We start from the raw sequence: 57,671 nt of genomic DNA on the forward strand, positions 1-57,671 counted from the left end.
GCTCTGAGACAGCGATCAGTAAACGCAAATGCCTGCGATCAGCAATCTCAATGCAAAATTAACGTAAAAGGAGCTTGCTGGCATGTCATTAAATGTAGACCCGTTATCCTTACCCCTTAGCGATGATTTGGAGTCAACCAAGGGTGGTCTGCCTGTTGAACGCGACGTCGGCCTGTTCGGAACATGGATTGAGCTTGTGAGAATGGCTGTTTTGACGCGAGGGCCGAATAGCCCTTGCAAGTCGGTAATCATGCTCGAACGTTCGGGCCAAGAAATAGAATGAGTTAGAGATGATGGTTCTATGACGCAAGATTGCGTCCCGCTACATGCCGTGCCAGCATATCACTATAGCCGGCAAGATGTGTTGAGAGCGCGGAAAGTCGGATCGACTACTAACATGATGCACAAGTCCAACGCCCGCACTTGAACCTCGAAAGCGTGGTCCTGCCCAGTCGTCTAGACAAAGACTGGAGCGCGGCCAGAAGTTCTTCCGAACTCATTTTTCTGCGGCCGCCCCGCGATGGATCAATCACACGTTCAATAGCCGCTATCCGAGAGCAGAACGACAGGGATTGTGACGACCAATATCTTCACGTCCAAAGCCATGGACCAGTTGCGTGCATAAAAGGTATCATATTCGACGCGTTGCTCATACGTCGTGGTACTACGCCCGCTCACCTGCCAGAGGCCGGTTATGCCCGGCCGGCATGAAAGGTAGGCCTCTATGGCGGCGGAGTATCTGACCAGCTCTTCATCGGTAACCGGACGAGGCCCAACAATGCTCATGTCGCCCTTCAGGACGTTGAACAATTGAGGCAACTCGTCCAGGCTGGATTTGCGTAGAATTGCTCCGATCGCGGTCACCCGAGGATCGTGCCGCAGCTTGCGTGTGGTCGCCCACTCCGCCGCCGCTCTAGGATCCGAGTCAAGAAGGTCGCGCAGTCGCGCCGATGCATCGGTCGCCATCGTGCGGAATTTCAGGCAATCAAAATACTTCCCCCTAAAGCCGACGCGCCGGTGACGGAACAGGGCCGGTCCAGGCGACGTCATAACAGTGGCGACGAAACAAATGATCAGCAAAGGCGCGAGTAAGACAATTCCAGAGATTGCCAATACAATATCGATTGCCCTCTTGCCAGTTAGTCCAACAGGACGGGGCGACGTTTTTGCAGCAAATCGCAGCGTATCGACCAAATCGTTCATTTGGCACTCCTTAAGAACTCACTTCTGAAAATACTTCATCCTACGTGTTCTAATTTACCGATTTTTAACATATGAATGCCTGCACTGCAAAAATGTGCAAGGCTCTATTGTTGGCACGATTTACAAAAAATTAAACACACCTAACGCACTGCGTTTATTAACCATTTCTTCTGCTTGAATCCTGTCCGCTTCGAATTGAAGCAACCCTATGCCTCCCTAATATGCTGCAGTGCGATATCTTTGGTCAGCCCGTGCCGGGAAAAGAGGCTAAGAATCGTCATAGTTAAATATTTGTGCAAGTCTTATCCGTCTTTGACATCAGGTTCTAGGAGGGCGGCATCAACCTGACGTGATCAAGCCAAGGCCGCGGGCCCGGTTTCGTATCGTGAGGGGTTAGTCTTCTACAAAGCGCGATTTCGAACGGACCTCATGGCGGGCGGTGCGGTTCGAGGACCGGCGAGAAGTCCGCAGGCGTACGTTCCTTGCGATCGTCTCCGGTGAAGACAAACAAGCCCTTGCTGGTTACAATCATGTCGCCTCGCTGGAGGCTTGGGTCGTTCATGGCTCGTTGGTCTGCGGCTTCAGCGTCCTCCTGGTCAGATGACGGAGGACCCGCAGACCGCGTGCGCGCCTTGGCGACGTATTCCTCGGAGAGACGACGCGCGTCCAGCACGCGTTGCTGCCACTGATCGGCCGTAAGCGTAGAGTCAGGAAAACCTTCCAGTTCTTCGAGACAGTTCACCCCCGATCCCAGTAGCGACAAGACAACGACCAAAACCGGGGTCCGAAATGTCATGGCAAGCCCGAAAGTTCGGTGATCAAGCGTATCGTAGCGGACACGACAGAGTGTCTATAGGTACTTAGCTGACGCGCAACGGAGCTCGGGTCTTGCTTGATAGTCAAGATCGGAGTTTCTGCAATGCGTCGGAAAAGCTTTTCTGCTGGGGAGAATTGAGCAGTTCGACCTGAGTCAGAAGCAGCGAACGAATGGATTGAGGAGCAGCTAAATAACTGCGGGCCGCACTGTCCGCGAATCCGTGGCGTATCAGCTGTTGAAACTCGCTAATAATTTTCAGCCGGAGCGGTTCAGGCGCGATATGGAGCAGGGGCGTCGCAACGACGGTCCGGCGGATCGAGATCCATGCTTCGTTCGGAGAGGCTTCATAGGACATGGAGAGCGCGTCAAAAGACCGTTCGTTCAACAGACCGTGCAGCACCTCCAGGTTGAACACCAGCAGCCAAACGAACGAATCTCGCGGAGTGCAACTCAGGATCAGTCTCGAACGAGCCTCAAGAGAGCGGACGTGCCGGTCGAACTCCTTGGTGAACCCGGCCCGTAGCGCGGCTTCCGCCAGGGGCATTTCCATGAGCAACATTGCCCTCTGAGAATGGGTGTCACAAGCGCTGAGGCTCTGCGCAGCGCGACTTTCCAGCGTCTGCGTCGATGCCGTCCGATTGAACCTTTCTAAGCGCAAGAGACGACTTTCGATGTCCCGAAAATCATCAGCCGCCTCGCTCCGCGGAAGAACGAAAAATCCCCAAACCAGCCCCAGGCAGCCAACTGCAAGCGTCAGCGCTCGTCCAACGACCAATGCAAGAGGAGTCTTTGATGCGGGGCCCAAGACCTAGACGGTTTCCGCCGATGCCGGTTCATTTGTGTAATAAGTATAACGCCGATCGGAATAACCTTCGAAGCGGCGCATGACGGCTTCATCGGCTTTGTTGAGGACGGCACCCAGGAGGCGCTCGGACACGATGGGGGAGGCGCGGACGGCCTTGACAATCTCGTCGGTGGATGTGCTGCCCCACTCAACGACCAACACAAAGGCGTCGAACAGATGGGCCACAGCCTTGACGTCAACCACCGGAAGGATTGGTGGCAAGTCGACAAGGACATAGTCGTAATTGCTCTCGGCGGCCCTGAGCATATCCTTCATCGCCGGCGAGTTCAGGATGTCGGAACTGTGGGAAGGCTTCATCCGCGTTGAAGATGGCAAGAAATCAAATTTAAATTTGGAGTCCGTGATGACCAGATCGTCAAAGTCCGATTTGTCGGCAACCATGTTGACCAAGCCTCGCGTATTTACATAGCCAAGGGCCCGGCTCATCGAAGGGTTTCGCAAGTCGGCGTCAATCAGCAAGGTGCGTGCGCCGTTCTTTGCAACGAAGGCCGCAAAACCTGTTGCGACCGTGGTTTTTCCTTCGCCAGGGAGCGCCGAAACTATCCCGATAACCTTGCCCCCGGTGGGGTGAAGGTCGATGGCGACCTTGATGTAGCGCAGAGCCTCGGCCGTTGCGGAAAAAGGCGCAACTTCGCTGATCTGTCGAAATGCGCTTGAATCCCGGGTCGCATGCCGTTTGCGTAGCACAGATTTGTTCTGTGGAAACGCGGGTAATACGGCGAGGCAACTTACTCCCAGCAGTTTTTCAAGTTGCGCACGGGTGTGGATCTGGCGATTCATATGTTCGCGGCCAAAGGCTAACAATATTCCAAGCGCCAGTCCGGAAAGCGATGCAAGTGCAAGTGTCAATCCGATCTTTGGCGAACTTGGCATGCGGGGAGGGGTGGCCACTGTGACAACTCGGGCCTCAGTCGAGGGAAATGATTGTTGCTGCACAGATTGAGTGAAGCGTGAGAGGAATGTCTCATAAATACCGCGATAGGTATTCGCGGCAGTTTCAAGCTCGCGCAGGCGGACTTGTGATTGTCTGGTCGAGCCGGAGTTCTGGAAGACCTCAATCATGCGCTTATCAATGGATTCTTCCTGACTTTTGGCGATCTGCAGTTCACTCTTGTAACTTTCAGCGATGCGGGAAATCTCATCCCAGATCGCCCGCTGCAGAGCCGCCATTTCAGCCCGTAGATTTCTGGCGGCCGTATGATCCCCTCCATAGCGGGAGCTCCACTCCGATTCCTTGTTCTGATTGTCCAAAAATTGCTGCCGAAGCCTCGTGATAACCGGATTGCTGAGTGCATCCGTTACCACCGGATCAGGAATGTTGAAGCGGTTTTCCTTGTCCGACCGCTGTTCCAGAACGCGCGATATCCGGTCAAGCTTGGCCCGAGCCTGGCTGGTATCGGCACGGGCCTTGGCCAAGGCTATTCCAAGCTGATCAAGCTCGACTTCACTCGCCAACTTGCCATCGACACCGATGATAATGCTATTTTCGGACTTGAAGTCTTGAACTTCCTTATAGGCATTGCTCGCCTGCTGGCGCAGCTCACCAATTCGCTGCTCAAGCCATGCGGTGGCGCGACGAGTCGCTTCAAACTTCGCCTGCAGTTGATCTTCGATGTAGGCATCGGCAAAGGCATTGGCGATCGTGGCAGCCTTTTCCCGATCAAGCGAGGTATAGGCGATCTGCTCGATGTAGCTGCGTCCGAGGCGGGTGACGCGCAGATCAGCCTTAACGGCGTCTACGACGCGGCGCATCAGTTCTTCTTTCGAAGGCTCCGGTTCTGGTCCTGAATCCGACTTGAACAACGAAAAGATACGGCGTCTGAGCCCCGGTCCGGACCCGACGAATTCGGGGTCCTCGGTCAAACGCAAGCGACGAATAACGGCTTCGACAACTTTTTCGGACTTGGTAGTCTCTATCTCGCTTTCGACCGCTGCATCTTCAATGCTGCGATTTTCAGAGGCCATTTCGGTCTGTGTCCAGGTAACCCTCTTGGTATCGATGATCATGTCCGCTTGCGCAGTGTACCTGAACGGCGAAGTTGCGATGTAGGCGGTTCCAACAACCGTCAAGAGAGCGGTAACCAAGGCGATCAGGCGCCACTGGCGGCCCAGAAAATCGCGTATCTGAAGCATGGACAACGTTCCGGAATCGGGATCGTTGTCAATCGCCGGCGTGTAGGGGGAAAACTGCCGGGCAATGTTCATGCCTAGTTCCTGTCTAACTCTGCCCGTTTGGCTCGGGTGGGCGTACCGCTAAACGGTTTCGAATTCAACGTGTGGGGCTAACGGGACCTGCCGCGTTCGTTGATGAAGCGCTGGGGTTGTTGAGGCCGGGAGCCGAAATTTGGACAAGCGCCGAAACGGTGCCGCCACCGCCCGGTGCCAACGTGGAGCGACGCGACCCGTTCGGGTTCACCACGATCACGCTGCCTACCGAACTGGTCGCAAAAGCGGTCGCAGCCTCCGTCGCGGCGGTCGAGAGATCTCCCGCAACCGCGGCAAACGCTGCCTGGAACTGTCCGTCCTGGAAGCCGGCGACCGCCTGCTGGATGAGTTGGCCTGCTTGCTGGTCAATGGTCGAACAAGCGACTGCGGCTTGGGCGAGGCCGGCAGCGATCGCCGTCTGAAATCGGGGGGTAGTGCCTTTCGCAACTCGGACAAGATCCGCGGCAAGTGAGGCGTCTGTTCCGGCGAGATCCCGTGTCGTTGCCTCGATGGTGCGGGTATCGGAATTGGGGGTGACCAAACCTTGCGGGTTGGCGCGGAAGTGACTTATCGCCTGTTCGGAAGCGCTCGGGTTGATGCACGCTGCCCAACCCTGGGCTACGGAAATGGCGAGAAACGCCGCAGCAAAAAGCGCGATGGACGTGATGGGGGTGGTGATCATGGGAACGCTGCCAACTGTTTGTTTCTGATTGAAAATTGCTTTTAAGCTACATTACTTGCTTTAAGCTACATTAGAGTGCAAGAGTCAGCAAGCCTACCCATCGCTATGGTTGATCCCGAGGTCCCCTCACTAACCTTATGATAATATTTATGTTTCAGGTTCCAGACACCTGATCTGATGGACGCGTGCTTCCATAGACTATCGGCTGGCCTGTCATTGCGCGACCCTAGTTAAGCCACAGCGAGGCTATCGAAATGCAGCAACCGTTCAATGTATGGTAGCCTGATCGGAAGGTGCAAGATGCTGAGCCAGTTGATGTTCCACCGTTGTGGAAAGCGTTCTGCGATGGCGGGTTGACAAGTGCTGCCGGCTCTTCTTCCGGGTTTTAGCGAACTGCGCGTGCGGGGACGGCGCCCCTCGGTACCGGCAGAACTGAGGATCTACGCCATTGGCGACATTCATGGTCGCCTTGACCTGCTCAACACGTTGCTGGCCCGGATCAGTCGCGATATCGCGTTCCGCCCGACGGCAAGACCAATTTACGTGTTTTTGGGTGATTATATCGATCGCGGGCCATCGTCGCGCGAAACGATCGATAGATTGATCGAACATAGGAGGACGCATGCATGCGTATTCCTGAAGGGTAACCATGAACTGATCGCGATCAAGTGCCTGAGCGATCGCGCCCTGTTCGATCAATGGCTGCGTTTGGGTGGTCTGGAAACCTTGGTCTCGTATGGCGTGCCTCCTGACACCTTGGCCTACGGAAGGCAGATCGCCAAGCTTCAATCGGCTTTTCACAGTGCATTGCCCCGAGAGCATTTTCGTTTTTTTCGAGATTTGAAAAATTCGTTCGCATGCGGCGATTTCTTCTTTGCTCATGCTGGGGTGAAGCCTAACGTTGAGCTGTCAAGCCAGAGGGAAAATGACTTGCTTTGGATAAGGGAAGAATTTCTGTCGTCAAAGGAGGAGTTCGGCAAGATCATTGTTCACGGACATACCCCCACCCGCGAAATAGAAGTGGGGCCAAATCGGATCAATATCGATACCGGCGCCTTTGCGACTGGCCGCCTGTCATGCCTTGTACTTGAGGGGGAAGACTTGTCGGTGATCGATACCTCTTTCGAGTCCTGAAAGCCGAGCAGTTCTTCCTGCGGTTTGCGCCGTGTTGCCTATCTTGCGGCCAGCAGGCCATCGATGTGCGCCCGCATTTTTTGAAAGAACTGATCGCGGCCGAATTGGTGCGCGTGTGCGGCGATCTTTTCGGGATCGATTTCGATATCTGCCAGACTTCTGACCGCCGACGAGATGGCCTCGACCGATTGTTCGGCAAAGAAAGCACCCGACAGACCAATTGCAACGGTTTCAGTAGCGCCGCCTCGACCAAAGGCGACGACGGGACGGCCGCTCGCCATTGCCTCAACCGGCACCATGCCGAAATCTTCCTCGCCGGGAAAGACCAATGCGCGGCATCGCGCATAATGTTGCTTCAGGACATCGAACGGCTGCGAACCCAGGACCGTGACGGTGGGCCCCGCAAGGCGGCGAATTTCATCAAGCATCTCGCCGCCGCCGATCACGACCAGCTCTAACTTCATTTCGTTGAAGGCGCGCACCGCGAGATCCGGTCGTTTGTAGGATACGAGTTCACCAGCCATCAAATAATATTCATCAAGTTCGGAGGGCGCGGCGATCGAAAACGCGCCGGTGTCGACGGGTGGGTGAATGACGACGGAAGGTGCTCCGTAATACCGGTGAATGCGCCTCGCAACCGTCGCCGAGTTCGCAACAAAGCTGTCGACCCGGGCGGCCGATGTCACGTCCCACGTTCGCAGGTAATGAGTGAGCGGCGGCATCATCAACCGTGCCACCCGGCCGGCGCCATTCCGGTAGTCGTGATACATGTTCCAGATGTAGCGCATCGGGGTGTGGCAATAGCAAACGTGCAGCGCCTCCGAGGGCGCAATGATGCCCTTGGACGGCCCCGATTCGCTGCTGATGATGAGGTCGTAGCCGCGTAGATCAAGCTGTTCGAGCGCAAGCGGCATGAGGGGAAGATACGTCTTGTACATCTTGCTTGCGCGAGGCAGCGAATTGATGAACGTCGGAATGATGCGATGCTGGCGAATCCTGTCGGAGACCATCTCCGGCACGTAGACGTGGGTGAAAATGTCGGCCTGCGGATACATTTCGCAAAGCGCCTCGATCACCTTCTCGCCACCACGCATTCCGACGAGCCAATAGTGAATGATCGCAACTTTCATCGTGTACCTGGTGGCGGTCTAATTGAAGCCAAAATAAAAGACGAAGTGAGTTGCTTACATTATCATTCAGAGATGGATTGTGAACCCACGGCGCGGTTGTTCGAGTCGGAAGCAGGCGGACACGTTGTGCAGGAGAGGGGTATGCGACAACTGGCGCCGAAAGTCGCCTGTCATATCATTGAGCGGCCGGCAGGCAAAACGCGATTTGTCAATTCTCTTCGTGGCTGAACCAGGATCGCGGGTCAATGCCTGCGAGAAGCTATTCGGCCGATCCCTTCGCGCGCTAAGTGCGAACCGCCTTGAAGCCGCGTCAAAAATCGTCGATCAAGTGGAAATACCACAAGCGTTAACAATTGGTGTGGTTAATGCGCGTCGGGGTGCGTTTACTTCGGTATACCGATGGCGACACCCCGATCTCGATCGTGCAGGAATAAATAGCAAATAAAGTGTCTCTATGGTGATGCGGTTAGCCGGGTCGCTAGTACAAAATGTCGAAAGGTTGGACTAAAGTAGCGGCAGGTCGAAAGAGACGGGCTGGAAATTGAAAAGACAGGTGCACTACAAATTCGATACGGGCAAACTTTCGTCGATGTTGGATTTTTGTGCGCCCAAACATTCGAAATAAAATCTGCATGCGCAAATCATGAAAGAGACGCGAGCGAAAGTATGACTATCGAGCTGATCGGAATCATTGCGCTGCTCATTGGAATTGTCGGCATATTCTGCGAACCGGCGTTCATCGTCTCCGTGTTCTTTTGTTCTACTCTTCTTGGGTCTGCTGCGGCATTCACGCTGCCAGCGTTGGGTGGCACAAACATACAACCCGCTCACTTGCTACTCGGGTTTTTGGCTTTCAAACTAATAGGCAAGGGAGGCCCGAACAGCATGAAGGAGGGACTTGCGATTGGCCGCCCGGGTTTTTGGTTGATGCTGTCTCTGATTTGGAGCGTCCTCTCCGCATATTTCCTACCAAGAATATTTGCAGGACAAACTTTTGTTTTCCCTGCGCGCACCACCGGCTACAGTTTACCACTTGAGCCCGCAACTTCCAATTTAACACAGTCAATTTACCTCGTTGGCGATTTTGCATGTTTCATACTGCTGTACGGCTATGCGGCGACGCGGATTGGACGGAGGGCGATGGAAAATGCCGCGCTGCTCTGCGTTGCACTGAATCTAGTGTTTGCAGCGCTTGACTTGTTAACTTTTTTTACAGGCACGGCCGAGCTTCTGTCGTTTATTCGAAATGCTAATTACGGGTTGCTCAACGATACTGAACTAGCCGGTTTCAAGCGGATTGTTGGATCGTTTATTGAGGCATCTTCTTTCGGTGCGATGACGCTTGGGTATTTCGCATTTTCAGGGAAGCTTTGGCTCGAAGGCGTCCATCCCCGACTGACATTGATACTTGCTGGTCTTTCGTTTTTTGCGCTGCTATTTTCCACGTCCACCACGGCCTATCTCGGACTAGCCGCCTTTTTAATCGTTGCCTATCTTCAGACGATCTTCAATGCGCTGCGTCGGCCGATCAACCCTCAAGCCTTGTGGTTTATCGTAAGTATGCCAATTGCCGCGCCGCTTGTGATGGTTGCAATTGCCCTAAACGACAGCTCTGCGATTTATGTTGGAGGTCTTCTCAACGACCTTGTGTTTAACAAAATGTCGACTGCATCCGGTGTCGAGCGGTCGTCGTGGAACGCTCAGGGATTGCAAAATTTCATTGACACGTTTGGTTTTGGAGTCGGAAACGGGAGCATGCGAGCTTCTAGTTTTCCGGTCAGCGTGCTCGCGAGCTTAGGTGTCATCGGCGCACTCACCGTGAGTCTATTCCTTGTCACAGTTTTCCTGAGCGGTTTGAAAGGCGATGATAATCCAGCTCGAAGTGCGTACCGAAATGCAGCAAAATACACCTGTCTTGCGTGGCTTCTCGCCGCAACCGTATCAGGCGCGCTAGTCGATCTCGGTTTACCCTTTTTCGCTTTCGCGGCGTTGGCATGTTCGCCGGTGGCCTCATCATTTGCGGCATCGACTGGATCAACACGAGTTCTCTCAGCGGAAAGTGTGGCCCGTTGAACTACTCCGCATCCAGCCTGTCGATCAGTTCAACTGTAGATAAAAATGAGAAGAGCGTGTTTACTGAATAGCCGGCAACGCGCCAATCGCGTCCAGGGTACCTTTGCTATGCGCTCCTAGCACCGAAAGCAGTTTGAAAACGTAAATGCTCCAGGACAAGCCGAGCTATTTTTTAAAGCGAAGAATACAGCGCGCGACTCCCACACAATCAACCAGCTGTTTAGTCGCGCAGAACTCAGCGCGATATGAATTTCCTAACTTCGACTTGTTTGATCGAAAACTCATTTGGTGAGGCGATCCCGTTCAGACGGAAATGCCATCCCCATTGGCCCACGAAATTGGCGTCCGCAATCTTCCATTTCAACTCTTGCCATTCATCGCTTTGGGGGATGCTCAAATACCCAGCGTTGACGTAACCGCTTTTGGATTCATAATCCAAGCTCATACCGGCAACTCCGGCTGGTTCAAGGCGCCGAACAATCGCAGTGATTTCCACTTCGTAGGTTCCAAAAGGAATAAACTGCGGCGCTACAGCAAAATAAACATAATGCCCTTCGGAGCTGTGCTTGGAGAAGTCTGTGCGGCGCCACGACTGGTCGCCAACAACAACTGCGAGTGTGGTATCAAGATTTATTTGCCGAAGGCCATTCTCGGCGTTGTCAGCCTGCAACCGTGAGGTCACTAGATTGGCTTTCTCGTAGTCTTCACCCCAGAGGTATGGACTATCCTTGTTAGCCGTTGCCTCTTGCACAAAAGAGAGTGGCGGATTGATGATGAGCTGTGGAGCATCCGTAAGCATCATTGTTTGACCAGCAGCTAGCAATTTTTTTGTTCCCGCGAGATCGAAGACCTGAATATCAGTGTCAAATTTGATCTCTAGATTTTGTTTTGATGGCGCCCACGCAGCCAATATATTCTGACCACCTCTGCTGAAAACGAATCCGTAGCCATTACCCCTGGCCCCCAACTTTGCCCAGCCGACACTCGCTGGCTCCGGGCCAAGGAGGGCGATCATAGTTTTCAAAGCTTGATAAGAAGGTCGAAGAGTGAAATCAGCGCGAATAAGTCCGTGGTCCGTCTGATGTCCGTAAGAAGGACCGCGGGCTTCGAACCAGAACACGCGTTGAAAGCCCGAAGCGATGGCGAGCAGATACCCTTTGGCCAATGCGATTGCCTGCCGTGTGTCGGCTTGTTGTTCCGGATTGACCGGCGCTTGCGCGCCAAGCTCGGTGATCCAAAGCGGCATATCCTTCGGTAAGTTGTTCGCGGCTAGCATCTGCCGCAGCGTCCGCGCCATTGCCAGAAAATCGACTTCGCCGTTGTCGGCCAGCGCGTTCAATTTTTCGTAAGGATGAACGCAAATGTAATCGAAATGGCCGCCAGCTCCGGCCTTGATCGCTGCATCCAGAAAAGTTACGTCGAAATTGGCAACACTCATGCCAATTTGCGCGGATGGATCGATTTTCTTGGCCGCAATGGAGGCTTCTCTAACCATCTCAGCGTAGATAGCGGGAGTGCCGTTTTTGGCGAAGCTGCCGTTAAATTCGTTCCACACTTCCCAATACTTGATATTCTCGTGGTACCGTGAGACCAGAGCACTGACATAGTCTCGCCAGTACTGCATGTCCTTAATAGGAAATGTTCGTGTTCCTCCATCCGCAGATGCCCATGGTGCGAAATAGGCGAACGTGTAGGTAAGATGGATGGCGTTTGCCTTGGTATCCGCGACAAGCCGATCCGTAACCGCCCAATTAAAGTATCCGCGCTTCGGCTGAATGATTTGCCATTCATAGAAGCCTCGCAACCACCGCACGCCAGCCGTCTTGAGCAAGGGATTGAATCTGGGGAAATCAGAAAACCACTCGGCTCCTGACGCAACGCCCCAGGGGCTTGAATCGTCCCGCGGATCGTTAGCGACCGGAATTGCCGGCACAGTGTTTTGCGCGTTCGCGGAGCCTAAAACGGGAATCTGAATTTCCAGCATCAAGGCGAGCAGAAGGAGCCCCGCCAGGGCCATAGCGCAGAGGCGACCCTTTCTATATTTCCTTGAGCGTCCCATCCAAGAAATATGATCCCGTTTGAACGACAACCTATGCCGAAAAACCGTTTCCATATTGCGCTCCGATTGGATAAGTAAACTCTGCGGCGGATTGGCTCTAAATAAAAGCATAAGCCTCCAATGGTGCCCAGCAGAAAATAGTCATGCACGATCGGAACGCTGCCAACGCGCTGCTCTCTCGTCGTGGCCAACGCCAGAATCGCGGGGCTCATCGGGGGGCGTCCGATGATGGTTGCATCTGGACGCTGTGCTGATGGCAGCGATGGGTGCTAAGGCATAAAGAACTTTGTGAGATTTCGAGGCACCTTTGACCTTTCGCCGCTTAGCCATCAACGGTAAATTTCTGATTGCGGGACCAACGGGCGTGCACCGTGTCGCTGAACAGCTGATCCGCCAGCTGGAAGGCCGTGTCAGCGAATTCGCCGGCTTATTTGAAAAGTCTCCTATGCTAATCGCTCCGCCCAATCTGCACCGTCGACCACTCGACGCCTTCGAAGTGGAACGCGCAGGTGCTTTCCGGGGTCAGCTGTGGGAACAACTGGATCTCCCGCGGCTAGCGCGGCCGGATTTGCTGCTTAATCTCTGTAACCTAGGGCCGATGGCAAGCAAAGCCGCAATCACTATGATACACGATGCTCAGGTATTCGCCACGCCCGGTTCCTATTCTTGGGCCTTCGCAAAATGGTATCGAAACGTTTTGCCTGTGCTTGGATCCAGACATGCGCGAATACTGACAGTGTCGGAATTTTCAGCAAACGAGCTCGCGCGCTTTGGCGTCGCGCGACGCGACCATATTTCGGTTGTTCCAAACGGGGTCGATCACCTGTTGGCATACGATTCACGGCCTGAAATTGTAAATCGACTGGCGCTTGTTCCACGCAAATTCGTTGTCGGACTTGCTAACGTCCAAGCCCACAAGAATGTCGGTTTGTTGCTTAAGGCGTTTACGGCTTCAGAATTAGCCGATCTCAAGCTAGTCTTGGTGGGAGCCGCTCGTCGCGAGGAGTTCGAGGCTCTTGGTAATTCGGTGCCACCGAACGTCGTATTTGCCGGCCGCATTAGCGACGGAGAGTTGCGGGCGTTACTTGAATCGGCGTTATGCGTTGGATTTCCATCGACGACCGAGGGTTTTGGCCTACCCCCGCTGGAGGGCATGATTCTCGGCTGCCCGGCGATTTTGGCGCCCTGTGGTGCGTTAACTGAAGTTGCAGGCGAGGGCGCTCTCTTTGCCGCGCCGGACGATCCCAGGCAATGGATACCGGCGATCCGCAGGCTCGTGGATGATCCAAGCCATTGGGCCGGATATTCCCGTGCTGGTCGCGAACGCGCGGCCTTTTTTACTTGGAAGCGGGCTGGCGGAAAGCTGGCCGATATAATTCGCGAGGTTGCGATGGTTCTGCTTTCCAAAGGGCATTAGCTTTCGATGTCGACACAGCCGTCAAGTCGAATTGCTATAGTGATTGCAAGCACTGGCCGGCCGACGGAGCTCGGACGGTGGGTGGATCACGTGAAGCGCCAGACGATTCCGCCAACCAAATTGGTCTATGCGGTGGTAAAGTCGACGGACCTTCCGGAGGACCTTCCGGACAATGTATCCGTCATCGACTCTAATCCCGGCTTGCCAATCCAGCGCAACGCCGCGCTTGAAGCGGTCATGGAGGCGTGTGACATCATCGCCTATTTCGATGATGATTTTGTCCCCTCATCCTTTTGCATCGAGGGGATCGACGCCTTTTTTCGCTTGTACCCAGATGTCGTTGCAGCAAATGGAACGCTTCTCGCCGATGGCATTAATTCAGCCGGAATTAGCTACGAGGCGGCGATAGAGTTGGTGGCTCGGCACGACAGCCTTCCAAGGGCGCACCCGGTCGTGCTGCACGAGCTCGGAGGACTTTATGGTTGCAATATGGTTTATCGTATCAATGCCATCGGTCAAGAACGGTTCGACGAAGAGCTTCCCTTATATGCGTGGCAGGAAGACATTGATTTTGCAGCGCGCGTCGGGCGTCGCGGCCGCGTCGTGAAGACCAACGCATTTCATGGCGTGCATCAGGGGGTCAAGGGCGCGCGGCTTCCCGGCGTACGCCTTGGATATTCGCAGGTTGTGAATCCGATCTACTTGATGCGCAAAGGAACGCTTCCGGCTCGTGACGCTGCGAAACTTATTCTCAAGAACATTCTTATGAATCATGCGAAGTCTCTCTTTCCGGAAAAGTGGATCGATCGTCTTGGTCGCTGCAAAGGCAATTGGCTGGCAATTGTCGATGTACTTCTGGGCCGTGACCACCCGAAGAATATCCTAGGGTTGCCGCGCTAGATGTTGGGCAACCGCTAAACGTCACACGAGCGACTGGTGGACCAAGGTCGGGCGCCGTCGGCCGAGGCAATGTCTGCCTTCTCCATCCCAGAAAGGGTTTAAGAACGCAGAGCCGTGGACGGGGAGGATGCTGCAAGAATTAGTGCCGAACGCCATGCCACCACAGCGTTTTCCAACGAAAACCGTTTGATGCTATTGCGCAGTCGGGTCACTCGAATATCGCGCTCTTCATCACTCAAGCTGGCGAGCGATCTCATCCCCGCAGAAATATCGGCTACATCGAGGGGATCTACGTAAACCGCCGAATCGCCGGCAACCTCTTGTAGTGCCCCGCCACGTCCCAGAAGCGGTACGAGGCCATAGTCAATTGCCTCGGCGGCGGGCAGACCGAAACCCTCCAGCAAACTAGGTAACACGAATCCATTGGCATTCTTGTAGAGCCACCTCAGCTCCTCATCGCTTACGTATCCGGGAACCATGACACCGGGTGTGTCCTGCGCTAATTTTATGACCTGTTCAGCTCCGGGCTCTGGACCGCCACAGATGACGTATGCGTAACCTTCATTGGCAAGGTCAGAGGCATTGAATGCCTCAATGCAACGCATCTGATTTTTACGAGCGCCAATGCTCCCCACCGTCAAGAAGAACTTCGCGGGAATGCCGGGGACCGCTCGCGCGTCATCGCGTTTCATCCCGGTTCGGATGGGAGGATAGACGACTTGCATCAGTGGAAAGTCGCTTCCCCAAATTCTAACAAAATCACTGCGCGAGGCCTCACTGACGAAGAGCATGAATGGCTTTGCTGCCTTGATCCTGTCGAAAGCAAGCGCGTAGAGTTCTCGAACTCCCGGACTGTAGAGGTCAGGATGGGTGAGGGGGCCCATATCGTGGCACAGGACCACATCGCGCGCCTTCATTTGATAAAGGACACACTCCCGCGGATCAGTAAATACCATCGGACGAGAATGAGAAATGGGCGCTAAGACCTGATAGCTAAAAGGCCACTGTGCACGCATGTTGACTTCCATGCGAGCCAACCTGCCAAGAACTCGTGCTATATTTTTGGGCGGCAAATCGGTTAGCGGAATTCTCCAATAATAGCAGCTGTGAATAAGATCTCGGGATGCGTTAATCATGTCCCTGCAAAAAAAATACTTACCAGTTCGGTTGTTAAGCGCTAGCGTAAATTCACAATCCAGAGCGTTAGCGAGATCAACCACTATACAATCCTCGTGGGTCGGATGCGCGGGCGCCGGGGAAATATGCTTTGATAGAAGCCGGGCTATATCTTCTAATGTGTATTGCTTAAAATGGGAATGCTCTGCATAGGGCAAGCCACATTAACCTGAACCACGCATACCACGGCTCGATCGGCCGATATCTCGACTTCTACAATCGCTGCCGCCCCCATTCGAGCCTTGACGACCGCACCCCGGATCAAGCCTACTTCGATCTTCCTCCGCTCCGCGCGGCGGCCTAACCCCGGCAGAGGCTCCACTTATCGACGCGGAATTTTTGTTCAGACAACCGGGACCGGCTCACTTTACACTTCAGGGTTAAGTGTTAATCTGCCTCGTACATAACGCAACCATTTAGGTCGGCTTGTGGCATAGTCATGCCTATGTATCGGGGCCGCGCACGACCTAGGGATTAAGTATACTCGGCCCGAAAGGTGCTTTTGTGAGGATATTAATAACTGGCAATATGGGTTATGTGGGCCCTTCGGTGGTTAGCCATTTGCGTGCGGGACACCCCGGCGCGATATTGCATGGTTTTGATAATGCATATTTCGCGCATTGTCTGACTGGCACGACGATGTTTCCCGAACGAAATCTCGACAAACAATTTTACGGAGACGTTCGATCAATTTCTCCGGATATACTTAAGGGCTATGATGCGGTCGTCCAACTAGCGGCCATTTCGAACGATCCGATGGGAAATCAGTTCGAAGCTGTAACATTCGACATTAACCAGAATACGACGATTTCGATTGCAAAAGCTGCGGAAGCATCGGGGGTGAAAAACTTTGTTTTCGCATCGAGCTGCAGTGTCTATGGCGCTGCCGAGGGTCTGCCGCGCAAGGAGACTGATCCGCTCAACCCCATCACAGCCTATGCGAAATCCAAAATTGGTGCGGAACGAGAGCTCAGTGAGATCAAGACGGATATGGTCGTGACCTGCTTACGGTTCGCCACCGCGTGTGGCATGTCCGATCGGCTGCGGCTCGATTTGGTCCTTAACGATTTCGTTGCGTGTGCGGTTAGCAAAGGCGAGATCTCCGTTCTGTCGGATGGCTCACCGTGGCGCCCACTGATTGATGTTGCCGACATGGGACGCGCGATCGAATGGGCAGTCGGAAGAACGGCTGACCAAGGCGGTCCCTTTCTAGCTATCAATGCCGGCTCGGACGATCGTAATTATCAGGTTCGAGATCTTGCGAATGCGGTTGCCGCCGCAATACCGGGTACAAAGGTTTCCATAAATACATCGGCTCCGGCGGATAGCCGTTCCTATCAAGTCGATTTCGGACTTTATCGGTCGTTGGCTGCTGGTTACCTACCGGTGGTAAGCCTCGATCAATCAATCCAGAATCTGATCGCGGGTCTTCAGCGAATGAATTTCAAGGATACGGATTTCCGCAGTTCCGAATTCATGCGCTTGAAAGTACTGCAGGGGCATATCGCAAACGATCGACTGGATACAATTTTGCATTGGAAATCGCGCGCGCGGCAATAGCAGGCCAAGATGCACCGTCGTTCTGCAGAAGAACCTGCGAGTCTTAGTTTGTCGACGACGCCAGCGACTTCTTTTGCCGACATTGTGGGAATGAGTATGCTGCTATGCGCGGCCTGAACCGTCTTATCCGCTCGAGGCTCTCGTTTGCCGCGAATGCAGGTTAGTGCAGACGGGTGACATGTTGGCCGCGGAAAGATATATTCCGGGCAGACTATGCATATTTCTCGTCACATTACACATCAGCGGCGAAGAAGTGTGGATATTGGCTGGTCCAGTATTGAGGGGCTGTTAAATGAAAGTCGTTGTTTTTGCGGGCGGTCTCGGCACCAGGCTGAGCGAAGAAACCGCGATCAGGCCGAAGCCGATGGTTGAGATCGGGGGACGTCCGATCATCTGGCATATCATGCAATGCTACGCCAATTACGGGCTATCAGATTTCGTTGTACTCGGGGGATACAAAGTCGAGTTCATTCGGCAATATTTTCTGAATTATCGACTGCACTCTTCCGATTTTACGATCGATATGTCGAATGGCGAGATTCTATGGTGTGTGTCGAAGGGCGTGCCATGGCGTGTCACTGTGCTAGACACTGGTCTTGATACGATGACTGGCGGGCGCATGAAACGGGCGCGAAATATTATTGGTAATGATACGTTCTGCCTGACCTACGGCGACGGTGTAAGCGATGTGGACATTGGTAAGCTTATTGCCTTCCATCGTGAGGGTGGTGCCTGGGCGACGGTAACAACGGTTGAGCCGCCGGGCCGTTTCGGCGTGCTGAACTTTGCCGATGATGGAAAGAAGATTGCTTCGTTTCGCGAGAAGGACGGCCGTGATGTTGGTCTTGTGAACGCAGGTTTCTTCGTGTGCGAGCCCGAGGTCTTTGATTTAATCGATGATGATGCGACCGTGTGGGAACAGGCACCCATGCGACGCCTGGTCGACGCTGGGCAGTTGCGCGGCTACCACCATAGTGGATTTTGGCAAAGCATGGATACACTACGCGACAAGCAAGCGCTGGAGGATTTTTGGGCAAAAGGAAACGCGCCGTGGAAGGTTTGGAACGACTAGTCTCCGCCGACCACCTTCTGTGCAGGATGGTATCGAGATGTTTATAGTTGATAACGCGCTCAAGCAACGCGAGGAAGACGGAAAACCAATCCTCGTAGGCATGATCGGCGCGGGTTTTATGGGCCGCGGTATTGCGCTTCAAATCATCTCCGCAACGCCAGGAATGCGGCTCTGCGCAATTTCCAATCGTAATATCGCAGCAGCGATTCGGGCTTATACTGAGGCCGGCATCGAACCCACTCAGTGCGGAAACAGGGCTGCGCTGGAAGCAGCGATTCTCGCTGGCGTTCCAGCGGTAACGGACGATGCGCTCGCGCTCGCTCAGGCCGATGGCTTAGACGCCATCATTGAGGTGACGGGATCGCTTGACTACGCCGCCGTCGCGGTGTTGACGGCGATCAATGCCGGTAAGCATGTCGTGCAAATGAACGCTGAGCTCGACGGCACCGTCGGACCGATACTCAAACGCAAAGCGGACGAAAAAGGTGTGATCTATAGCTTCTCTGACGGCGATCAGCCCGGCGTGCAGATGAACCTGTTTCGCTTTGTCAAAGGGCTTGGCGTGAAGCCGGTCCTGTGCGGCAATATCAAAGGACTTCACGATCCATATCGCAATCCCACGACCCAGCAAGCGTTCGCGCAGACATGGGGGCAGAAGCCTGCCATGGTGGCATCCTTTGCAGACGGAACCAAAATCTCCTTCGAGCAGGCAATCGTCGCGAATGCTACAGCTATGAAAGTGGCGCGCCGCGGTATGCTGGGACCGGACTTCTCGAACGGCAAGCCCGCGGCACCGATGATCCCTTTGGAAGAGGCTGTAAGCGCTTTCTCAGAGCATCTCGATAGGGGTGGTCCAGGGATCGTTGACTATATTGTCGGCGTCCGACCGGCACCTGGCGTATTCGTTCTAGGAACGATCGAGAATCCTCGCCAGCAACATTACCTCAATCTCTATAAGCTTGGTACCGGCCCTTACTACTGTTTTTATACGCCGTATCATCTTTGCCATTTTGAAGTGCCGACCTCGGTAGGCCGCGCCGTACTGTTTCGCGATGCTGTGCTCGCTCCGATTGCCGGTCCGGAAGTCGGCGTGGTCGCGCTCGCTAAGAAGAATCTGGTGCCAGGCGACACAATTTTAGAGTTGGGTGGTTATGAAGCGTATGGTGTCGCAGAAAATATCGAAGCCATAAGATTTGAGAATTTGATCCCAATTGGATTGGCTCTTGGCGCAAAGATCATACGTCCGGTGGCAAAGGACAGGCCGCTTACCTTCGATGATGTCGAGGTGCCCGACGGCCGTGTAATAGACGCGCTATACAGGGAGCAGGAGCGCGTCTTTGCGCCTCCTTCCATCAAAGTTGAATAAGCATGCACCGACGCCAAAGGTAATCAAGGGTCATCGGATGATATTTAACAAGACAAGCTTGAAGGATGCGTGGCTGCTCGACATCGAGCCTCATGGAGATGCCCGCGGCTTTTTTGCACGTACAATGTGCAAGGACGAGTTTGTTGAACATGGTCTCATTAGCGACTATGTTCAGCAGAACATGTCATTCACGCTTTACAAAGGGACGCTGCGTGGAATGCACTTTCAGCGCGGGACAGCCGCGGAAGCTAAGCTCGTTCGGTGCGTAAAAGGAGCTATCGTTGACGTCATCGTCGATATCCGTTGCAATTCTACAACGTACTTGAAGCATGAGGCGTTCGAGCTGACCGAGCACAATCGCCGCCAACTCTATGTGCCGGCAGGATTTGCCCATTCTTTTCAAACGCTGACCGATGATGTCGAGGTCAGCTATTTGGTCTCAGCACCATACACCCCGTCTGCTGAGGGTGGACTGCTCTACAGCGATCCGGTGCTGGGAATAAAGTGGCCGCTTGAGGTAACAAATATCTCCGAGAAAGATGCCTCTTGGCCGCTGATTGAAAAGGGCGCTAATCCGCTTTGCTAACGCCATATCCACTTGGATTGATGGCCCGAAATTAACAAGAAATATCCGCGGTGTGACGCGCGGGCGTCCCTTTCCGGTAGCGCTTGTATGATTTTTTGGTCTCCTACCAATTTCGTAGACCAGCATTTGCCGTGCAGCAGGCCTTAGCAAAAAAGTCAGCCTTCAAACTGAGACACTACAACGGTGCGCGGATGGGTGCCGTTGGAATCCAAGACTACTGAGGATTCGAGCTACGGTTCCGCGTAAGGTATTCCTCCGCCGAAGACCGCCTTGCCTGAGACGAGAATGATGTGAAGACATAGGCGTATGACTGGTCATACGCCTATGTCGAAGGTCGCCCGCCTGGACGTGATTTCGTCCGGTGCGCGGCGTCGCTGGACGCTGGAAGAGAAGCAGCGGATCGTTGCGGAGAGTTACGCGGCATTGCGGCAGGTGTCAGCGACAGCGCGTCGGAACGGGCTATCTGCGAGCCAGCTGTTTACGTGGCGGCGCCAGGCCCGGGATGGGCGCCTGGTGGAAGCGGATGAGGTGGTAAGGTTTGACCTGCCCCTGAACTTTCATCCAGCGGCGATTAGAGTCTCGGTGGGTTTTACGCCGTCAGGCACGGGTGGAGCAACGTGGGATCGGCGGAGCAAACTTGGGGGCAACGTCACCGGTTACGATATGGGCGCATTCGTCTTTGGCCCACTCGCTCAATTTCAATCGCTATCGCCGTCAGCCAACAGGCGATACGGATCATCTGAGCTGCTTGCAGATTGTGCTAAAATCACAAGCGCGTAGCTGAGTTTGGCCTGCTAATCCGCGCCAAGTGGAAGTTGCGTTAGCTCGGAGATGGGTTTGCCGTAATCTGGATGAGTAAACAAGTGCGCGACGAAAATCTGCTCATGCCATATTTGAGGAATTCGCCTATTCGAGAACCGTAGACCGCTGACAGGCGCGATTTTAATATCCTTATGCTGCGCATTGAACTCTTTGACCGCCAACAGTTCGCCGGTAAAATCATTGTAAGCCCAATCGATATCACCGACCATATCGTCGAAGTAGCAGGCGACCCGAGGCAACAGATACCGATGGTTTGTCTCGAAAATCTTTAACGCCGCGACCGTCGAGGAATAGTAATCGAGATCGAAAGCAATAAAGCCTATTGGCGGAGGATTCTCTTGCTCGGCAAAATTTCGCAGAGTTTCCGTAACGTCGCCGAGGACCAGTCTGGCTGACTTGAGACGAGCTCTCAGTTTTGGGACGTCCATAGCAAAATAGCCGGCTTGCCAGAGATAAGGCATGTCGCGGTAGTCCTCCGGCGCTGGCATGCCCTTTCCAGTGTCAAAGCCGAAGACCACGACCTCTACTCCGGTTTCGGCGCGGGTCGCCTCGGCATGTCGTTCCATTGCTACCAGCCCTGCACCGCCGGCGACGCCGAACTCAATGCATGAAATGCGCGAATGCCCGAGTTTCCGTGCCAGCATTGCGGACTGCAGCATGCAATGTCCGTAATTCGCTCGCTCGATCGTGCCATAATCGAGCTTGCGTTGGTAGGCTTTTACAATTCCGAACCGTCGGTCTAGTGCTCGGAGAATCAGATAGCGAGCAGGAATCGGGTCTTGTGAGAACAGCTTACGTTGCAACAACCCGCGCACTCTACGGGCTAATTTGTTGAGAGGAAGTGGCATTTATTCCTCGCAAAATTGTGCGTCAGTTGGGTGGTTTTAGCTTGCGGTTCCGGTTCTTGGCTAGATCAAGCCGTCGGCTGAGTCCCACTCGGCAAGATTCGGTACGGGTGCGCGACGAATTCTCCGAGTATCATACGTCGACAACACTAATCTCGTAAAGGCGCAGAGACGGAGTTCGCCTCCCGTGGTCATTGTACAACGATCTGAGCGGCTTATAAATCCTTGCGAGGCACTTCTGCCGCCTCGTGCCAAAAATTGCGTACGGCGCCTACTATCCTCGATTCAAATCCATCTGGGCAGCCTGCCAGCCGCCAAAGCAGAAATATTGATGCTCCATACGCAGCCGCGCCGCTGCTCGCCACCGCCGCCAGACCAAGCGCCAACGGAAGAAACTCTTCGACGCCGGCAAGCCGTCTTTCAAGGGGAAAAACGACTATCGCCATGACCAAACAGCTCAATATCGGTCGCCAGGGACCGAACACCTGAGTTCGTATCGGTAGCCGAATCAACTCGCGCACCGCGAACATCGAGCACGCCGCCACAACAACCCCAGTCGCGAGGCGAACGACGAGAACGCCTGCAATACCGTAATAAAGGGTTCCATATATCATCAGGGGAAACTTGAAAATGAACTCAATCGAGGAAAGCCGAAGTAAGATCTTGGTTTTACTTAGCGCCATCGATAACGGCGCAAGGGGGGCGACAAACAGCGAGGGGACGATCGCCAGAGAAAGCCAGCGCAGGATGGGGGCGGCCTCGATCCATTGCCCGCCGAGGATAATCCGAATCATCGGTTCTGAGATCAAACTCATCCCCACCATGATAGGGATTCCTGCGCCTACTATGGCCGTTGCGCTGTTCTGATAGGCAGCTGCGAGCCTGCGGGAGTTTCCCCTTAACAGTGAAAATGCCACCATCAGCGGGTTCAACACCTGCATTACGATCACCTGCGTGGGCAGAACTGCCAGGTTTGCAGCCATTGAGAAACGGCCAAGGTCCAGTCGGTTTACGAAGCGGCCGAGCAGCAGCTGATCCATCTGCCAGTTTAGCGCGTTCACGACCTGGGACGCCGTCGACCAGCCGAGAAAGCCTGAAAATTTGCGCCATTCCTGCAGCGTTAACGTGGGCCAATATGGAGCAAGCACATAGGTGAGTATGACCATCGAGACCGGCGCCGCGATGGTGGCGGATGCGAGCGACCAGTAATTTTGAGTCGACCAGGCAAGACTGACAGAAATCGCGAAAGCGAAAATTTTGCCGGCGACTTCGATGACAAAGTGGGGCCGAAAATCCAAATTCCGGGAAAATTCGGCAATCCGCGGGCTACCAAGACTGCGCGCCACTGGCGAGATGGCGAGCGCGGGGATCAGACTGATCAACCTTGGATCGCCATAAGCCAGCGCAAATGGCCAAGCCAGAATGAGTAAGATCAGCGCCAGTGCCAGTCCACGCAGCAAGCCGAGCGTAAACGCTGTATCGAGATCCGCCTTTGTCAGTGTGGGCAAACGCACGAGCGCCTGGATTACGGGGAGCTCCATCACGGCCTCGGTGACCATGATGATGGACATCGCGATTGCCACGAGGCCAAAATCTGCCGGCGAAAGAAGTCGGCCCAGCACCAATAGTGTTACGAGATCGATGCAGCGAGTGACTAGTCGAAGGGCGATCAACAAAGTCGCCCCACCGGCAGTGCGAGTGCTCACCCTTCCGCCAAACTTGTCGTTCAACCGGAATTTCCTCCACTACAGACGGTAGGAACGGCGGTGATCACAAATGTGCTCGACGTCGCTACGGCACGTTGTCCCATTTGGCATTCGGACAACAAATGATCCCGAGAAGTGGCGCCCCATGTCAGTCAAAGCGTTTCTCTTATTTTCCGCGAGCGTCGAAAACGGCGATAGAGAAAACGCCACCGTTGAAGGTTTTGCTGACGGCGCCTATGCTTGCGGCCCTCATCAAAGATTACTTTGTTAACCGGAGGTCTTGGGACATTCAAACCATTCAAGGTGCGTTCTGCTTCCCTAAATCCTCGATTGAACTCATCATCCCATGGCCATTCGGCCTGATCCCAGGGCTTCGGCGAGGCAGCAAAGTGCCAGATGGCAGGTTGAACACCGATCCTGCGCGGGTCCAAAACCATCATATGTTCCGTCTGATAATTCCAACGCAGGGGTAGCCGACCGCGACGCTCACCGGCAACGACATTTAAGGCAGTTTGGTCGGACGATCGACACAGCGCCGCGTTGTTCATCAAATATTTCAGTGCATCGGCCGACAATGTTTCCCATCCTTCGCGCTCTACGAGCAGAACGCCTGAATTGAAATAGTCCCGCCACGCAACGCCGATACTCTGCAGGTATGGCTGCCAATACCTGCGCGGCTGACGTGTCTCGTGTTCATAGAGACAAAGACAATCATCGGCCGCCAAGAGGCCACCGGACGGTACACTTAGATCGAAAAGCGGATCCAGAGGCGCATCTACCAAAACATCGCCATCCAAGTACAGAAATTTTCGAACATCGTTATCGAGAAACCGATGGAGCCATAGCCGAGACAACGCTGATATCGGCACTGCTTTGTCGGTATGGTACGAGGAAAGCGCAGCCAGCTCGTCGATTTTGACAGGTTTTACGATGATGCCGCTCGGAGCAAGGCGATCGGCCACCGCCGAAACCAATGTTGTTTCGTCTTTCACAACGACATATTGAATAACAACAACGTCCGATCTAGACAAATTCTTCCGCGCTGAAATTGCCGTTGCCGCGCTGGGAAGGATGTAGTCCTCATCACCGATGGTAACCACCGCGTTGACTGCCATGTTGACTCTCACCTAACTTCCGAAGGGACGGAACCGGCAGCACTTCCAGCGTGACGTAGACCAAGCCGCAATCAATCCGCAGCTGAACGTAAGCCGCGGGCCTCGTCTGACGTCGACCGGCGAAGTTCGGCCCATGTGTTCGCCCACAACGATCTCGCGGTACTGACCTCATTCCGACGATTCAAGAGGGCGAGCCAGACCCATTCAAGCAGCGCGCCTGCATAATCAAAAAAAGTTGGGCTAACGCCACGTTCTTTCAGGAACGCGATATGCATATCGAACAGAGGCTTGTTACGATCCTGATATCGCCAAAGAAGCAATCGACGAAAATAGTAGCGCAAAAAAGCCCTTCTGCACTCGTCAAACTCTGAAGGAGACATAACGGTCGGACCATAACGATCGATTAGAGCAAGCCAGTTAGCGTCGTGCATCTTGTTAGGTTGCATAAGTCGTCCTGTAATGCTTCCACCGTGAATTCGGGTGAAACCGACACGACTATGAACGAAACCGTAGTTCCAACGTGTACACGTTTTCAAGCAGGCATCGACATCCATTAGCATCTCATCATTTGAATAGAACTGATGGGTCTCTTCGATGACGCTTCGGCGGAACATCTGGCATTGCGGGGATGTCGCGTAATGCAATTGCATCAAATATGACTTCACGAACCAGCGGCCGCTGAAAATTGAAATATCTGCAGGTAGGCCACATCGGCTGTTCTCAGCGTTACTGCCTGGAACAGAACCAGTGGTCCATAAACATCCGACCACGCCAACCGACGGATCGCGTTCTGCAAGAACGACCATTTTTTCTATCGCGTCGGGCGTGATCAAGTCGTCGGCGCATAGCAACAAAAAATAAGTCGCTTGATGCGGACTTGATCGGATTGCCGTCTCCCAATTATCTCTGATACCGATCGTTTCAGAATTTCGTTGCGCGATAACCGGCACTCGGCAATTTTTGAATAGTTCGATAATGGCCGGTGTCTCATCGGTGCTCGCGTTGTCCAACACGAAATGGACTAGATTATCGTAGCTCTGCGCTTGAACGCAGGCCATCGTTTCACTCAAAAAGCTGGCGCCGTTGTAGACGGGCGTTATGACAGCCACTAAAGGCAACTTGAAATCTTCAGTCATCGCGATATCGATTTTGAGTCCATCTGATCTTTAGACCGGCGCCGGCCAAACGGCATCATCAAGCCTTACTCACGATGGGGCGAGACCCGTCCTGAAGCAGTCTCCGGCACGCTGGTGAACGGAACATACTTGCCTTTTGAATAAAACGAAAGCAGCCTACCTTCTGTAGGTCGCAATCTAAGACGACAGTGACGATATTCGGGCCAGTGGTTAACCGTCAATTGGAAGTTTGATTGTCGCGGCGCGTCAGTCAGCGTTGACGATCGATGAGAACGCCATGACGGCTTCATTCCAATTCTGCAAGAACATTGAGCTGGCTGCTAGATTTATGGACAAATCCCTGTTACCACGCTCTTTAATGCAAAAAGCGTACTCGGCGTCACCGAGTCATTGGGGTAGAAACAGCCTTGTGCTATCCTTTTTGGCTGGGAGGGTAGCGGCCGTCAGCTTATTGGAGGCACTGTCCCCGTTCAAAAACGTGGTCCATGGGTGCATGCGGACCTGAGAGTGACCGTTCCGGCGGCGATCCCGATTAGGAAGATGATAAATTGGCATAGCCCAGACCCTCCTGCCCATGATCGGACGGAGGGTTTGCGATGCCCAAGACGACAACCGGTGACCGCCCGGAATTGAAGCCGGTCAACTTCGGGGCGGCCGCCATCGACATCGGATCAAAGATGCACATGGCCACAGTGAACTCGGCCTGCACTGACATGCCGGTGCGCACGTCCGGCACATTCACACAGGACCTGCATGATCTGGCGGACTCGTTCAAAGCCTGCGGTGTGACCAGTGTCGCGATGGAATCCACCGGGGTCTATTGGATCCCGGCCTATAGATCCTGGAACAGCGCGGGTTCGAGGTCATTCTGATCAACGCGCGGTACGCCAAGAATGTGTCCGGGCGCAAGACCGATGTCAGCGATGCCGCGTGGTTACGCCAGCTTCATTCCTGTTACGCGGTAGCTTCCGTCCCGATGCCGAGATTGCGACCCTGCGCGCCTATCTGCTCCAGCGGGAACGGCTGGTTGAATATGCTGCCGCCCACATCCAGCATATGCAGGAGGTTCCGCTAGAGATAGGATAATCCGCCTATGTTTCTAAAGTCATTCTTTCAACCTTATCTTGCAGACGAGTCTTTCCGAGTAAGACTTAAGAGTATCCTTGGTAAAGTGGGTTTTGATACGACGGATTGGCTTCGCGTTGTTATGTACCGGCGTTGCTTCGAATTCATACGCGGAATTCGATCAGAGACTCTTGATGTTCTGGAGATTTCTGGCGGCCCGCAATGGAGACGAACCTTTAATTTCGGCTCTACAACTCCACGCAATTTCCCGAATTTGATATTTGCTCCGAAGCGCTCGATCGCGAGTTCGATCTAATCATAGCGGATCAGGTTTTTGAGCACCTGCCTTGGCCGATGAGAGCTGGTCGAAATGTGTACAAGATGCTTCGGCCAGGCGGCTATTTCATTATTGCAACGCCTTTTCTCGTAAGAGTTCACGACGTGCCGATTGATTGCTGTCGGTGGACAAAACAAGGTTTGTCATACTTGCTGCAAGAGTGTGGGTTTCGAGAGCAAGATATAAAATTAGATGCCTGGGGCAATCGGAAATGTTTAAAGGCCAACCTCTTCAAATGGCGCAGATACGGCTGGTATCGTTCGCTAGCGAATGAACCCAATTTTCCAATAATGGGTATGGGCAATCGCTCAGAAGAGGGGCGAAGAATCGGAAACTCATTGAGGTCGAACAAGTGGGATGGTGCCCATTTCTCTTTTCTACGATGCTCGGCTCATTCAGGTTTGCTGCCCTTTATTTCTTTGATTTAGAGATTCGGCGAAGAAATTGCGTTTATTCGAAAAGTGCCATCCCCAAGCACCGACGAAATTCGCACCGCTTGGACCACGGCGTGTTCGAGTCGATGAAGGGTTGGAAACTCTCATGACGAAAGCATTCTCGAGCAGGCGCGGGGGCTTGACGCAGCGGGCATCGACATCGTCGTTGTAGGTGCGGCATCAAGCATTTCCGCGAATACGCCCGGTTATCAGCGATGAAACATTCATCACGCGGGCCATGTTGGTGATAACGACCTGGTCGCTCTCTACGAGGGGCGCTATGTCTGGTATTCCCTTCCGAGATCGAGGGATTCGGAATTCCGTTGAGGCAATGGGCCCCGGGGCTGCCCCGTCTTCTCCTCGAATACAGCAAGCCTTATCGAGGTAGGAGGCGACGCGGTTACTTATGTGGATGCCAATGACGGTGACGGCTGGCGGTACGCGATCATTGGCTTGGCAGGAAACCAGGATGCGTCCGTGACGGCGCGGGAACGAACGCGAGCGACGCTATTCTTCTGGAAACGCAGCGCACAGCTGTATCTTGACGAAATCCTCGTCTGCGTGGGTATATGCGGGAAAAGCGGATGACGAAGAGGGTAAGATGCTGGCGAGCGGGGGTCGGAATATTGGCTTGCGCCGTAGCGGCTTCGGCTCACGCTGACCAACCGATCCAACCCGCCGTACAGGCTGTAAGTTGCGACACCTTTCTGAGCTCTCTCGGCGTTAACACGCATGTGGACCAAGGATACGATCCGGGCTCATATGTTCTACCCTTGCGGTATCTCGGAGTTCGCAACATCCGCGATAGCGGGCGCAACTTGTCCGGCCATCTCATGCTTCATGCGCAAACTGGGGTTCGGGTTGATCTGTTAGGCGCCGATGTGATCGACTTAACTGCCGCTGCGAGGACCTTGGCCCGAGCCGGCGCGCTGCTTTCGATCGAGGGGCCGAACGAACCCAACAACTTTCCGATCAACTACAAGGGACAACCAGGCGGGGGAGCGGCCTTCAATTGGCTTCCGGGCTGGCTCCTAGGCTGGTTTCCGGATTGGCTTCTGGGTTGGTTACCGGGCTGGCCTAGCTGGCTTCCGGTCGCCAAGCTGCAGAGAGATCTCTACAGCGCGGTAAAGAATGATCCTGAATTAAGCCGGTATCCAGTCTTCCACGTTTCCGAAGGAGGTGCCGAGACCGACAATGTGGGGCTGCAATTTTTGACAATTCCCGCGGGAGCAGGGACGTTGCTTCCCGATGGCACGCAGTTTGCCGACTACGCCAATGTGCATAACTATGTGTCAGGGGTCCGCCTTGGGTATGTCGACAACCAGGCATGGCAGGCCGCCGATCCCACGCTGGACAGTCACTGGGATGGGCTTTACGGTGAATATGGAAGAACCTGGAAAAGACACTTCAGGGGCTATTCAAACGCTGAACTAGAAAATCTACCGCGCGTGACAACCGAGACCGGCTGGGACGCCGCGACGCCCGAAGAAGAAAGAATTCAAGGCACTGTCCTGGTAAATACCTATCTCGCGCAGTTCAAGCGGGGTTGGAGGTACACCTTTATTTATGAATTGGGAGAAGGTGAAGGAGGCGGCGGCAACCAAGGGCTCTTTCATCAAGATTGGACGCCAAAATTAGCAGCGACTTACATTCACAATCTTACGTCAATTCTGGCTGACAATGTTCCCGTCGCCACCCCTGGAAAGCTTGACTACTCTATCGCGAACGCCCCCTCCACCATCCACGATCTCCTGCTGCAAAAAAGCAGCGGCGTCTTCGAGCTAGTAGTCTGGGGCGAACAGGTTACGGGCGCGAATAGTATCACGGTCAATTTGGGCAAGACCCACGCGATCGTGAAGATCTACGACACAACCCTGGGCACCACACCAATCCATATCCTGAGCGACGTAAACAGCGTTCCCCTGACCGTCAGTGATCACGCCCTGATACTTGAAATTCAATAGTGCGAGCATAAAGCAATCTGAACCCTCTACAACTCGCGACACTACTTTGAACGAAGCGACTTTGTTCCATTCAAAAATGAGCATTTCTGCGAACGAGATTGCGCCTGATTCACTTGCGTATGCAAAGAAGGTCTGTGATCATTCCGCCGATCACACGGACCTAGTGTAATGCTAGGTGGCTCTTCTGGCCACCGATCCGCCAGATAACAATTTTCCGCGGAATGTACCACCGTAAGTCTTACCGGGCTTTCAAATCTTTGAAGTGAAAAGCCAGCTTTTGCTGAGGTTGCTGCCATCTGGACAACGGTAGATCCAGCTATAAATCAGGCGAGACATTATGCGCGCGCTCGATTACGCGAACTATGGTCATTGGAAGTCGTGGGATCACGACTCTTTCTTCCGCTTTAGTGAGTATGAGGCAAATTGGTTTGCTGCCGATTTCGATGGCGTTCCGCTGGTTGACGCCAAGTTTCTAGAAATTGGATTTGGAAATGGTGCATTGTTGTCGTGGGCAAAGAGTCGGGGAGCTTCGATTTTTGGCATCGAAATTTTAGACGCGTCACTTGAACGTGCAACGGCACGAAACATCCCTTTGCTTTCAAGCAATCTCGGCGACAACCTTCCTCAGTTCAGAGAGTTTTTTGATGTAATTGCAGCTTACGATGTGTTTGAACACCTGAGCATTTCAGAGTTAACGACAGCACTCGATGCTGTCGCAACAATGCTGAAGCCTGGAGGTGAGTTGATCCTTCGCTTCCCGAACGGTCAGAGCCCTTTTGGCCGATTTCTTCAGCACGCTGACCACACGCATCGATCGACGTTGTCCGTGGCTATTCTTTATCAGTTGACCGTGGGCGGACCTCTGACGATTTCTTCGAAGAGGCCAAAGAAGCCGGCACCAATTGGCCCTCCTTGGCGCAGACTGGGAGCACGTTTAAAGTCGGTATTGAGACTAGTTACAGAATGGTATCTGAAGAAGATTTTTGATCTCAATTGCGAATTAGGCACGAACGTCGTCATGCGGCTTACCAAACGCCCCTAACCAACAGCAATCTTCGTGGCAGGGAAAAGTGGGGTGCCCAATCCCCATAGTTTGTCCTTCCTCAAAAAGTTTACCCAGTCGGAGCACCCTTATTCCCTCGAGCGCGCTCATGACTTGTCGCCAGTGCGCTCAACGTCACTATCCGGTGCACCGAATCAATGATTAAATCTGCAAGCTTTCTCGCAGCTAATGTAGCTTCCGCATAAGAGGCTTGAAAGCTATTTGCGAATAAGAGGCGATGGCTTCATGTCGTTGCGGATGAACTACACCGATCGGCATCTCCGGGATGTGATTTAAATTCAGATGGTTTTTGATGCGCGATATCAGATCGTGACGATAGCATGTTCTGCCTGTAATGACTCCTTGTTTGCAGGACGCGACTGCTTGTCGCAGTTGCATTGCGTCTCAATCCGGCAATGATCATGACATCGCGTGGACTTGGTGAAATTCCAAGTGGCTCCTCTGGCCGCCGACCCGCAAGATAATCATGGGGGACTTGAAGACGATAACTGCCTCTAAGTAGTTGTCTACGATCCCATTGTGATCGCGCTCCACACTGCGAAAGTCGCGAAGAAAGTCGACGCTTACATCGTATCGACGTTCTGAAGCCTCCCTCGTTCTCTTTTTGGTGGCAGGATTCGCAGGTCCTCATGGCGTTGCGCGTCCCCGTCGCGTTTATAGGAGACATCTCGTGAAGCAATTGATTCTGAAGTGCCTCGATCAAATCGGTCTCAAAGAGCGCCTGAAAGCTCTGGCCTCCGCGCGAGGCTTTTTGAGGTGGGACCCGTTGGTCCCCAAAGATGAATTCTACGCATGCATATTCAACACGTTGGGCATGGTTAAAGCTGCCAAGGGAGATATACCCTTCGGCGAGTACCTTGAATTTGGTGTCAGCCGAGGAACTTCGACCGCGTTGGTGTATCGGGCCCTTAATGCGCAGGAGTTGGCTGGCGTCCACATTTTCGGTTTTGATTCGTTCGAAGGGTTGCCACCTGAGGCTGACGGACAAGGTTGGGGTGAAGGACAATTCCACTCGACACTAGCTGCAACACGACGCTATCTAAAAAAAGAAGGTGTCGATCTAAATCGGGTCACGCTGACGAAGGGTTGGTTCAAGGAAACATGTACCGAAGCAACCAGAGACAAATACCCTATCAAGAAGGCAGGGCTGATCTTGATTGATTGTGATATCTACAGTGCGTCAAAGGAAGCTTTATTCTTTTGCGAACCTTTTATTCAGGATTGTGCCGCAATCGTATTTGATGATTGGGGATGGCGCGAGAAAGACGGAGAGATCGGACAAAAGGAAGCGTTCCAGGAGTTTCTCGACGCTTTTCCTTCTCTGGACGCTAAAAGTGTAGCCGCATATCGGTCGGAGGCGAGGGTATTCCTGGTGACCAGAAGCCCCCACGCTATTTTGCGTCCTTCAAACTAGCGCTACTCGAAATCTGCTTAGGAGCCAAAAATTGAACGGGCCGAGACGTCGCCCGCGTTTCTTAGGCGCAGACACTCGCAGGCATGCGCGCAGCATTCATTGAAAGGAATCAGGCGCAATCTCGTTCGCAGAAATGCTCATTTTTGAATGGAACAAGGTCGCTTGAACGTCGTCTTTGGCAGTAAATTCGGGTCGGTTAGATGAGGCAAATTACGTTCGCGACACAACGCTCGCCGGCATGGGCTCGCAATACGAATTGAAAACGATTGTGAACAAAAGGAAAGGATCGCGTGTCTGGCCGCAATTCTGGCTGAAGGTAGCGATGATTTCCTGAGGATCGAGCAATCGCGCTTCGTCGCTGAATGTCATTTTGACCTACACCGGATTCGGGCGGCCCGTTACAACCTTTTTTTGACAATGAATGATCTGGAAGATGTGGGCGGTAAACGACCTTGAGACCGCGTTGCGCGGAATGGATAGAATCAGCCGCTACGAGACGAGGGCTTTGTCGAAGCGCAAGGGAGCACTGCGCAGGTCGAACGACTAAATGTCGTCGCTATTGGGCGGCCCTCAGGTTCGAAATGTTGAGGAGGCCGAGTTTGGCAGAACGAACCCCAACTGCGATCATCGCCGGACGCTAAACTAATGCCCCGTAGTTCAGACGCTCCCGGCGAGACGGCGAACGACAAAAGGGATGGAAAACGAACCCAACGTGCGATTGCATGCATCGAACCGCTGCTGGAACCGCGAATGATCGCCGTGCAAATCGATACCAACAGAGCCGACTTATTGAGATTGGCAGAACGAACCCAAACTGTATAATTCTGCCTTACGATCGAGCGCGACGGGCGCAACTAGAGTTGCAAGGGCTTCGATGCTGCTCGCGGCATAAACCTGAAACCCTAACGCTATTATATGAAGCCGCCTCCACGGGCCGCGGGAAGGTAGAATGACGGGCATCGACATAACCGCACGACCAATTGGGCCCGAATACCAGGATATCGTCAAAGCCCTGAAGTCCCTTATGATCGAGCATTCGCTGCCTCTATGGTCCGGCGAAGGCTGGGATGCGGCGGCCGGCGGCTTTATCGAAAGGCTCGATATCGAGGGCAGGGCGGATCGTGCGGAGCCGCGGCGTGTCCGGGTTCAAGCGCGACAGATCTATTCGTTCGCCAAGGCGGCTCAAATGGGCTGGTATCCGGAAGGCCGTGAAATCGCAATGAGCGGCCTGGACTATCTTTTGGCGAAAGCCAAAAGCCCGGATGGTCAGCCAGGCTTTGTTCACTTGCTGGGTCCGGACGGTTCCACGATCAACGCGATGCGCGATACCTATGACCACGCCTTCGTGCTGCTCGCGCTGTCGACATTATATCAGTTGAGCGATGATGCCCAGGTTCGAAACGAGATCGAATCTTTGCTCGCGTTTATCGACCACGACCTGCGATCGCCTCATGGCGGGTTCATCGAGGGAATTCCCGCAACGATGCCGCGCCGACAAAATCCGCAGATGCATATGTTCGAAGCGTTGATCGCAGCATTCGATGCGATGAAGGATTCCGTTCTTCAGAATCGCGTCGGCGATTTATACAGTCTCTTCGTTGCGAGTTTATACGATCCGCAGCGTCAGGTTCTCGGCGAATATTTCGAGGAGGACTGGTCGAAAATAGAGCCTGTCAGTGTTGAACCGGGGCATCAGGCGGAATGGGTGTGGCTGCTGAGGGGCTTTGAACGGATCACGGGCTGTCCAACCGCCCGGCATCGCTCGCAGCTGCTTAACTCGGCCCTGCGATATCGCGATGACGTGACGGGCTGCTTGTTTGACGAGGGCGACGCAGAAGGGAATATCAGAAAGTTCACCCGGCGCTGCTGGCCTCAGACGGAAATCGCCAAAGCGTGGGTCGCGCAGGCCGAGGCGGGAGAGCAGGGGGCGGCTGACGAAGCTCGTGAGGCCCTTGCTCGACTGCATCGAAACTATCTGCGCCATCCCGTTTTGGGTGGCTGGTACGACCAGTTTGATCGCGACGGCCGATCGTTGGTTAGTTTCATTCCGGCCTCTTCATTCTATCATGTTCTCTGCGCCATCGCTGAAGCGGAGCGGGTTCTCGGCTGATAACTGCTGCCGCTTGGAAAATGAAATGAACTAATACAGTACTCCGGTATTCCTTGATCGGTAGAACCTGGGACCGCTTTGATTCACATTGTTTCTGGTCCGATCTGTTTCTGGGAAGTAGAGCCGGGATGCTCAGCATCAAACCTGCTATCGAGAAATTGTTTATGAAAAGCTCTAACGACGGAGTTGACGGAAGGTCAATCTGGGCGATCAACGGCCGCTTCATGACCCAACGGATGACGGGCGTTCAACGTTATGCGCATGAAATCGTTGCCTCGCTTGACGAAATATCCTCCGAAGACGGCGATGTCGCGAGGCGGCTTGGATTTGGACTTGTTATGCCGCCCGGTGTGGACGCAAGACCTGCGCTTTCGCAGATCGATGTTCGCCAGACAAAGTTCGGCTCGGGTCATGCCTGGGACCAATTGGTTTTGCCTTGGCATGGAACATCCGGCGTCCTGAGCCTTGGAAATTTCGGTCCGGTGCTGGCGCGACGTCACATCGTATGCATTCACGATGCAAATACGTTCATCCAGCCGGGAAGCTACTCACGCGCCTTCGGCCTGGCTTATCGCACATTGCTGCCGTTGATCGGCAGGAGAGCCAGCAGGGTCGCGACCGTGTCGCAGTTTTCCGCGGACATGCTGGTCAAATACGGGATATGCCGACGGGAAAAGATCTTCATCGCGCCCAATGGCCACGAGCACGCGCTGAGATGGGACGCAAAGCGGGCAGAAATTCCACTCCTCAAGGTCTTGAAGCGGCCTTACGTACTTTTGCTCGGCAGCAGTGCAAAGCACAAGAACATCCATGTCATCCTCGAGCAGGCTCCGGGACTTGATGCGGCAGGCATCGACATCGTCATCGTCGGCGCGGCATCGAGCATTTTTTCGGCGCATGCGCCAAACTATCAGCGATCCAACATTCATCACGCCGGCTCTGTTGGCGACGACGATCTGGCCGCGCTCTATGAGGGCGCGCTATGTCTGGCGTTCCCTTCCAAGACGGAGGGATTCGGGATTCCACTAGTGGAGGCAATGGCCAGGTGTTGCCCCGTCATCTCGTCAAATGCGGCAAGTCTGATGGAGGTCGGAGGGAACGCGATTGCTTACGTGGACCCCGATAACGGCGATGGCTGGCGGGACGCGATCGTCGGTTTGTCACGGAATGAAGGTCGTCGTGCGACAATGATTTCAGAAGGCCGAAAAAGGGCGGCGCTGTTTTCCTGGAGATCCAGTGCGCAAATCTATCTTGCGGAAATCATGCATCTAATCAGGGAGGTTGCCCCGCAAAGCCGGGCCGGCCTCTGATTTACCTCAGGAATGCAAGCCAAGCGATTATCGCCCACATCGAGATGCTGATGGCGAGGGCATAGATCCATGGCCATGGTGACGAGTGTCGGAGGCCCGGCCCGCGTCGGGCCTTCGTTCCGATCACATAGTCGGCTTGATCAACAACGCTGATTGTTGATCGAGCACCGAAATAGCCGAATTTGGACTCTGACATCCGTACCTTGCCGCAGAAGTTTGTCAGCCTAGAGGAAAAACTAAAGAGTTAACAAGATGTTCCAGGTACGGCCAATATCGGGCCATTATGAGATCAGAGCTGCCGACCAGCCCTTTTTCAGGCTGCCGGTTTTACGGCTTATCAGCAATTTCCGGGATTCTAGGCCTCTATTTCAGGCACAAAATTGCGAGGTCAGGACATCGGGGTATCTGAAACCGGTTCTGATCGCTTGGTAAGAAAGGAAGATCGTCAGCTTGCCTTGCAGTGCAATATTGCGAGGCGCTAGAAAATCATGGCAACCGGCATCGTCAAGTCATTTAGCCAGTCCAAGCGATATGGGTTTATACGATTAGATTCGGGCGGTCTGGACATTTTTGTTCATCTTTCGGCGGTGAGGCAGGCCGGTCTTGCAGATCTACGCAAAGGTCAAAAAGTATGTTTTGACATCTACGACAACCGGGGTAGGGCGGCTGCGAAGAATTTGCAGCTGAAACCGGTGATTAAGGTCGCCTCGGAACGGTCAGCGACACCGATCCAGAGTGCGATCCTCGAAAGCGGCGGGAGCGAAATGAGATTTGCAATGATAAAAAAGGCCACCCCAAAACGCACGCTGATTCCGCGCGCGGCTTTGGAGCGAACTCTCGTGGAGAGGATCAGAGCCAGTGATCAAAAGTGCGAGGGTTTCCTAGAAATTTTTGTCGAGCGTGTTGTCCCAGTATCGCACGGGAGTGCAAATTGGACCGTCAAAGGCGTTAGATATGGGAAAGCGATGCGCGATCAATGCAACATTGCGATCACTCGTTGTATCGAAGACAGCCAGCTCGAGTTCGAAATCTCGGATTGATACGCGAAGCAATGCGCCTCGCTGGGATCAATTTCGAACGCCATGCCGATAGAACCGTCCCAACGCCAAACGAGACGGCACTTGCGCACAGTATGAAAATTATCGAAGGAAAGTTCGAACTTCAGTGGCAGTAGATCGACGCGAGCTAGTTCAATCCGTGCGCTCGCATTGTGATGTTTCTCACCTCGCAGGCTTAGCGCTAAAGAACAACGCTGCAGTCTTTGAAATCGTAATTCTGCCAGCCACGCGTTTCTCAATCAGCTCGGTCATCCGCGAACTCAACGAATTTCTTGTAGATCCAACGTCGGCCGTCGTAGCGTCGCCAAACCTTTCCATGCACCAGTCGGCCCGTAATCGATCTTCGCGGGATGACGATGGTCCATAGATGCCAGATCTGCATCCATGACGCAGGTGGTTCCAAGCTCCCCGGTAGACGGCTGTTCTCGCCTTCTGCAATCATCTATGTAGCTCACTGCGAATAGCGCCAGGGGCATATGGTTTCCTGAAGGCCTCGCCAAGACGGATTCGGAAACGGTGCGCCAACTTATTTCGTCCTGGATGAGGTGCAACGAAATGTCCGCATTAAGATTGATGTGGAGAAAGAAGGTTAAACCGGGAACCCGAAGCAGAATTGGCCCACACCAGATCCGGGCTGGACAAGTGGGAATGATCGTCAACGTGCTTTCAATTTCCAAACCTCAATTGCACGCCAAAACATCCACCCTGTTACGCGCTAACGCATGTTGGATGACGCCACATATTGCGCCCGAGATCATGCTGATGGTTGAACTGCTTGGCTCGGGCGTAGCGCCCGGCCATCATCGCCGAGCGTTTGGCGATGCGGAGATAGCGTTGCCGTCCCCCGTGCTTGGTGGCCAGGCGGTTGCGGCGTGATCGCGGCCGTGCACCAGCTTGGCCGCATTCGGGAAAGCTGCTGTTGTTCGGTTGCATCGCGGCTGTCTATGTGACCCGCTTAAGCTCGTTGCCTCGCAAGCCCGCTCTTGTCACTTACTGGCGCCTTTAAGGGTCTTCTAGGTAAGCCTACTAAGGCCTCACAACAAACCGGAGGCGAGAGACAATTGCGAACCAGCGATGATTACCTTTTTGCGCATTGAAAAATGTTAAGCGATTGTTTTGTATCGGGGCCCACTCCGATGACATCAATATTGGCGTTGGGGCTACCGTGTTGCGCATCCTCCACGAAGGGCCCGACGTCGAGCCACATGATGCGTTCTGTCAGGAAACGCGGCGCGCCTTAGAGACGCGCGGCGAGGGGCGAAGCATCTGGTTGCGCGACAAGTCGCTGATCTTGGCTAGCTTCACCGACACTCTACGTCCGGAGCATAAGGGGGCAGACCAAACAATTATCTAAGCAGCGTCTCAACCTCGTAAATCCCGACCTGATCCTGACCCATTCCCGCAAGGGCGGGCATCAGGACCACCGGGTCGCGAGCGAGGTAACCTGGAATACATCTCTCGCATCAGATCTGGGAATACGACGACGGTATGGCTGGCCCCTGATTTGACTGACGCCCGCCAAGGGTAAACGCGTCGCGCTCTGGTGCGCCGCCGCGGGCTCTTAGCCAAAAGCAGCTTCAGTTCGTGCCCGGGGATCCCAGTCCGTCCCTTATCGCTGTAGAGAGAGGATCTCATCGCTATAGAAAGGGGGTAAAGTCCCAGTCAAATCTGGCCGGGGAGCCGGGCCAGTTTGTCCTTCAGGTTGATTGTCCGATCAAGCTGCGCTCGCACCGCCTGAAGGCAATCGAAATTAAGGAACCAAGTCCTTGGGTTCCCGTTGTGAATTCAACCAAGGAGCCGGTCATGCGTTTTCCTCATTCCCTCGTATTAGCCGCTTGTATCGCCTTACTACCGATCGGAACGGCCTTAGGTCAGGGGGCGGGCGGTGGTGGAAGCGCGGGTGCAACAGGCGCCGGCGGTGCGGCTGGTGCGGGAGCGACGCATCCCTCCCCGCCCATTTCGGGTCAGTCTCAACCACCCGTGGCGCCCGCCGAAGTTCGTGGGATTGCTGAGCAGTCGCCTAGTTCATCAACAGGACTGGCAAAGCCCGCAGAAGACGGTATTGGCACAAAGATAGTTCCTGCAAGGCCGTGCAGCACGGCCGCTCGAGAAACGGATGGGACGACGACTTGTGTGGGTATCCCGGGTAAACGTTGACGGATTATTCCAATCCTCTGGTCCGGGTGTCGCCGGGGGAGCCACTAAGAACAGGCGGCCTGACATGCCAATAGCGCCCTTGGTTAGTCAGTCATGAGGATTCCCGGTACCGCCGGACGACAGCCTTGCCCGCGATTAGGACGTCCGGCCCCTTCATGTGATTTCTCAGTCGAGTTCGTCAGGTCGCTTTTGCAGGCTTGGCTGGAAAATGCCGGACCAAGGCCGATCCAACCGCGGGACCTGCTTCAGAACGGGGCCTGCTATGATGGTGAATGCAGGTTTTCGCACTGCTGCTTTGAATAAGCAGGAAGTAGAGCGCTGCCATCACACGATGAGCAAGGAAGGATTTAAGGGCGAGATCGCAAAAAAATTGTTCTTGCAAGCCATTTCAACAAGCGAGCGCAATGAACGAAACCGGTTATCAGATCTAGTGCCCACATTGTGTATCCGGTAGACGATGGACCGCGAGTCAAGTCCGGTAGCCTCTCCCACTTCCCGTGAAGCTTCGACGCTTCGCGTGGCAAGGTATGTTGCCTGAGTGGGCACGTGACAGCTGCGGCTCCGACAGATCGCCTGGTCAAGAAACAAAGTTTACCAAATAGACCAAGGTTACATCATCTTCTGAAGCGACTTGTGCATTCGCAGCTTCGTACGCCGAGCGTTCGTCCGCATGAGCGATGCGAACATTGATTGATGGAGGTGCATCGCTTTCAAGAAAGTTTCTGGCGAGTAGCTCGCTTAAGTGTTCTGCCGTCCATTCGCGGCAAACCTCTTCAGCTTCGCTATGCCGCTTCGCCTGAAATACGAAGATTGCTACTCCATTGATATCGACTGTAAAGGTTGATCTGGAGAATGGCATAGAGCGACCTGTGCTACCTCTCACCGAAGCCGCAGGGTGAGCCAATCGCATCCAAACCGGCGATTGTGAGCTGCAGCTTGCCATTCACCTCTATCGGCCTCTTGTTCTGGGTGAAAGAGATCTCTCTGATCATAACTACCACCCCGACCTTTTCCGGCACCATCGTGACCGACGGGTTATGGCGGAGGGCAATGGGAGTCCGACTCTGCCGCGCGGGGCTAGTTACTGAGAAGGTGTCAACTACTGTTATCTGGGAACCAAAAGCGTGTTATTGCACGCAACCAAGCGCGCACTCTCATGGGGTAGGTATAAGGGTGGGCACCCGGGTGCTCCGCCGCGCGGCGGTGCGGCATCTCAGGAAAACACCGACGCGCTAAACTGGTGCCAAAACGAGAATTTGCCTCGAACGTTCCGACAATGGTCGTTGTCCGACCTGTGACGAGGGCGCGCAAAGGCGAGCCGCCTACATCCGCACTAAGCCCTAAGTAACGGCAATAATTCATCTTTTCCCCGCGGCGTATTAACGGGGGCCCGGCTGGTGGAGCGAGAGTTGACGAAACCAATGTGGAATGCTGCAATGCAAACCATGCAGTGCGAGTATTATTGCGAGTATTATTATGGGCGAGATTGTAGAGAGTATTTTGAGAACGTCCGGCCGCAGCGAATTGGATGCGCAATCGCGCGCTAAGATCATACGTTATCTTGAAACCCTGAAATCTGCAGGGAACAAGGACAAACAACAACTGGCTACCTTTGGTCTTGCTTATCTCGAACAGCTCCTTAATCCCGATCCTCGATATACTGGCTGCTAAGTACGTGGCCACGCGCTAGTAGTCTTCCAACTACTTGCAAACTTGCCGTCGTGATCTTCCCCTGAAAAATGCAGGGGTAAGCTGCTTTGATTCGATCGGGCTGATGTAGCCGATTGCCGAGTGGCGACGCGTTCGAATGTAAAAGCCTTTGATGAGGCTAAGATCTCACGCTGGCCCCCCACCCGTGTTGCATAATGCCGGAGATGGACAAGCTAAGCCTTGAGCATGTGGAGAGAAGCTATCCATCGGCGCGTTCTCGTGGCAGTCGACCTTGCGGCTCATCTAGGCCGGAGCCGGCGGATTGCATCGAATTGCGATACTCCGACGAGGCACATATTGAACGCCCCCAGGCCGCGAGGGTATCTACAACGGCGCTTTCGGGGCCGGTAGTTAGCTTCTTACGAGCAGCAGTGGGTAAGCCCGTGCAGAGAAACCGGCGTACGGAATTCGAATTGCCTCACGCGCGAGGGAGAGAGGGTTCAGCATTTGCATGCGGTGCCACTGACGGGCATTATCCGGCGTTTAGAATGCAACGAGCCGACTCCTAATCCATGTGATTTCACTGAGCTGCGGCTGGATAATGTCTCATGGGTACAGTAATGAAGCCTTACCGCATTTCGATTAGCGACGCCGTGCTTGACGATCTCAAATCACGGTTGCGCAACACGCGCTGGCCGGAAGCCGAGCTGGTTGACGACTGGAGCCAGGGCGCGCCGCTGAAATGGATCAGGGACATCTGCCGATACTGGGCGGAAGAGTACGATTGGCGTGAGCGCGAGGCGCGGCTCAATCGCTTTGCGCAGTTCACCACCGAGATCGACGGGCTCGACATTCATTTCCTGCACGTCCGTTCGCCGCACCCGGAAGCGATGCCGCTGATCATCACGCATGGCTGGCCGGGCTCGGTGGTCGAGTTTCACAAGGTGATCGAGCCGTTAACCGATCCGACCGCGCACGGCGGTAACGCCGCCGACGCGTTTCACGTCGTTTGCCCGTCACTGCCCGGCTTCGGCTTTTCGGCCAAGCCGACGAGGACCGGCTGGGGCATCGATCGCATTGCGTCGAGCTGGGCGACGTTGATGGATCGTCTTGGGTATCAACGCTACGGCGCGCAGGGCGGCGACTGGGGATCGGCGATCACCACCGCGATCGGTGCACAGGATTCCGCGCACTGCGCCGGCATTCATATCACGCTGGCGATGTCGATACGGCCCAACGTGGAAGGGCAGCCGACGCCAGAGGAAGCGCGCGCGCTGAACGACATTCAGTATTACGCCGATTGGGATTCCGGCTATTCCAAGCAGCAATCGACCCGGCCGCAGACACTCGGCTACGCCTTGACAGATTCGCCCAGTGGGCAGGCCGCGTGGATTCTGGAAAAATTCTGGGCCTGGACCGATTGCGATGGCCACCCCGAGAACATCCTTGGCCGTGATGAACTGCTCGACAACGTCATGCTCTATTGGGTGACGGCGACCGCCGCCTCATCAGCGCGTCTTTATTGGGAAAGTTTTGGGCCGAAGCGCCGCACCGTTCACAAGGTGATGGTACCGACCGGTGTCACCGTCTTCCCCAGGGAGATCGTCACGCCGGTTCGAAAGTGGATGGAGGCGAGCTACATGAATATCCAGCACTGGAGCGAAATGCCGAAGGGCGGCCACTTCGCGGCGTTCGAGCAGCCGGACCTGTTCGTGCGGGAAGTGCGGGATTTTTTCCGGACGTTGCGAAGGGCCTCGGCATAGCGCCTTCTGGCACACGCGCAAGGCGGCTGAACGCGCCTTCAGAGATACCAGGCGAGCACGGCCTTGAGCAGGGCGTTTTCGATCACTGGCAGCACAACGATCTGGTTCATGCCGGCTGCGCGCGCCTGCTGCGCTGCGATCGATTCATCAACCTTCAGATGCTCGTTGATGGCGGGCATGCCCGTCGCCCAGGCACCGCCGATACTGCCTTCGCCCTTGCGTATCGTCTTTTCGGCATAAAGCGAGGTCAGATCGGCATTCTTGCTGCAATCGCCGCAGTGAAACACCAGTTCCGCTCGCGACGGGTTGGGCACCCAGATCTCGAACCGTCGGGCGATTGGCGTCGCCTGCGCGGACAGGAAGCTCATGACCCAGGTCTGATCCGGGGGTGTCGTGTAGGGAATGCCGACGCCGCAATTGATGCCGATTTCGCTCGCTTCCTCCCAACGCAGGAAACTCTTGGCGTTGTGCAGATCCTTGATGATGAGCGGCATGCCGGCTTTCCAGGCGCGGCCGGGCAGGCCGAACCCGCGCGGGAACTTGGTGTGCCGAGAGTTGAACTCGAACATGTCGGCGGTGCCATAATAGCCGTCGACCAAGCCCATCTCGTGGGACTTCTCCGGATCGTTGTGCCACAGCTCGATAGCGCCAACGTGCTTTTCGTCATCACCGCAGAACAGCACCATCACGGCCATCAGGAATTCGCCGGCAAAGACAGGCAGCGCCACGCCGCAGGTCAATCCGGCTTCGATCGCCTCGTCCGTGCGCTTGAAGTAGGAGTTTGCAAATTTTGTGAGGATGACGGGATGGCCGCAGGCCCAGGCCTTGCCGGGCAGCCCTTCGCCATAGGCGAACAGCGCATTTTCGCTGACGGCCTTGAACTCCGAATACTCTTCGCTGCAAAGACAGCCGCCGAATTCCAGGCGGGTGCGGGTTCGGTCGGGCACCCACAATTCAACCACTCGAATGAATGTGTTCATCGGGACGCACCTGTCGCTACGCCTGACATCAGCATCGGCGATTTAGCGACGTGATGTGCGAACAAATTACAGGCAGGCGCCGCCCAAAGATCGTGCGGAGTCTCGGTCTCGCGGCGTGATCACCGCGGGCACTGGGGCTTCCTGTGCACCGATGTTTTGGCGCAATGCTCGTTCACGGCCTCCTTCACCGCCCATTCGTCGGCGAGGTCTTCCAAGAGATCGCAGATAAAGACGACTGCGAGCGGCTAGCTTGAACCGCGAGGCCCGTGACGTCGCACCCGGTGGCGGCTGCCCAGCGCCATCGCGATCGATTCCGGGTTTCTGATGCGCTCGATCAACATGTCGATGCGATCGCCGCCCCAGAACAATTCGCCGTTGAAGATCATGGACGGCACGCCGAACACGCCGAGTGCTTCTGCCTCATTGATGATGCGGTCATGTTCTGCCCGCGCCGGGCCGTGGACGTAAGCCTCGAATTCTTCTGCTGAGCCGCCGATCGAGGCGATCACGCCCGAAATATCCGACAGCTCGTCGATTTCGAGATCATGACTCCAGAAGCGCCGGAATACCGTGTCGTGATAGGGGCGAAACAGGCCGTGGCGCTGCGCGAACAGCATGCCGGCGCTGGAATAGAAAGCGTCGTAGATGCGCCGCGGACCTTTCATGGTGAGGCCTTGCGCGTTGGCATAGCGGCGCGCGTCCATATAGGCGTAGCGCACCTTGCGCCAGAAATGCGGCGTGCGCTCCTCCACCGTTCCCATGAATTCAGGAATGCGCAACGTGTAGGGCAGCCATTCCAGTTCGACGCCACAAGTTTGCTCGAGCTCAAACAGCCGCTTGTTGGCGACGAAGGCGTAAGGGCTCTTGTAATCGGTGTAGATTCGTACGCGCGGCTTTTCCATGGCGTGTCCCTTGCTCGATCGGATCAGTATCTGCGATCCGAATAGAGCATGGAACCATGCGGCACGGTTTTGATATTGCAAAAACGAATGGGCCCCGGTGCATGAAAGCATCGCGGGGCCCTACATCTTCGTTATAGGCGAAGGATTTCTGGTAGACACCAGTAGGTCTCAGGATCCGGCAGCGCGTGGCCTTGGCGCTCCAGTCCCGCGGATATGTTCGGATTGTTGAAGGCGCGATGAGGCTGGCAGCTGCTTATGACCTCGAACGCACCCGGACCTTGCGCTGAGCAAGGTCACCGGTCTGATCCGGTGGCGTCATGCTCCTCTCCAAGAGTTGGCCCAACGGACTTGTGTCCGCTCCCGCTGCGTGTCGTCTCGATCATCTAACCGGGGCGCCAATGCCTGCTAAAGTGAGGAGCCACCCGCTCCGTGACTTCAACAGGTGCAGCATCGAAATGCTGCGGCAGATGCCGGTCGGTGTCAAGCCATCCCAAAGTCAACTCGCGCGACCGGTTCCCGGGAACTGGTTCAAGCCTTTGTCTGGCGGTAGTTCCGTAGGTCGGGGTCGTGGGTCATTGCCCAGTAATCCACAAACCGCCAAGGCATCGCCGAAAACACCCGGCCCTGGCTGTTGCGGTAATAGGTGGTCATGCCCGGATGAGTCCAGATCAACTGCTCATGCTCGGCATCCACTTGTCTGACGTACTGATCGTGCGCCTCGGGGCGAACATCGATCGCGGCGATGTCGTGCTCGATCATCTCGACGAGACAGGCCGAGATATAGCGGCTCTGGCATTCCGACTGGAAGATCACGCTCCCGCCATGCGCGGGACCTGAATTTGGGCCGAGCATCACGAAGAGATTCGGAAAGTCCGGCACGGTGAGGCCAAGATAGGCGGTCGGGTTGTCGTTGGCCCAGGCCGTCTTCAGATTCTTTTCGTCACGTCCCGTGATGTTGAGGCGAGCGGCCATTTCCGTGACCTTGAAGCCGGTCGAGATAACGACGATGTCGGCAGGCCGCAGCTTGCCGTCGGCGGCGACGATGCCGTCGCGTGCGAAATGGTCGATCTTGTCGGTGACCAGTTCGACATTCGGCCTGGTCAGCGTCTTGAACCAGTTGTTATCGAGCAGGATGCGCTTGCCATAGGGCGGATAGGTCGGCACGCATTTCTCGATCAGGTCCGGGCGGTCCTTCAATTCGGACAGGATGAAATCCGTCAGTTCCTCACGATGCCGGTCATTGCCCTTGTTGACGGCGCGCTCGGGGTGCGGCCAGTCGGGATCCTTGCGCAGAAACGGCAACAGGCCGTCGCCGTAGCGCCAGAACATGTTGAAGCGATACCACTGCACATAGAACGGCAGGTGCGCGAGGAGCCACTGCGCTCCCTCGGTGATGGGATCAGAATAGCCTGCAACCGGACGCGCCCATTGCGCGGTCCGCTGATAGACGGTGACCGAGGCGACACGGCCCGCGATCGAGGGCACCAGTTGCATGGCGGTTGCGCCGGTGCCGATGACGGCAACATGCTTGCCGTCGATCTTGACGTCGTCGGACCACAAAGCGGAATGCAGCGTCAAGCCTTTGAAACTTTCCTCGCCCTTGAAGTGCGCCGGATGCGGGTCGTTAAGCTGGCCGATCGCGCTGACCAGTATGGTCGATTCGAATATCTCGTCGCCGTTGGCGGTCTTCAACGTTGAAATCCAGCGCCGCTTGCTCTCGTCCCAGCGCGACGATGTCAGTTCCGTGTTGAGGCGGAGATGTTTTCGAATGTCGTGTTCGAGTGCGACTTTCTTGAGATAGTCGAGCAATTCCTGGCGCTGGGCGAAATAGCGCGTCCACGGATTACGCCGGCCGAACGAGAACGAGTACGAATGGTTCGGTGTATCGACGCCGCAGCCGGGATAGCGATTGACATACCAGGTGCCGCCGAGCTCGTCGTTCTTCTCGACGATGGTGTAGGGAATGCCGAGCCGGCCAAGCGCGACGCCCAGTGCGATGGCGCAGACGCCCGCGCCGACGATCAATACATGCTGCTGCGCCAGCTTCTCGTTCGACGGCGGTCTGGTCCAGCGCGCCTCCCGGGGAATAAAGCCCATTTCCTCGCGCATCAGCGGCGCATACTCCGGCGCAACGTGCTCGCCGAGCGTGGCGCGCATCATCTTCAGCATCAGGTTGTTGCCGGGGTCTGATATGACGGGCTTCGGTTCACCCTTCGCGAACAGCTTCAGCACCGCAGTGCGGATTTCTGCCTGGATCTCCGGAGCGACGCCAGCGTGCGGATCCGGGATCAGACGGACGTCGCGCTTCGGCCTGTAGGGCGGCTCCAGCCAGCGCTCATCGCCGGTCATGTGGACCAGTACCATCAGCAGCACGCGGATATCGCCCTCGGCAATCGCCGACGACAGATCGAGTTTCTTGCGAGGTAGCTCGATATTCATGCTGGTGTCCTCGTTTACGCGCCTGGTGCGTCCGGCAAGCCGCCATAGGCGGCCCAGGTGGTGCCGGCGATATAGCCGGCATCGACGGGCAGGTTGATTCCGGTGACGCCGCTGCTCATCGGCGACAGCAGCCATGCGATTGCCTGTGCGACTTCGATTGGCTCGACCAGCCGGTTCATCGCGGTCGGGCTTTCCAGCCATTTCCTGTTCAGCGCGCCCGAAGCGATGCCGGCTTCCAGCGCCACGGTACGCGTGAAACCGGGCGAGACCGCGTTGACGCGAACGCCGCTGCGGCCCCATTCGGCGGCTAGCGTCTGCGTGATCTGAATGACGCCGGCCTTTGCCGCCGTATAGGCATGGATCGGGCCCGACGTCATGCCGGCAACGGAGGCGACGTTGACGATCGCGCCGTGACGGCGCTCGGCCATCTTCACGCCGGCGCTGCGGGCGACCAGAAACGTGCCGCGCAGGTCGATATTGACCTCACGGTCCCATTGATCCATCCGCACGCGCTCGATTCGGTGCATCTTGCCGAAGACGCCGGCGGCGTTGACGAGGCCAGTGATTGGGCCGTGCGCGGTCTCGATATCGGCGATGCCGCTGACGACGGCGCTTTCGTTCGCGACGTCGAATGGGGCCGGCCAGAGGATGACTTGCGTCCCCGCCAGCGGCTCCGGCGCGATGTCAGTGACAACAACGCGCCGGCCTTGTTCGGCCAAGAGCGTGGCGGTTGCGGCGCCAATGCCGCGGCTGCCACCGGTGACGAGGACGATACCCTCAGCGGTCATTGCTATTGCCTTCATCCGGTGTGAACAGGCCGCGTGTGACCAGCTTTCGATAGGCGGAAATGACGTGCTCGGGCGCCGCCGTGACATTGCCGCCAACGTAGGAATAGCGACGGCTCAGATAACCGCGCGCGCCCATCAGCATGTGAACGATGGCTTCGAACTCCTGGTCGCTATAATCGACGATCGCGCCGGCTTGACGCGCGCGCCGGAGGATACGGACGTAAGCGGTCGCGATATTATCAAGATGCTTCTGATAGCCGGCCGGCGCGAAATGTTCGGCCTCGTTGAGGATGCGCAAAAATTCCGGCACCTCGCGGATGAAGTCGAAGAAGGCGCTGAACCGTTCGATCTCCTGCCTGGCTGCCTGCGCGTTCCCGGTGCGCTCGCGGATGAAATGAACCATGTCGATGCCGATCTTCGGCAGCAACTGGTCGAGCAGTTCCTGGCGGTTTTCGAAATGATTATAGAATGTTCCCTGGGCGACGCCGGCTTGCTCGGTGATGCGGGCGACGGAAGCCTCGGCGTAACCATACTTGCCGACGACCTTGGTGGCGGCGTCGAATATCTTGCGCTTGGTCCAGGCGTTGCGCTCGACGCGGTTGAGTTTTGTCCCTTTGCCCGATGCGGTTTGCGGAGATTGCGTCATGCGTGGGATTCCAGCTCGGCGCGCAGCACGCGCTTTAGGACTTTTCCGGAAGGGTTGCGCGGCAGGCTGTCGCGGATGATGAGTTGCTTCGGCACCTTGAAGCTGGCGAGGTGCGCGCGGCAGTGCTCGGCAACAGCGGACAATTCCAGCGTGGCGCCGTCCCCCAGCACCACGACAGCGACCGGCTTTTCGCCCCAGCACTCGTCGGGCATGCCTATGACGGCAACCTCGCGCACCTGCGGCAGTTCGTAGATGACGCGTTCCACCTCGGAGGAGGCGATGTTCTCGCCGCCGGAAATGATCATGTCCTTCTTGCGGTCGGTCAGGTAGAGAAAGCCGTCTTCATCGAGATAGCCGACGTCGCCAGTGCGAAACCAGTCGCCGAAGAATGCGGCGGCGGTCGTTTCGGGATCCTTCCAGTAGCCTTGCGAGACCTTTGGCCCGCGCATGCAGATCTCGCCGTTCTCGCCGGGTGGCAGTCGACGGCCTGCATCGTCGCGGATTTCGATCTCGACATGGGCGATGGCGCGGCCGGTAGAACCGATCTTTTCGATCTCGCGGCCGGCTTCCATGAAGGTGTCGCCACCGCAGGTCTCGGTCAGCCCATAGGCGTCGATGTAGCGGGCGTTCTTGAAATAATCGGAGAAGGCGCGAATGCGCACTTCAGGGGTTTTCTCACCGCCGCCGATCGCCCAGCGCAGGCTGGAGACATCATAGCGGTCGCGGGTGGGGCAGGTGAGGATCGCGGTCGTCATGACGGGCGCGAACCATGCGGCGTTGAGCTTCTCCGCCTCGATGGCGGCGAGCGCCTGCTCGGGCTCGAAATCGCGGTGGATGGAAAGCAGGCCGCCATGCCAGAGCGCGGCAATCCCCGGCAGGTCGAGCGCGCCGACATGGTAGAGCGGTCCGACCACCAGCAAGCGCGTTTCCGCGTTCAATCCCAGTGCCAGGGTCTGATCGGCCGACTTCCAGTACAGGTTCTCATAAGTGAGCATCACGCCCTTGGGGCGGTCGGTCGTGCCTGATGTGTACATCAGCCGCATCAAGTCGCGCGGTTGCCTGACATGCATCGGGGCAGGTGCGATATCGGGCGCGAGAAGGGAGACACTGGATTGCGCTGATGCGTTGAGGAGGACCACCGGCGCGCCGCCAGCGGCGATACCGGCGAGTTCTTCGTCCGCAATCAGGATGCGTGCGCCGGAATTGCCGACGATGTAGCCGACTTCGTCAGCGGACAGGCGATAGTTGATTGGTAGAAACACCGCGCCGATGTGGCTCGCCGCAAACACCAGTTCGAGGAAAGCCGTGCTGTTCTTCATCAGCACCGCGACGACGTCGCCGGGACCGATCCCGCGCGAGATGAGCCATCCGCCGACCCGGCGGATACGGAGGTCGAACTCGGCGTAAGAGATATCCTCGCCGCGGTATTTCAGCGCACAGCGATCCGGCGTTCGCCTGGCGTGAAACGCGATGAAGCTCGAAAGATTGATCATTTCCCGTTCAAAAGGACGAATTCCTCCGCCCTTTCCCGTTTTATGAATTCTGACTCGTAATTCATCTTTCGCTTGACGTCACCCCCTTTGCTCTGAAATTCTTGGGCCATACGGAGACGACACGATCTCCGGCTGGGATTTGGGAACGCCAACCCGTAGGGAGGAAGCAATGACGAGAACCCGCAAACCGGGCGTGAGCCGACGTGCGACGTTGGCGATGATGGGCGCCGGTGCCGTAACATTCGCGGCACCTTGGGTGGCGCGCGCGCAAGCCAAGACCATCAAGGTCGGCATGCCCACCATCCTTTCCGGGCGCGTGGCGCAGCTCGGAACCTCCTCGCGCAACGGGGTGATGCTGGAAATCGAAAAGGTCAATGCCGCCGGCGGCCTGGCCGGACGGCAGATCGAGATGGTGATCCGCGATTCCAAGGGACAGCCGCAGGAGGCCGCCCGCGTCGCGCGCGAACTCGTCAATACCGATGGATGCGAAATCCTGATTGATGCGGAAGCCTCGTCAGGCGCGTTCGCGGTGCACGAGGTGGCGCGCGATCTCGGCGTGCTCTGCCTTCACACCAATTCGGAAACCTCGGCGCTGACCGCCGATCCCAAGCAGCACATTCCCAACGCATTCCGCACCGCGCGCCAAGGCGTGCATGACTCGATCGTCGGCGGCAGCTATGCCGCGGCGATTGCCAAGGCCAAAGGGCTGAAGAAATGGGCCACCTGTTCGCCCGATTACGCCTATGGCCGCGACACGACGGGCGAATACGTGACGTACCTGAAGCGCTTCGCCCCCGACACCGAAATCATCAGCGAGTCCTGGCCAAAGCTGTTCCAGCCTGACTACACCGAGGTGGTGACGAAAATCCTGCAGGCCAAGCCGCAGGCGCTGTATTCCTGCCTGTGGGGCGGCGACCTGACGTCCTATATCGACCAGGCCAATATCTACGCGCTGTTCAGCCAGATGGAGGTGTTTGCGGTCAACATGGCCGACTACACCGCGCTGACGGTCGTGAAGAACCTGCCGAAGGGCATCCACTCCGGCAACCGCTACATCAAGACCTATCCGGCAACCCCGGAGAATGCCGCGTGGGGCGACGCCTACAAGGCGAAATACAACGAGTATCCCACCAACTGGTCATGGGAAAATGCCACCGCGATCATGCTGCTCGCGGAAGCCTCCAAGAAGGCGAACTCAGCCGACGGCAAGAAGATCGCGGAGGCGCTGCGCGGCCTGAAGATCAAGTCGCCATTCGGCGCAGACGGCACCGTTACCATGCGTGCGGAAGACCAGACCCTGGTCGGCTATGCGATCGGCTGGGGGACGACGATCCCGCAGGAACCGTATGTGCCGCAGGTTCAGGCGGGCGACTGGAAGACGATCTTCGAGCTCGAAGCCGAGTGGAAGAAGAGCAAGGGCTACACCTGATCGATCGGCGATAACGGAGGCGACGCAAGCCGCCTCCGTTTCGTTGCGGAATGTTTCTCGCGTGCTGCTCGCTTCGGCACGCCGCAATGGATGCTTCCCTTGGACCTCGACGCGCTTACCGGCTGTCTCGCCAGTTCCGCCTGTCTGGTGACGCAAACCACCAGCGGCTTCATCATTGGCATGTTGCTGTTTCTCGTCGCCGTCGGGCTGACGCTGATCTTTGGCGTGCTCAAGGTCGTCAACTTCAGCCACGGCGCTTTCTACATGTTCGGCGCCTATTTCGCGATGACGGCCTATCAGTTCTCGGGCAGCTTTGCGCTCGCGATGCTGTGCGGCGCGGCGGGGACGGCTATCCTCGGCCTGATCTTCGAACGCGTGTTCATGAGCCGCGTCTATGGCGCTGACGTGCTGATGCAGTTGCTCGTTTGCTACGCCTTCGTGCTGATCTTCGACGATGTGGTGCGGATGATCTGGGGGCCAGAATTCAAGTCGATGGGGATGCCGGCGGCGTTTCAGGTGGCGCCCCTGTTCATCGCCGGAGGCGTCGTGCCGCCGTATTATCTGCTGCTGATCGGCGTCGCGCTGGCGGCCGCGGTGATCCTTGGGCTTGGCCTTGCCCGCACCAGGATCGGCAAGGTGATCCGGGCAGCCGCGCACAATCCGGGCATGGTGTCTGCGCTCGGCATCAACACAGGTCTTATCTATGGCGGTGTATTCGCCCTCGGCGGCATGCTGGCGGGTCTTGCCGGTGCGCTCGCGGCGCCGGTGCGCTCGCTGACGCCGGGCATGGGATTTTCCGTGCTGATCGAATCCTTCATCGTCACCGTGATCGGTGGCATGGGCTCGATCCTGGGCGCGCTGATTGGCGCTATCTTGATCGGCATGATCCGCTCGTTCGGATCGCTCGGCTTTCCCTTGTTCACGGAAGGCCTGATGTATCTGTTCATGGTGATCGTGCTGGTGTCGCGCCCGACCGGCCTGTTCGGCAAGGAGGTCGCATGACCGAGCTGCAGGCCGAGCAGGCTGCCGCAGTGCCACAGGCCGAAGCCGGATTGCAGCGCTCACGCTATTTCGACGTATTGATCGCGTTGGCGGCCTTTGCCGTGCTGGCGATCCTGCCGATGCTCACCGGCAGCAAGGCGCTGCTCGATTTTGTCATCCGTTGCTCGGCGTTCGGCCTGTTCGCGACCTCGCTCAACCTGCTGGTGGGTTATACGGGCCTGGTTTCGTTCGGGCATGGCATGTTCTTCGGCCTTGGCGCTTATGGCTTTGGCCTGATCATGCAACGCACTGGCGTCCCGGTCCCGGTTGCCTTTGTCGCAACGCTGGTCATCACCACCATCATCGCTGCCGTGATCGGCGCGATCTGCGTGCGGCTGAAGGAAATCTATTTCGCCTTCGTGACGCTGGCGTTCCAGATGCTGATCCACAGCACGATATTGTCCTGGGTGTCGCTGACGGGCGGCGACCAGGGGCTGCGCGGCGGCATTCCGCGCCCGGCCTTCTTCGGCATCGATCTGTCGAACCATGTGCATCTCTACATCGCAAGTTGCGCGCTGCTGGTGATCGGGCTGCTTTTGATGCGCCAGATCGCCCAATCGCCGTTCGGCTATACCTTGCGGATGATCCGCGACAACGCCAACCGCGCCAGCTTCGTCGGCATCGATGTCTGGCGGGCAAAACTCACGATCTTCGTGCTGGCGGCGTTGTTCGCCTCGACGGGCGGCATCATCATGGCGCTGTTCGTATCGGGCGCGTATCCCGAGTTCGCCTACTGGACGATCTCGGGCGAGGGCATCTTTATCAACATGCTGGGCGGCGTCACAACGTTCCTGGGGCCGATGGTCGGCACGGTGCTGCTGTTGATCCTCAACGACACTGTGACGCGGCTGACCGAGTATTACGGCATCGTGCTTGGCATCGTGATCCTGTTCTTCGCCATCGGCCTGCGAAAGGGCCTGATGGATTTTGTCGTTGAATGGTACACGCAACGCCGCAATGGCCCCGGGGAGTAGCTATGACTCGTGGACGTATTGCACAGTCATTCCGGGGCGTGCGAAGCACGAACCCGGAATCTCGAGATTCCGGGTCTGGTCCTGACGGACCATCCCGGAATGACGATGTGGGGGAGCGCGGCTAGCCATGCTGGAGATACGCGCCCTTTCCAAATCGTTCGGCGGCGTCAAGGCGACCGACAATGTCACGCTCAATTTTGCCGACGGATCGCTCACCGCCGTGATCGGCCCCAATGGCGCCGGCAAGAGCACGTTCTTCAACCTGATTACCGGCGCGCTGAAGCCGGATTCCGGCCAGATCCTGCTCAACGGCGTGGACTTGGCCGGGCGTACGCCGCCCGAAATCGTGCGCCACGGCATTGGCCGGGCGTTTCAGGTGGCCAGCATTTTCCCGTCGCTGACGGTGCAGGAGACGATGTTGGCCGCCGTTTGCGCCGATCAGCGCCGCGCCAGCGTGCTGCACCGGCGCTTTCCGCTGGCCGAGACGCGCGACCGCGCCGGGCATGCGATGGAATTGCTGGGGCTGGTGAGCAAACGGAACCGCGTCGCGGCGACGCTGTCGCATGGCGACCAGAAGCTGCTCGATATCGCGCTGGCGCTGGTGCTCGATCCCAAGGTGCTGCTGCTCGACGAGCCGACCGCGGGAATGGGCACCGAGGAGCGCTGGCGGATGATCGACAAGGTGAGGGAGCTCTGGGAGAAGCAGAAGATCACGGTAGTGTTCATCGAGCACGACATGGATATCGTGTTCAAAATCGCACCCGAGATCGTCGTGCTCTGCTACGGCCGCATTCTTGTAACCGGCACGCCGGAAGCGATCCGCCGGAATGAGGCCGTCATCGAGGCCTATCTCGGCACCGAGCATCACGCCGGAGCCGCGGTATGAGTGCACAGCCGGTCGTGCAGGTCGAGGATCTCGACGTCTATTACGGCACCAGCCAGATACTGTTTGGCGTCGGCCTGTCGGTGCGCCAGGGCGAGACCATGGCGCTGCTTGGTCGCAACGGGGCCGGCAAGTCGACTACCATGAAGGCGATCATGGGACTTGCCCCCGCGCATCGGGGCAGGGTCACTTTACGCGGCAAAGTAGTGTCCGGACTGAAGCCGCATCACATCGCGCGCGCCGGTCTCGGCTTCGTGCCGGAGGATCGCCAGATCTTTCCGGAGCACACGGTCGAGGACAATCTGGCTATCGGCGCCAAGAAGGGGCCGAACGGCGAAGACGAATGGTCGATCCGGCGCATCTATGACGTGTTTCCGCTGCTGGAGCCGCTGCGCTACCGGATTGCGGCCCGGTTGTCGGGCGGTGAACAGCAGATGCTGGCGATTGCCCGCACGCTGATGGGCAATCCCGCGCTGTTGCTGTTGGACGAGCCGAGCGAGGGGCTGGCGCCGATCATCGTGCAGCGGATTGGCGAATTGTTACGGCAGCTCCGCGGCACCGGCGCGACGGTGCTGATCGCCGAGCAGAACATGCATTTTTGCCTTGGCCTTGCGAGTCACGCGACGGTTATCGACAAGGGCCAGATCGTCTACACAGCCGGTATCGAAGAGCTGAAAGCCAACGATAACATTCGGCAGCGCTATCTCGCGCTGTAGCTTTCGGCCGGCGACCTTCTCAGAAGGATGACTTGCGTCCGGCGCCTGATATAGGCCAGGACAGCTATGAGGTGCTGCTGGAAGCGGGTTTCGAGCGTGGCGCCATCGACGATCTGGTCAAGGCCGGCGCGGTGCGTCAGGCCAAGGGAGATAGGGCATGAGTGGAGATATCGTTCGTTATTCCGTCACAGGCAATATTGCCGAGATCATGCTCGATCGCCCCCCGGTCAACGCGCTCAGCATGGACCTGATCGATGCGCTGCTGGCGGCGCTTTCGAAGGCGCGGGACGACGAAGCGGTTCGCGCCATCATCATCGGCAGCGCGCACAAGGTGTTTTGCGCCGGGCTCGATCTGGATATCGTCCGCGGTATGCCCGGTATCGAGACCAAGAAATTCCTCGAGCGGCTGTATTTCGCGCTCAATGATACCCAGTATCGCATGGGCAAGCCGACTATCGCCGCCATCGATGGGGCGGTGCGGGCCGGCGGCATGACGATTGCGATCTCCTGCGACATGATTATCGCCGGCGACGCCTGTACCTTCGGCTATCCCGAGATCGATGTGGGCCTGATCCCTGCCATTCACTTCGTGCAATTGCCGCGGCTGGTTGGCAAGCACCAGGCTTTCGGACCGCTGTTTCTGGGCGAGCCCTTCGATGCCCTGACCGCGTTTCGCATGGGCCTGCTCAGCGAAGTGGTGCCGAAGGGGACGGCGCTTGATCGCGCGCGAGAGGTCGCAGGCAAGCTCGCCGCCAAATCCTCCATCGTCATGAAGATCGGGCGCGATGCCTTCGTGCGGGCGGTCGACGCCGACTTCCGCCGCTCGGTCGAAAACGCCGCCGAAAGCTTTGCGCTTGTCGCAACGACCGAGGACTGTCAGGAAGGCTTGAATGCATTCGTTGAGAAGCGCACACCGAACTACAGGGGACGCTGATGGCTGGATTGTATTTCGAGGAATTCGAGGTCGGCCGGGAATTTCACCACGAGTTCAGCCGCACCGTAACTGAAATGGACAACACGCTGTTCAGCCTGCTGACCATGAATCCGCAACCGCTGCATATCGATGCGCATTTTGCCGAAAGCACCGAATTCGGCCAGCGGCTGTTCAACAGCCTCTATACGCTTGGCATCATGATCGGCATGAGTGTCTACGATACGACGCTCGGCACCACGATCGGCAACCTCGGCATGACCGACGTCAAGTTTCCAAAGCCGGTGTTTCACGGCGATACGCTCAAGGCGCACACCAAGATCATCTCGAAGCGTGAAAGCAAATCGCGACCGAACCAGGGTATCGTCGAGTTCGAGCACACCATGACCAATCAACGCGGCGAGGTGGTAGCAAGCTGCCGCCGTACCGGCCTGATGCATTGCAAACCGAAGGCGTAGGCCGATGCGATCGTTCCTGTTCGTTCCCGGCGACAGCCTGCGCAAGTTCGAGAGCGCCAAGAAGACCGCGGCTGACGCGCTGATCCTCGACCTCGAGGATTCGATTGCGCCGGAAGAAAAGGCCGGTGCGCGGCGAACGGTGCGCGAGATGCTCGACGCCCGCAATCCGAGCCAGAAAATATATGTTCGCGCCAATGCGCTCGACACGGACATGACGCTTGGCGACCTCGCGGCCGTCATGCCGGGCCGGCCAGACGGCATCGTGCTGCCGAAATGCGCCGGCGCGGCCGACGTCAATCGCCTCTCGCTCTATCTCGATGCCTTCGAGGCAGCCGCCGGGATTGAGCAGGGATCGACGCGAATAGTGACGGTGGCGACGGAGACGGCAAGGGCTGTCCTCAAGCTGCTCGATTTCGAGAACATGAGCCCGCGGCTATGGGGCATGATGTGGGGCGCAGAGGATCTCGCAGCGTCGCTCGGTGCGTCGCGAAACCGCACAGCTGGTCGCTTCCACGGGCCGTTCCTGCTGGCGCGCGATCTCTGCCTGATCAGCGCGGCGGCGGCTGGCGTTGTCGCCATCGATACCATTGCGACCGACATCAACGATCTCGACGCCCTGCGGGAGGAGTCCACTGCCGCGCGGCAGGATGGGTTCCTCGCCAAGGCCATCATCCATCCCAAGCATGTCGACATCGTCAATGCCGCCTTCATGCCGACGGATGAGGAAATTGCCTGGTCGGAGAAGGTCGTGCAGGCGTTCAACGAGAACCCGACTTCCGGCGTTGTGAAGATCGACGGCAAGATGATCGACAAGCCGCATCTGCGCGCCGCGGAAAAGATTCTGGCGCTGCGAGGACGATAGTCTTGATCAAGTAGCCGGATGGAGCGCAGCGAAATCCGGGATCCATCCGAAATCCGCCCGCGGATTTCGCTGCGCTCCATCCGGGCTACAATCGGCCTTGATCGGATTGACAGTGTAACGCGATCGGCGGCAAATGCAGCCGATCGATATACGTGAGGAAAACATCATGGTTGACGCACTGATCATCGACGCATGCAGGACGCCGCGGGGCATCGGCAAGGCTGGCAAGGGCGCCTTGTCGGGTATTCATCCGCAGCAACTCGGCGCGACGGTGTTGCGTGCGCTGACCGATCGTACCGGCATCAATACCGCCGATGTCGACGACATCATCTGGGGCACCAGTTCGCAACGCGGGCAGCAGAGCGGCGATCTCGGGCGGATGTCGGCGCTCGATGCCGGCTATGACGTGCGCGCCAGCGCCGTGACGCTGGACCGGTTCTGCGGGTCCGGAATTACCAGCGTCAACATGGCGGCCAACTCGATCATGTCGGGCTCGGAAGACCTTGTGATCGCCGGCGGCACCGAGATGATGTCGATGGAAGGTCGTCGCGGCGAGGGGCCGTTCATGATGGACAACGGCAATCTCCGCCTGCGTGCGCGGCATCCGCAATCGCATCAGGGTGTCTGCGCCGACGCGGTGGCGACGCTGGAAGGCATCACTCGGCAGGATGTCGACGAGCTCGGCCTCGAAAGCCAGAAGCGCGCGGCAGCCGCCATCAAGGGCGGACATTTCGACAAGAGCCTCGTGCCGGTCTACCGTGAAGATGGTAGCCTCGCGCTCGACCGCGAGGAATATCCGCGACCGCAAACCACGCTCGAAGGTCTGGCCGGCTTGAAGCCAGCGTTTCCTGCGATTGCCGATTACGCGCTCGACGACCAGGGGACGACCTATCGCAAGCTCATCCTGGACAAGTATCCGGACCTCGACATCAACT

The 57,671-nt window shown here is 56.3% G+C and carries 48 protein-coding genes, 1 pseudogene and 2 other annotated features (1 of these 51 only partly in view); of the genes and pseudogenes, 30 read left to right on the forward strand and 19 right to left on the reverse strand.

Annotation, left to right across the window (positions count from 1 at the left end):
* Positions 1–537: 537 nt before the first annotated feature.
* The 5 genes from CP49_RS25420 to CP49_RS25440 form a co-directional block, all read right to left on the reverse strand.
* Positions 538–1,203 carry a sugar transferase gene (locus tag CP49_RS25420; protein WP_057852905.1) on the reverse strand — a complete coding sequence of 222 codons (666 nt, stop codon included), beginning with the start codon at positions 1,201–1,203 and terminating at the stop codon, positions 538–540.
* Positions 1,204–1,630: 427 nt separating this feature from the next.
* On the reverse strand, positions 1,631–1,945 hold the full coding sequence (locus tag CP49_RS25425) for a hypothetical protein (RefSeq protein ID WP_156438651.1): 315 nt from the start codon (positions 1,943–1,945) through the stop codon (positions 1,631–1,633).
* Between the two features lie 157 nt (positions 1,946–2,102).
* Entirely contained in the window at positions 2,103–2,570 is a 468-nt protein-coding gene (locus CP49_RS25430) for a hypothetical protein (protein ID WP_156438652.1), read from the reverse strand.
* A gap of 258 nt (positions 2,571–2,828) precedes the next feature.
* Positions 2,829–5,090, reverse strand: a complete 2,262-nt coding sequence (locus CP49_RS25435; protein ID WP_057852908.1) for a polysaccharide biosynthesis tyrosine autokinase — start codon at positions 5,088–5,090, stop codon at positions 2,829–2,831.
* A 64-nt stretch (positions 5,091–5,154) separates the two neighbouring features.
* On the reverse strand, positions 5,155–5,772 hold the full coding sequence (locus CP49_RS25440) for a hypothetical protein (RefSeq protein WP_057852909.1): 618 nt from the start codon (positions 5,770–5,772) through the stop codon (positions 5,155–5,157).
* Positions 5,773–6,132: 360 nt separating this feature from the next.
* On the opposite strand from CP49_RS25440, the gene CP49_RS25445 reads away from it, so the two are divergent.
* Entirely contained in the window at positions 6,133–6,906 is a 774-nt protein-coding gene (locus CP49_RS25445) for a metallophosphoesterase family protein (protein WP_245310859.1), read from the forward strand.
* A gap of 38 nt (positions 6,907–6,944) precedes the next feature.
* Here CP49_RS25445 and CP49_RS25450 read toward each other — a convergent pair whose 3' ends face one another.
* On the reverse strand, positions 6,945–8,036 hold the full coding sequence (locus tag CP49_RS25450; protein WP_057852910.1) for a glycosyltransferase: 1,092 nt from the start codon (positions 8,034–8,036) through the stop codon (positions 6,945–6,947).
* 666 nt (positions 8,037–8,702) lie between these two features.
* On the opposite strand from CP49_RS25450, the gene CP49_RS25455 reads away from it, so the two are divergent.
* A complete protein-coding gene (locus CP49_RS25455; RefSeq protein ID WP_057852911.1) occupies positions 8,703–10,109 on the forward strand; it encodes a hypothetical protein in 1,407 nt (468 codons plus the stop codon).
* Between the two features lie 235 nt (positions 10,110–10,344).
* Here CP49_RS25455 and CP49_RS25460 read toward each other — a convergent pair whose 3' ends face one another.
* Entirely contained in the window at positions 10,345–12,222 is a 1,878-nt protein-coding gene (locus tag CP49_RS25460; RefSeq protein ID WP_063791767.1) for a glycoside hydrolase 5 family protein, read from the reverse strand.
* Positions 12,223–12,475: 253 nt separating this feature from the next.
* On the opposite strand from CP49_RS25460, the gene CP49_RS25465 reads away from it, so the two are divergent.
* Positions 12,476–13,585 carry a glycosyltransferase family 4 protein gene (locus CP49_RS25465; protein ID WP_057852913.1) on the forward strand — a complete coding sequence of 370 codons (1,110 nt, stop codon included), beginning with the start codon at positions 12,476–12,478 and terminating at the stop codon, positions 13,583–13,585.
* A 90-nt stretch (positions 13,586–13,675) separates the two neighbouring features.
* A complete protein-coding gene (locus CP49_RS25470; RefSeq protein ID WP_245310860.1) occupies positions 13,676–14,485 on the forward strand; it encodes a glycosyltransferase family 2 protein in 810 nt (269 codons plus the stop codon).
* A gap of 98 nt (positions 14,486–14,583) precedes the next feature.
* Here CP49_RS25470 and CP49_RS25475 read toward each other — a convergent pair whose 3' ends face one another.
* Positions 14,584–15,513 carry a glycosyltransferase family 4 protein gene (locus CP49_RS25475; RefSeq protein WP_245310861.1) on the reverse strand — a complete coding sequence of 310 codons (930 nt, stop codon included), beginning with the start codon at positions 15,511–15,513 and terminating at the stop codon, positions 14,584–14,586.
* Positions 15,514–16,165: 652 nt separating this feature from the next.
* Between CP49_RS25475 and CP49_RS25480 the strand changes: the two genes are divergently transcribed.
* The 5 genes from CP49_RS25480 (at position 16,166) to CP49_RS49385 (ending at position 21,025) form a co-directional block, all read left to right on the forward strand.
* Positions 16,166–17,221, forward strand: coding sequence for an NAD-dependent epimerase/dehydratase family protein (locus tag CP49_RS25480; protein WP_057852915.1), 1,056 nt, complete (start codon positions 16,166–16,168; stop codon positions 17,219–17,221).
* Positions 17,222–17,513: 292 nt separating this feature from the next.
* Positions 17,514–18,293, forward strand: coding sequence for a glucose-1-phosphate cytidylyltransferase (gene rfbF / locus CP49_RS25485; protein WP_057852916.1), 780 nt, complete (start codon positions 17,514–17,516; stop codon positions 18,291–18,293).
* A gap of 37 nt (positions 18,294–18,330) precedes the next feature.
* Positions 18,331–19,659 carry an NAD(P)H-dependent oxidoreductase gene (locus CP49_RS25490; RefSeq protein WP_057852988.1) on the forward strand — a complete coding sequence of 443 codons (1,329 nt, stop codon included), beginning with the start codon at positions 18,331–18,333 and terminating at the stop codon, positions 19,657–19,659.
* A 37-nt stretch (positions 19,660–19,696) separates the two neighbouring features.
* Positions 19,697–20,245 (forward strand): dTDP-4-dehydrorhamnose 3,5-epimerase, encoded by a 549-nt coding sequence (rfbC, locus tag CP49_RS25495; protein ID WP_057852917.1) that lies wholly within the window; start codon positions 19,697–19,699, stop codon positions 20,243–20,245.
* Positions 20,246–20,569: 324 nt separating this feature from the next.
* Positions 20,570–21,025, forward strand: coding sequence for a transposase (locus tag CP49_RS49385; RefSeq protein ID WP_156438654.1), 456 nt, complete (start codon positions 20,570–20,572; stop codon positions 21,023–21,025).
* Between the two features lie 14 nt (positions 21,026–21,039).
* Here the strand turns inward: CP49_RS49385 and CP49_RS25505 are convergent, their stop codons facing one another.
* From CP49_RS25505 to CP49_RS25520, 4 genes are all read right to left on the reverse strand, one after another.
* Positions 21,040–21,915 carry a hypothetical protein gene (locus tag CP49_RS25505; protein WP_156438655.1) on the reverse strand — a complete coding sequence of 292 codons (876 nt, stop codon included), beginning with the start codon at positions 21,913–21,915 and terminating at the stop codon, positions 21,040–21,042.
* Positions 21,916–22,127: 212 nt separating this feature from the next.
* Entirely contained in the window at positions 22,128–23,642 is a 1,515-nt protein-coding gene (locus CP49_RS25510) for a lipopolysaccharide biosynthesis protein (RefSeq protein WP_057852920.1), read from the reverse strand.
* A gap of 128 nt (positions 23,643–23,770) precedes the next feature.
* Positions 23,771–24,733, reverse strand: a complete 963-nt coding sequence (locus CP49_RS25515; RefSeq protein ID WP_057852921.1) for a glycosyltransferase family 8 protein — start codon at positions 24,731–24,733, stop codon at positions 23,771–23,773.
* 71 nt (positions 24,734–24,804) lie between these two features.
* Positions 24,805–25,869, reverse strand: a complete 1,065-nt coding sequence (locus CP49_RS25520) for a glycosyltransferase family A protein (RefSeq protein ID WP_057852922.1) — start codon at positions 25,867–25,869, stop codon at positions 24,805–24,807.
* A gap of 596 nt (positions 25,870–26,465) precedes the next feature.
* On the opposite strand from CP49_RS25520, the pseudogene CP49_RS49620 reads away from it, so the two are divergent.
* The 9 genes and pseudogenes from CP49_RS49620 to CP49_RS46320 all read left to right on the forward strand — a co-directional run.
* A pseudogene (locus CP49_RS49620) lies at positions 26,466–26,949 on the forward strand (IS110 family transposase); the annotation flags it as partial.
* Positions 26,950–27,276: 327 nt separating this feature from the next.
* Positions 27,277–27,699 carry a hypothetical protein gene (locus CP49_RS47820; RefSeq protein WP_420807648.1) on the forward strand — a complete coding sequence of 141 codons (423 nt, stop codon included), beginning with the start codon at positions 27,277–27,279 and terminating at the stop codon, positions 27,697–27,699.
* A gap of 779 nt (positions 27,700–28,478) precedes the next feature.
* Positions 28,479–29,669, forward strand: a complete 1,191-nt coding sequence (locus CP49_RS25535; RefSeq protein ID WP_210183106.1) for a glycosyl hydrolase — start codon at positions 28,479–28,481, stop codon at positions 29,667–29,669.
* Positions 29,670–29,822: 153 nt separating this feature from the next.
* Positions 29,823–29,878 (forward strand) — a sequence feature (sul1 is cis-regulatory element that is thought to sense ions involved in sulfur or methionine metabolism; They are found in Alphaproteobacteria).
* Between the two features lie 128 nt (positions 29,879–30,006).
* Positions 30,007–30,711, forward strand: a complete 705-nt coding sequence (locus tag CP49_RS25540) for a class I SAM-dependent methyltransferase (RefSeq protein ID WP_057852925.1) — start codon at positions 30,007–30,009, stop codon at positions 30,709–30,711.
* A gap of 431 nt (positions 30,712–31,142) precedes the next feature.
* Positions 31,143–31,198 (forward strand) — a sequence feature (sul1 is cis-regulatory element that is thought to sense ions involved in sulfur or methionine metabolism; They are found in Alphaproteobacteria).
* Positions 31,199–31,402: 204 nt separating this feature from the next.
* The gene (locus CP49_RS25545) at positions 31,403–32,146 is read left to right on the forward strand and encodes a TylF/MycF/NovP-related O-methyltransferase (protein WP_057852926.1); all 744 of its coding nucleotides are present in this window, start codon (positions 31,403–31,405) and stop codon (positions 32,144–32,146) included.
* A gap of 949 nt (positions 32,147–33,095) precedes the next feature.
* Complete coding sequence (locus CP49_RS25550) at positions 33,096–34,256, forward strand: AGE family epimerase/isomerase (RefSeq protein WP_057852927.1); 1,161 nt, start codon at positions 33,096–33,098, stop codon at positions 34,254–34,256.
* 128 nt (positions 34,257–34,384) lie between these two features.
* Positions 34,385–35,566, forward strand: a complete 1,182-nt coding sequence (locus tag CP49_RS25555; protein ID WP_057852928.1) for a glycosyltransferase family 4 protein — start codon at positions 34,385–34,387, stop codon at positions 35,564–35,566.
* Positions 35,567–36,054: 488 nt separating this feature from the next.
* Entirely contained in the window at positions 36,055–36,606 is a 552-nt protein-coding gene (locus CP49_RS48980) for a cold shock domain-containing protein (protein ID WP_063791768.1), read from the forward strand.
* 666 nt (positions 36,607–37,272) lie between these two features.
* Positions 37,273–37,500 carry a hypothetical protein gene (locus CP49_RS46320; protein WP_197423232.1) on the forward strand — a complete coding sequence of 76 codons (228 nt, stop codon included), beginning with the start codon at positions 37,273–37,275 and terminating at the stop codon, positions 37,498–37,500.
* Between the two features lie 1,858 nt (positions 37,501–39,358).
* Here CP49_RS46320 and CP49_RS45160 read toward each other — a convergent pair.
* On the reverse strand, positions 39,359–39,640 hold the full coding sequence (locus CP49_RS45160) for a hypothetical protein (protein ID WP_156438657.1): 282 nt from the start codon (positions 39,638–39,640) through the stop codon (positions 39,359–39,361).
* A gap of 617 nt (positions 39,641–40,257) precedes the next feature.
* On the opposite strand from CP49_RS45160, the gene CP49_RS45165 reads away from it, so the two are divergent.
* Positions 40,258–40,452 carry a hypothetical protein gene (locus CP49_RS45165; RefSeq protein ID WP_156438658.1) on the forward strand — a complete coding sequence of 65 codons (195 nt, stop codon included), beginning with the start codon at positions 40,258–40,260 and terminating at the stop codon, positions 40,450–40,452.
* A gap of 587 nt (positions 40,453–41,039) precedes the next feature.
* Positions 41,040–42,194 (forward strand): epoxide hydrolase family protein, encoded by a 1,155-nt coding sequence (locus tag CP49_RS25585; protein ID WP_057852933.1) that lies wholly within the window; start codon positions 41,040–41,042, stop codon positions 42,192–42,194.
* 38 nt (positions 42,195–42,232) lie between these two features.
* On the opposite strand, the gene CP49_RS25590 is transcribed toward CP49_RS25585, so the two are convergent.
* The 6 genes from CP49_RS25590 to CP49_RS25615 all read right to left on the reverse strand — a co-directional run bounded on the left by CP49_RS25590 (position 42,233) and on the right by CP49_RS25615 (position 49,442).
* Positions 42,233–43,174, reverse strand: a complete 942-nt coding sequence (locus CP49_RS25590; RefSeq protein ID WP_057852934.1) for a GAF domain-containing protein — start codon at positions 43,172–43,174, stop codon at positions 42,233–42,235.
* Between the two features lie 245 nt (positions 43,175–43,419).
* Positions 43,420–44,076: a 2-hydroxychromene-2-carboxylate isomerase gene (locus CP49_RS25595; RefSeq protein WP_057852989.1), complete on the reverse strand. Its 657-nt coding sequence runs from the start codon at positions 44,074–44,076 to the stop codon at positions 43,420–43,422.
* A 528-nt stretch (positions 44,077–44,604) separates the two neighbouring features.
* Positions 44,605–46,515 carry a flavin-containing monooxygenase gene (locus CP49_RS25600; protein WP_057852935.1) on the reverse strand — a complete coding sequence of 637 codons (1,911 nt, stop codon included), beginning with the start codon at positions 46,513–46,515 and terminating at the stop codon, positions 44,605–44,607.
* Positions 46,516–46,529: 14 nt separating this feature from the next.
* Positions 46,530–47,303, reverse strand: a complete 774-nt coding sequence (locus CP49_RS25605; RefSeq protein ID WP_057852936.1) for an SDR family NAD(P)-dependent oxidoreductase — start codon at positions 47,301–47,303, stop codon at positions 46,530–46,532.
* Positions 47,293–47,949 (reverse strand): TetR/AcrR family transcriptional regulator, encoded by a 657-nt coding sequence (locus CP49_RS25610; RefSeq protein WP_057852937.1) that lies wholly within the window; start codon positions 47,947–47,949, stop codon positions 47,293–47,295. The genes CP49_RS25605 and CP49_RS25610 overlap by 11 nt, the downstream gene beginning before the upstream one ends.
* Positions 47,946–49,442: an AMP-binding protein gene (locus tag CP49_RS25615; RefSeq protein ID WP_057852938.1), complete on the reverse strand. Its 1,497-nt coding sequence runs from the start codon at positions 49,440–49,442 to the stop codon at positions 47,946–47,948. Before CP49_RS25615 ends, CP49_RS25610 begins: the two co-directional genes overlap by 4 nt.
* A gap of 169 nt (positions 49,443–49,611) precedes the next feature.
* On the opposite strand from CP49_RS25615, the gene CP49_RS25620 reads away from it, so the two are divergent.
* The 10 genes from CP49_RS25620 to CP49_RS25660 all read left to right on the forward strand — a co-directional run.
* Positions 49,612–50,871 (forward strand): ABC transporter substrate-binding protein, encoded by a 1,260-nt coding sequence (locus tag CP49_RS25620; RefSeq protein WP_057852939.1) that lies wholly within the window; start codon positions 49,612–49,614, stop codon positions 50,869–50,871.
* A gap of 99 nt (positions 50,872–50,970) precedes the next feature.
* Positions 50,971–51,873, forward strand: a complete 903-nt coding sequence (locus CP49_RS25625) for a branched-chain amino acid ABC transporter permease (protein ID WP_057852990.1) — start codon at positions 50,971–50,973, stop codon at positions 51,871–51,873.
* Positions 51,870–52,886: a branched-chain amino acid ABC transporter permease gene (locus tag CP49_RS25630; RefSeq protein WP_057852940.1), complete on the forward strand. Its 1,017-nt coding sequence runs from the start codon at positions 51,870–51,872 to the stop codon at positions 52,884–52,886. The genes CP49_RS25625 and CP49_RS25630 overlap by 4 nt, the downstream gene beginning before the upstream one ends.
* 127 nt (positions 52,887–53,013) lie before the next feature.
* Positions 53,014–53,772 carry an ABC transporter ATP-binding protein gene (locus tag CP49_RS25635; RefSeq protein WP_057852941.1) on the forward strand — a complete coding sequence of 253 codons (759 nt, stop codon included), beginning with the start codon at positions 53,014–53,016 and terminating at the stop codon, positions 53,770–53,772.
* Positions 53,769–54,485 carry an ABC transporter ATP-binding protein gene (locus CP49_RS25640; protein WP_057852942.1) on the forward strand — a complete coding sequence of 239 codons (717 nt, stop codon included), beginning with the start codon at positions 53,769–53,771 and terminating at the stop codon, positions 54,483–54,485. The genes CP49_RS25635 and CP49_RS25640 overlap by 4 nt, the downstream gene beginning before the upstream one ends.
* Before the next feature lie 32 nt (positions 54,486–54,517).
* Entirely contained in the window at positions 54,518–54,646 is a 129-nt protein-coding gene (locus tag CP49_RS48720) for a hypothetical protein (RefSeq protein ID WP_276326853.1), read from the forward strand.
* Positions 54,643–55,419 carry an enoyl-CoA hydratase/isomerase family protein gene (locus tag CP49_RS25645; RefSeq protein ID WP_057852943.1) on the forward strand — a complete coding sequence of 259 codons (777 nt, stop codon included), beginning with the start codon at positions 54,643–54,645 and terminating at the stop codon, positions 55,417–55,419. The genes CP49_RS48720 and CP49_RS25645 overlap by 4 nt, the downstream gene beginning before the upstream one ends.
* The gene (locus tag CP49_RS25650; protein ID WP_057852944.1) at positions 55,419–55,874 is read left to right on the forward strand and encodes a MaoC family dehydratase; all 456 of its coding nucleotides are present in this window, start codon (positions 55,419–55,421) and stop codon (positions 55,872–55,874) included. Before CP49_RS25645 ends, CP49_RS25650 begins: the two co-directional genes overlap by 1 nt.
* A 4-nt stretch (positions 55,875–55,878) precedes the next feature.
* Positions 55,879–56,736, forward strand: coding sequence for an HpcH/HpaI aldolase/citrate lyase family protein (locus CP49_RS25655; RefSeq protein ID WP_057852945.1), 858 nt, complete (start codon positions 55,879–55,881; stop codon positions 56,734–56,736).
* 166 nt (positions 56,737–56,902) lie between these two features.
* Positions 56,903–57,671, forward strand: partial view of an acetyl-CoA C-acetyltransferase gene (locus CP49_RS25660; RefSeq protein WP_057852991.1) — the 5' portion only. It continues 464 nt past the right edge of the window; 769 of the gene's 1,233 nt are visible here — the first part of the coding sequence; it begins with the start codon at positions 56,903–56,905; its stop codon lies beyond the right edge, outside the window.

Origin of the sequence: Bradyrhizobium valentinum (assembly GCF_001440405.1) — a bacterium.
Taxonomy (GTDB): Bacteria; Pseudomonadota; Alphaproteobacteria; order Rhizobiales; family Xanthobacteraceae; genus Bradyrhizobium; species Bradyrhizobium valentinum.

Coding starts and splice junctions, on each gene's coding strand:
- CP49_RS25515 (WP_057852921.1), bottom strand. CDS start 24,733: ATGGCAGTCAACGCGGTGGTTACCATCGGTGATGAGGACTACATCCTT.
- CP49_RS25475 (WP_245310861.1), bottom strand. CDS start 15,513: ATGGAAGTCAACATGCGTGCACAGTGGCCTTTTAGCTATCAGGTCTTA.
- CP49_RS25595 (WP_057852989.1), bottom strand. CDS start 44,076: ATGGAAAAGCCGCGCGTACGAATCTACACCGATTACAAGAGCCCTTAC.
- CP49_RS25600 (WP_057852935.1), bottom strand. CDS start 46,515: ATGAATATCGAGCTACCTCGCAAGAAACTCGATCTGTCGTCGGCGATT.
- CP49_RS25440 (WP_057852909.1), bottom strand. CDS start 5,772: ATGATCACCACCCCCATCACGTCCATCGCGCTTTTTGCTGCGGCGTTT.
- CP49_RS49385 (WP_156438654.1), top strand. CDS start 20,570: ATGTCGAAGGTCGCCCGCCTGGACGTGATTTCGTCCGGTGCGCGGCGT.
- CP49_RS25655 (WP_057852945.1), top strand. CDS start 55,879: ATGCGATCGTTCCTGTTCGTTCCCGGCGACAGCCTGCGCAAGTTCGAG.
- CP49_RS25615 (WP_057852938.1), bottom strand. CDS start 49,442: ATGATCAATCTTTCGAGCTTCATCGCGTTTCACGCCAGGCGAACGCCG.
- CP49_RS25640 (WP_057852942.1), top strand. CDS start 53,769: ATGAGTGCACAGCCGGTCGTGCAGGTCGAGGATCTCGACGTCTATTAC.
- CP49_RS25435 (WP_057852908.1), bottom strand. CDS start 5,090: ATGAACATTGCCCGGCAGTTTTCCCCCTACACGCCGGCGATTGACAAC.
- CP49_RS25590 (WP_057852934.1), bottom strand. CDS start 43,174: ATGAACACATTCATTCGAGTGGTTGAATTGTGGGTGCCCGACCGAACC.
- CP49_RS25450 (WP_057852910.1), bottom strand. CDS start 8,036: ATGAAAGTTGCGATCATTCACTATTGGCTCGTCGGAATGCGTGGTGGC.
- rfbF (WP_057852916.1), top strand. CDS start 17,514: ATGAAAGTCGTTGTTTTTGCGGGCGGTCTCGGCACCAGGCTGAGCGAA.
- CP49_RS25645 (WP_057852943.1), top strand. CDS start 54,643: ATGAGTGGAGATATCGTTCGTTATTCCGTCACAGGCAATATTGCCGAG.
- CP49_RS45160 (WP_156438657.1), bottom strand. CDS start 39,640: ATGCCATTCTCCAGATCAACCTTTACAGTCGATATCAATGGAGTAGCA.
- CP49_RS25620 (WP_057852939.1), top strand. CDS start 49,612: ATGACGAGAACCCGCAAACCGGGCGTGAGCCGACGTGCGACGTTGGCG.
- CP49_RS25610 (WP_057852937.1), bottom strand. CDS start 47,949: ATGACGCAATCTCCGCAAACCGCATCGGGCAAAGGGACAAAACTCAAC.
- CP49_RS25650 (WP_057852944.1), top strand. CDS start 55,419: ATGGCTGGATTGTATTTCGAGGAATTCGAGGTCGGCCGGGAATTTCAC.
- CP49_RS25420 (WP_057852905.1), bottom strand. CDS start 1,203: ATGAACGATTTGGTCGATACGCTGCGATTTGCTGCAAAAACGTCGCCC.
- CP49_RS25490 (WP_057852988.1), top strand. CDS start 18,331: ATGTTTATAGTTGATAACGCGCTCAAGCAACGCGAGGAAGACGGAAAA.
- CP49_RS25605 (WP_057852936.1), bottom strand. CDS start 47,303: ATGACCGCTGAGGGTATCGTCCTCGTCACCGGTGGCAGCCGCGGCATT.
- CP49_RS45165 (WP_156438658.1), top strand. CDS start 40,258: ATGGGCGAGATTGTAGAGAGTATTTTGAGAACGTCCGGCCGCAGCGAA.
- rfbC (WP_057852917.1), top strand. CDS start 19,697: ATGATATTTAACAAGACAAGCTTGAAGGATGCGTGGCTGCTCGACATC.
- CP49_RS25540 (WP_057852925.1), top strand. CDS start 30,007: ATGCGCGCGCTCGATTACGCGAACTATGGTCATTGGAAGTCGTGGGAT.
- CP49_RS48980 (WP_063791768.1), top strand. CDS start 36,055: ATGGCAACCGGCATCGTCAAGTCATTTAGCCAGTCCAAGCGATATGGG.
- CP49_RS25550 (WP_057852927.1), top strand. CDS start 33,096: ATGACGGGCATCGACATAACCGCACGACCAATTGGGCCCGAATACCAG.
- CP49_RS25430 (WP_156438652.1), bottom strand. CDS start 2,570: ATGGAAATGCCCCTGGCGGAAGCCGCGCTACGGGCCGGGTTCACCAAG.
- CP49_RS25455 (WP_057852911.1), top strand. CDS start 8,703: ATGACTATCGAGCTGATCGGAATCATTGCGCTGCTCATTGGAATTGTC.
- CP49_RS25555 (WP_057852928.1), top strand. CDS start 34,385: ATGCTCAGCATCAAACCTGCTATCGAGAAATTGTTTATGAAAAGCTCT.
- CP49_RS25630 (WP_057852940.1), top strand. CDS start 51,870: ATGACCGAGCTGCAGGCCGAGCAGGCTGCCGCAGTGCCACAGGCCGAA.
- CP49_RS25585 (WP_057852933.1), top strand. CDS start 41,040: ATGGGTACAGTAATGAAGCCTTACCGCATTTCGATTAGCGACGCCGTG.
- CP49_RS25505 (WP_156438655.1), bottom strand. CDS start 21,915: ATGCCACTTCCTCTCAACAAATTAGCCCGTAGAGTGCGCGGGTTGTTG.
- CP49_RS25520 (WP_057852922.1), bottom strand. CDS start 25,869: ATGACTGAAGATTTCAAGTTGCCTTTAGTGGCTGTCATAACGCCCGTC.
- CP49_RS25635 (WP_057852941.1), top strand. CDS start 53,014: ATGCTGGAGATACGCGCCCTTTCCAAATCGTTCGGCGGCGTCAAGGCG.
- CP49_RS25460 (WP_063791767.1), bottom strand. CDS start 12,222: ATGGAAACGGTTTTTCGGCATAGGTTGTCGTTCAAACGGGATCATATT.
- CP49_RS46320 (WP_197423232.1), top strand. CDS start 37,273: ATGATCGTCAACGTGCTTTCAATTTCCAAACCTCAATTGCACGCCAAA.